This is a genomic window from Streptomyces sp. NPDC088817, from assembly GCF_044750345.1.
GTDB lineage: Bacteria > Actinomycetota > Actinomycetes > Streptomycetales > Streptomycetaceae > Streptomyces.
The window spans coordinates 1-57,671 of record NZ_JBIVJN010000013.1 but is presented as its reverse complement, the minus strand read 5'-3'; the positions used below and the strand labels follow the sequence as shown (position 1 = coordinate 57,671).

The window sequence follows — 57,671 nt, the reverse complement described above, 5'->3', positions numbered from 1 at the left end:
CTTCACCAGCTCGATGCCGTAGAAGAAGCCGTTGCCGCGAACGTCGCCGACGATCGGCAGGTCGTGCAGCTTCTGCAGGGTGGAGAGGAAGGCGCCCTCGTTGTCCAGCACGTGCTGGTTGAGGCCCTCGCGCTCGAACAGGTCGAGGTTGGCCAGGCCCACCGCGGCGGAGACCGGGTGGCCGCCGAAGGTGTACCCGTGCAGGAAGGTGTTGTCGCCCTTGTAGAACGGCTCGGCCAGGCGGTCGGAGATGATGCACGCGCCGATCGGGGAGTAGCCCGAGGTCATGCCCTTGGCGCAGGTGATCATGTCCGGGACGTAGCCGAACTTGTCACAGGCGAACGTGGTGCCCAGGCGGCCGAAGGCGCAGATGACCTCGTCGGAGACGAGCAGCACGTCGTACTGGTCGCAGATCTCGCGCACGCGCTGGAAGTACCCGGGCGGCGGCGGGAAGCAGCCGCCGGCGTTCTGCACCGGCTCGAGGAAGACCGCGGCGACCGTGTCCGGGCCCTCGAAGAGGATCTGCTGCTCGATCTGGTCGGCGGCCCAGCGGCCGAAGGCCTCCGGGTCGTCGCCGAAGAGCGGGGCGCGGTAGATGTTGGTGTTCGGCACCTTGTGCGCGCCCGGCACCAGCGGCTCGAACGGCGCCTTCAGGCCCGGCAGGCCGGTGATGGACAGGGCGCCCTGCGGGGTGCCGTGGTAGGCGACCGCGCGGGATATGACCTTGTACTTGGTGGGCTTGCCGATCAGCTTGAAGTACTGCTTGGCGAGCTTCCAGGCGGTCTCGACCGCCTCGCCGCCGCCGGTGGTGAAGAAGACCTTGTTCAGGTCCCCCGGGGCGTGGTCCGCCAGACGCTCGGCCAGCTCGACGGCCTTGGGGTGGGCGTAGGACCAGACGGGGAAGAACGCCAGCTCCTGCGCCTGCTTGGCCGCGGCCTCCGCCAGCTCCGTGCGGCCGTGACCGGCCTGGACCACGAACAGGCCCGCGAGACCGTCGAGGTAGCGCTTGCCCTTGTCGTCGTAGATGTAGGTGCCCTCGCCGCGCACGATCGTCGGCACGGGGGCGTTCTCGTACGAGGACATGCGGGTGAAGTGCATCCACAGGTGATCGTACGCGGTACGGCTGAGGTCCTTGCTCACGGTTATCGGGTTCCCCACATGTAGGTCTGCTTCTTGAGCTTGAGGTAGACGAAGCTCTCGGTGGAGCGCACGCCGGGCAACGCCCGGATGCGTTTGTTGATGACGTCCAGCAGCTGGTCGTCGTCCTCGCAGACGATCTCGGCGAGGATGTCGAACGAGCCCGCGGTCATCACCACGTACTCGACTTCCGACATGCCGGTCAGAGCGTCGGCCACGGACTCCGTGTCGCCCTCGACGTTGATCCCGACCATCGCCTGCCGACGGAAGCCCACGGTGAGCGGGTCGGTCACGGCGACGATCTGCATCACGCCCTGGTCGAGCAGCTTCTGGACGCGCTGGCGCACGGCGGCCTCGGACAGGCCGACGGCCTTGCCGATGGCTGCGTACGGACGGCGGCCGTCCTCCTGCAACTGCTCGATGATGGCGAGGGAGACGGCGTCCAGGTTCGGGCTGCTGCCGTTCCTGGACTCGCGGGAGTCCCTCTGCTCTGCGCTTCTACTGGGCACGAGCACACTGTGCACGACGTATCGACAGTTCCGCAAGGCCGATGCGATGAAATTCGTTGTTTGCGACACCGAGACGTGCGGATTTCGCAGAACTCGCGCCGACAGGGGTGTTGAAAACGTGGCACCGCGGACTAGGGTGGGTGCCTCAGCGATGGGACATCTTGAACAGACCAGGAGGGCCGGCAGTGAGCACCGAGCTGCGTCGTCTGCGCAACTACATCAACGGTGAGTTCCGCGACGCCGCCGACGGACGGACCACCGAGGTGGTCAACCCCGTGACGGGCGAGGCGTACGCGACCGCGCCGCTGTCCGGGCAGGCGGACGTCGACGCCGCCATGGCCGCCGCCGCCGAGGCCTTCCCGGCCTGGCGCGACACCACCCCGGCCGAGCGCCAGAAGGCGCTGCTGAAGATCGCGGACGCCTTCGAGGAGCGCGCCGAGGAACTGATCGCGGCCGAGGTGGAGAACACGGGCAAGCCCATCGGGCTGACCCGCTCCGAGGAGATCCCGCCGATGGTCGACCAGATCCGCTTCTTCGCGGGTGCGGCCCGGATGCTCGAGGGCCGCTCGGCCGGCGAGTACATGGAGGGGCTGACCTCGATCATCCGCCGCGAGCCGATCGGCGTCTGCGCGCAGGTGGCGCCGTGGAACTACCCGATGATGATGGCCGTGTGGAAGTTCGCCCCGGCGCTCGCCGCGGGCAACACGGTGGTCCTGAAGCCGTCGGACACCACCCCCGCCTCCACGGTGCTGATCGCCGACATCATCGGCTCGGTCCTGCCCGAGGGCGTCTTCAACGTCATCTGCGGCGACCGCGACACCGGCCGTCTGATGGTGGAGCACCCGACCCCGGCGATGGCCTCCATCACCGGTTCCGTGCGCGCCGGCATGTCGGTCGCCGAGTCGGCCTCCAAGGACCTCAAGCGGGTCCACCTGGAGCTGGGCGGCAAGGCCCCGGTCGTGGTCTTCGAGGACACCGACATCGACAAGGCCGTCGAGGACATCTCGGTCGCCGGCTTCTTCAACGCCGGCCAGGACTGCACGGCCGCCACCCGCGTCCTCGTGCACGAGTCCATCCACGACGCGTTCGTCTCGGCGCTCGCCAAGGCCGCGGCCGAGACCAGGACCGGGCAGCCGGACGACGAGGACGTCCTGTTCGGCCCGCTGAACAACCCCAACCAGCTCAAGCAGGTGGCCGGCTTCATCGAGCGGCTGCCCGCCCACGCCAAGGTCGAGGCCGGCGGCCACCAGGTCGGCGACAAGGGCTACTTCTACGCCCCGACCGTCGTCTCGGGCCTGAAGCAGGACGACGAGATCATCCAGCGCGAGGTCTTCGGCCCGGTCATCACCGTGCAGTCCTTCGCGGACGAGGACCAGGCCGTGGAGTGGGCCAACGGCGTCGAGTACGCACTGGCCTCCTCGGTGTGGACCAAGGACCACTCCCGCGCCATGCGGATGTCCAAGAGGCTCGACTTCGGCTGCGTGTGGATCAACACCCACATCCCGCTGGTCGCCGAGATGCCGCACGGCGGCTTCAAGAAGTCCGGCTATGGCAAGGACCTGTCGGCGTACGGCTTCGAGGACTACACGCGCATCAAGCACGTGATGACGTCGCTCGACGCGTGACGCCGGCCGTGTGCGCCGGCAGCGTGGCACCGGCCACGTGAGGCGCTGACCGGATGGCTCGCCCGCTCGCGGCCCCGGACGGAGAACGGACCGTCCGGGGCCGCGGTGCGTCCGCGGCGGGAAGCCCGCCGCAGGTGCGACCGGGCGTTGATCGACAAGGTGTCGGGTCCCTCCCGGCGTGCTCGACGCTGCGTCGATTGTCCGGCCGCGGACAGGAACGGCATCCTTGGCCGGTGCCCAAGACTCCGAAGACGCCCCCGCTCTCCCGCCGGTCCCTGCTGCGCGCCCTGGGCGGCACGGCCGCGATCGGTGCGCTCGCCGGCTGCGGGGTGCCCGCCGCCTACGTCCAGCCCGGTGACCGCGCCATCCCGGACGCCTCCGCCACGGATCACCGGCTGAACTGGGCGAACTGGCCGCTCTACATCGACACCGACGACAAGCACCCGAACCGGCGGCCCACCCTGGAGGCCTTCGAGAAGCGCACGGGCATCGCCGTCGACTACGTCGAGGAGATCAACGACAACGACGAGTTCTTCGGCAAGATCAGCCCGTCGCTGATGAACCATCAGGACCCGGGCCGCGACCTCATCGTGATCAGCGACTGGCTGTGCGCGCGGTTCGTCCGGCTGGGCTGGGTGCAGGAGATGGACCGCGCCCGTCAGCCGCAGGTGGCCAAGTACCTCGACCCGCTGCTGCGCGACCCCGCCTTCGACCCGGGACGCAGGTTCACGATGCCCTACCAGTCGGGCATCACCGGCATCGCCTACAACCGCCGTAAGCTCGGCCGTGAGATCCGCCAGGTCTCCGACCTGTGGGCGAAGGACCTCAAGGGCCGCGTCACCCTGCTGTCCGGCCTGGACGAGGCGTTCGCCCTGCTGATGCAGGCCGACGGCGTGGACATCACCAAGTGGCGGACACGCGACTTCGACAAGGTCTGCGACCAGGTGGAGCGGCAGGTCCACAACGGCCAGATCCGCCGCTTCACCGGCAACGACTACACCAAGGACCTGGTCAGCGGGGACGTCCTGGCCTGCCAGGCCTACTCGGGCGACGTGATCCAGCTCCAGGCCGACAATCCGGACATCCGCTTCGTCGTGCCCGAGGAGGGCGCCGAACTGTGGTCGGACTCCTGGATGATCCCCAACCGGGCCGGCCACAAGGCCAACGCGGAACGCCTGATCGACTACTACTACGACCCCGAGGTGGCCGCGGAACTCGCCACCTGGGTCAACTACGTCTGCCCCGTCCCGGCGGCCCAGGGCGTCCTCGCCGACTCCAAGGACAAGGACACCGCCGAACTCGCCGAGAACCCGCTGATCTTCCCCGACGCGACCATGCGCGAGCGCCTCGCCATCGCCCGCGACATGTCCTCCGAGGAACGCGTGGACTTCGCCAAGCGCTGGAACGCCATCGTGGGCCTGTAGCGGACAGTGCCGCTACCTGAGTGCCGCCAGCGCGATGCGTTCGGCCACCGGGTTCATGGACTCGCCCTTGGCATCGGTGGAGTTGACCGAGTAGACGAGGGTGCGGCTCAGATCGCGGGTCGCGCCGAGCACGGCGCTGTAGCCGTAGCGGGCGCCGGACTTGATCCAGTACACCCGGCCGCCGTACTCGAAGCGCTGGAGGCCCGCGCTGTAGGTGGCGCCCTCGATGCCCACCGGGACCGTGAACATCTCCTCCAGTTGCGGTCGCGGCACGATGCTGCCGTGGAACAGCGCGCGCAGGAGCCGTTCCAGGTCGGCGGTCGTGGAGATCATGTCACCGGCCGCCCAGCGGTCCGCCTGGTTCCAGTCGGTGACGTCGACGAACCGCCTCGTGCCGTCGGCCCCGCGCACCGCCTGGTAGCCGTGGTTGTGCGGGCCGTGGATCCGCGGGTCGGTGCCGGGGAAGCAGGTGTCCCGCATACCCGCGGGACGCAGGACGAGCCGCGTGGCCTCGGAGGCGTAGGAGTGACCCGTCACCTTCTCGACGAGCAGGCCGAGGATCGTGTAGTTGATGTTCAGGTAGTCCTGCCGGCGGCCCGGTTCGAACTCCGGCCCCTTGGCCACCGCCGACGCCACCACCTGGCGTGGTGTCAGGGTGTCGAAGCGGTGCGCGTACTGCTCCTCGAAGTCGTCCCCGAAGCCGTCACCGGACTGGATGCCGCTGGTGTGGTTGAGTAACTGCCGTACGGCGATGGGCTGGAAGTCCCTGGTCAGCAGGCCCGGAAGGTACCGCTGGACCGGCGCGTCCAGGTCGACCCGGCCCTGTGCCGCGAGCCGCAGCACGACTGCCGCCGTCACCACCTTCGTCGTCGAACCGGCGCGGAACCGCGCGTCCGGGTCGGCCGGCCGGCCGCCGCGCAGATCGTGCACGCCCGCGCTGCCGTGCCAGGTGCCGCCGGTGCCGCCGACGCGGACCAGGGCGGCCGTGGCGTCCGCGTCGGGCAGCCTGGCGATGGCGGCACGCAGCGCTTCGGCGTCCGGGCCGGAACGGGCGCGGTCGGCGGCCGGTGACTCCCGGCCGGAGAGGGCGGGGCCGGCGGCCGCCGCGGTTGCGGCCGCCGCGGTTGCGGCCGGGGCGGGGGCGGCCAGGGCCGGTGCGGCGGCGATCGGTGTGGTGACCAGGGCGAGGACGACGGAGGCGGCCGTCAGAGCCGTGGCGCGTGCGTGCATCGGTGCTCCCGGAGGGTGTTCGGTGGGCTGGTGCCGAACATCCTTCAGGCATGCGGCGGCCTGTGGATCGTCGTCGGGGAGGGCAACCGCCCCCGAGGTGACCCGGAGCAAGTGCCGGGCCGCGTCGGGGTGTTGTCGGGGGCCACCCCCTACGGTGCCGTGGTGTGCCCGGCGCGCAGGGTGTGCAGCAGGTCGACGCGGTTGGTCGTGATCGAGTCGGCGCCGAGGTCCAGGAGGCGGCGCAGGGAGCGGCGGGTGTCGGGGGTCCAGACGGACAGCAGGTAACCGTCGCGGTGGACGCGGGCGGCGAGATCCCGGTCCACCAGCGTGAAGCGGTAGTTCAGCCAGCGGGGCCGCACCGCGTCCAGCAGCCCGGCCCGCGGCGGCGCGAGGGTCGTCCAGGTCAGCGCGATCTCGGCGGCCGGGTCGGCGGCGCGCACGGCGAGCATGGCCTCCGCGCCCGCGCAGTAGTACACGCGGTCCCGGGCCCCGCACGCGGCGACGACGTCGACGATCCGCCGCACCGCCCGCGGGCGGGCCGGGCCCGGCAGGTCGATCATCACCCGGCCGTCGCCCGTCGCGGTGAGCGCGTCCTCCAGCGTGGGCACCAGACCGTCCGTCACATCGCGCACCTCCGCCGCGGACAGCGCGTGCAACTGCCGGTCGTGGGCCCACAGCCGCTTCAGCGACTCGTCGTGGAGCAGCACCGGAACACCGTCCCGGGTCAGCCGTACGTCGATCTCGACGGCGTCCGCGCCCTGCTCGAACGCGGAGCGCAGCGAGTCGACGGTGTTCTCGCGGAAGCGGTAGGGGTCGCCGCGGTGCGCGACGGCGGTCACGGTCTGCATGGCCCCATTGTGTCCCGCCGGGTCCCGCTCAGGGTGCGAGCCACCGTGCGGTGTAGTCGTCGATCTCGTCCGCGACGCGTGCCTTGCCGGCCGCGTCCATGAAGGAGGCGTGCACCGCGTTCTTGGCCAGCTCGGCCAGACCCCGCTCGTCGAGGTCGAGCAGCCGGCCGGCCACGGCGTACTCGTTGTTGAGGTCCGTGCCGAACATCGGCGGGTCGTCGGAGTTGACCGTGACGAGGACCCCGGCGCGGGCGAACTCCTTGATGGGGTGCTCCTCGAGGGTGCGCACCGCCCGGGTGGCGATGTTGGAGGTCGGGCAGACCTCCAGCGGGATGCGGTGTTCGGCGAGGTGGGCGAGCAGCTTCGGGTCCAGGGCGGAGCTGGTGCCGTGGCCGATCCGCTCGGCACGCAGCTCGGTCAGCGCGTCCCACACCGTCTGGGGGCCGGTGGTCTCGCCGGCGTGCGGGACGGAGCGCAGCCCGGCGGCGATCGCCCGGTCGAAGTAGGGCTTGAACTGGGGTCGCGGTACGCCGATCTCGGGCCCGCCGAGCCCGAACGAGACCAGGCCCTCCGGGCGCAGCCGGTCGTCGGTGGCGAGCCGGGTGGTCTCCTCGGCCGACTCCAGTCCGGCCTCGCCGGGGATGTCGAAGCACCAGCGCAGTACGGTCCCGAACTCGGCCTCCGCCGCCTTGCGGGCGTCCTCGATCGCGTCCATGAAGGCGCGCTCGTCGATGCCCCGGCGGGTGGAGGAGAACGGCGTGATGGTGAGCTCCGCGTAGCGCACCTGCTGCCGGGCCAGGTCGCGGGCCACCTCGTAGGTCAGCAGCCGGACGTCCTCCGGGGTGCGGATCAGGTCCACGACGGACAGGTACACCTCGATGAAGTGGGCGAAGTCCGTGAAGGTGAAGTAGTCGGTCAGGGCCTCGGGGTCGGTGGGCACCTTGGAGTCGGGGTGGCGGGCGGCCAGCTCGGAGACGATCCGGGGGGAGGCGGAGCCGACGTGGTGCACGTGCAGTTCGGCCTTGGGCAGTCCGGCGATGAAGGCGTGCCGGTCACGCGGTGCCTGCGGGTCGAGCAGCGTGCGCGGGTCACGGGGTGCGTGCTGGTCGGTCAAGGGGTTCCCTCCCCGGGAAGGGCGCCGCGGGCCCCGGGGGCGCGGCGCGGGTGATCGGCTGATCGGTGAGCACGGTCATCGTAGGCGCATGCCTCGCCGTGGCCCCCGGGCGGACCCGGAGCGTGGGCGGAGTCACCCGGATCCCGGCGGTCCGCCTGAGCCGGTCAGGCCTTAGCATGGCGGGGCGATCGATCAAGGGGGAGACGACATGACGGACGGAACGCAGGCCGGCGGTGGCGCGGGGAACGAGGATCCGTGGGCAGCGCCCGGTAGCAGACCTTCTCTGGAGAAGAACCCGCCGGCCCCGGAGCAGCCGTCCGGTTTCCCTCCGCCCTCCGTGCACGACCAGGAGACGATGATCTCCACGCCGGGGGCCGGTTTCCCGCCGCCCGGCTACGGCGCTCCCACCGCGGACTCCGTACCGCCGCCGCCCGTCGCGCCCACCGGTCCGGGCGTGCCCCCCGGCGGCGTCCCCGGTGGGTACGGCTACCCCACCTATCCGGGAGCGGGCCAGGGCTGGTCCGGCATGCCGATGCCCCCGCAGAACGGGATGGGCACCGCCGCCATGGTGCTCGGCATCCTGTCCTGCGTGATGTTCTGCGTCTACGGCATCTTCAGCGTGGTGCTCGGCGTCCTCGCCGTGGTCTTCGGTGTCAAGGGCCGCCGGAAGGCCGACAGCGGCGAGGCCAACAACCGCGGCCAGGCCCAGGCCGGGCTGATCACGGGCATCATCGGTATCGTCCTCGGCCTCGCCGTGATCGTCCTGGTGATCATCGGCGTCGCCTATGCCAACCACGTCGAGGTCTCGGACAGCTCCTGGGACGAGGGCGCCCGAGCCCCTCTGCCGACCGTGACGGTCCAGACCGCCCACTGACACCGCGACCGGCCCGCGCCCCGGCGCGGGCCGGTCAGCTCGTGCGTGCGTCGGTCCGTAGCCGCTCGCGTGCCTGCATCAGGGCGAAGCCCAGCAGGTTCGGCCCGTGCCAGCGCTCCGGGTCGGCCGCCGCCTCGTCGCCCGCGGCCAGTCCGATGCCCCATATACGGTCCACCGGACTCGCCTCGACCAGCACACTCCCCCAGCCTTCGGCCGGGGGGACCCCCATCTCGCTTCGCTCGCCCGTGGCCAGCAGGAACTCGCGCAGCGCGGGGTGGGCGGCGAACTTGTGGACGCTGCCCTCCACCACGATCCGGAACCGCTCGCGCTCCCATACGCGCTCGTCGAAGCCGCGTACGAGCCGCCCCTCCTTCTTGGCCTCGGCCGGATGCCCCGCGGCCAGCACCCGCCGCTCCGCCTCCGCGTCCCCGAACAGCCGCGCCTTGCCGGCCATCATCCAGTGCTCCGCGGTCGCGTACGGCACCGCGTCCACGGTGAACGGCGACGGCCACCACTGGCTCAGACAGCTCGGTCCGACCCGGCCGCCCGGGTGCGGCCGATGTCCCCAGAAGTGCAGGTAGCGCACGCGTCGCCCGGCGCGGACTTCCCTGGTCAGAGCCTGCCAGGAGTCGATGTTCCCCATGCACGCGAGTGTGGCACGCACCACTGACACACCGTCCTGCCTTTTCCGTGCCGACTCGACACCTGGTCGACAGATTCCGTCGCGTAACCAAAAGGCAACAACGGAATCCCTTGTTGCGGTCCCTGGCCTCTGTCAGGATCGGCACTCAAATCGAGCTGGAGCTACGCCACCCGCCCTCGGCGACCGAGGAGCGACGGCGGAGGAGAGCGACATGCACAACCCGGGCACCGCAACCCCGGAACGATTCCCGGCGCAGGACCGCTTCGCGGCCGGCGCGCAGTACATCTCCGGCCGGCTGACCAAGGGCACCTCGGGCAGCAGCCACGCGGTCGTCGACCCTGCCACCGGCGACGAGGTCTTCACCTACGAGCTGGCAGGACCCGAGGACGTCGACGCCGCGGTGGCCGCCGCGCGCGAGGCGTTCCCGGGCTGGGCGGGCGCCACGCCCGGCGACCGCTCGGACGCGCTGCACCGCTTCGCGGCCGTGCTCGCCGACCGGGCGGAGGACTTCGCCCGCGCCGAGTCCCTCCAGTGCGGCAAGCCGCTGAAGCTGACCCGCGAGTTCGACGTGCCGGGCACGATCGACAACGCCGCCTTCTTCGCGGGCGCCGCCCGGCACCTCCAGGGCCAGGCGGCCGGCGAGTTCTCCGGCGACCACACGTCCTACGTGCGCCGCGAGCCCATCGGCGTCGTCGGCTCCATCGCGCCCTGGAACTACCCGCTCCAGATGGCTGCCTGGAAGATCCTCCCGGCCGTCGCCGCGGGCAACACCATCGTGCTCAAGCCCGCCGAGCTGACCCCGCTGACCTCGCTGCTGTTCGCCCAGGCCGCCACCGACGCGGGCATCCCGGACGGCGTGATCAACATCGTCACCGGCACCGGCAGGGTGGCGGGCGAGCACCTGATCGGCCACCCGGACGTGGCCATGACGTCCTTCACCGGCTCCACCGCCGTCGGCAAGCGGGTCGCCGAGATCGCCACGGCGACCGTCAAGCGCCTGCACCTGGAGCTCGGCGGCAAGGCGCCCTTCCTGGTCTTCGACGACGCCGACCTGGAGGCCGCCGTCAACGGAGCGGTCGCGGGCGCGCTCATCAACACCGGGCAGGACTGCACCGCCGCCACGCGCGCGTACGTGCAGCGTCCCCTGTACGAGGAGTTCGTCGCGCGGACGGCCGCCCTGATGGAGACCGTCCGGCTGGGCGACCCGTTCGCCTCCGGCACCGACCTCGGCCCGCTGATCTCGCACGTCCAGCGCGACCGCGTCGCCGGTTTCGTCGACCGGGCGCGTGCCTACGCGCGCGTGGTCACCGGCGGTGAGGCTCCCCAGGGCGCGCTGAAGGACGGCGCGTACTATCGCCCCACTCTCGTCGCGGACGCGGCCCAGGACAGCGAGATCGTCCAGTCGGAGATCTTCGGTCCGGTACTGGTCGTACTGCCGTTCGACAGTGATGATGAGGGGATCCGTCTGGCCAACGACACTCCGTACGGTCTGGCGGCCTCGGCGTGGAGCCGGGACGTCTACCGGGCCAACCGCGCGACGCGGGAGATCAAGGCGGGGTGCGTATGGGTCAACGACCACATTCCGATCATCAGCGAGATGCCGCACGGCGGTTATAAGCAGTCCGGCTTCGGCAAGGACATGTCCTCGTACTCGTTCGAGGAATACACGCAGATCAAGCACGTCATGTTCGACAACACGGCGGTGGCCCGCAAGGACTGGCACCGCACGATCTTCGGGGACCGATAGCAACGACCAGGCCTCGAACCAGGCCACCTTCCCGAAAGGGCACCACGCGCATGGAGCAGTACGAGCCCGACCGCCTCACTCCGGCCCAGCTGGCCGCCGTGCGGCGCAGCTTCCGCAACGGCAGGGCCGCTTTCAGCCGCCGTTCGCTGCTGCGCGCCTCAGCGGGCGGCGCGCTCGCGGTCGGGGGACTCGGGGCGCTGAGCGCCTGCGGGATCCCCCCGGCCGGCCAGGCACAGGGCGGCACCTCCGCCGAGGACCACTCGGCCAAGGAGAAGGTCGTGAACTTCTCCAACTGGCCCGTGTACATCGACGTGGACAAGAGCGGCAAGCAGCACCCCACGCTCGACGAGTTCACCCGGCAGACCGGCATCAAGGTCAATTACACCGAGGACATCAACGACAACAACGAGTTCTTCGGGAAGGTCAAGCCGCAGCTCGCCGCCGGCCAGGACACCGGCCGCGACCTCATCGTCGTCACCGACTGGCTGGCCGCGCGGCTGATCCGCCTGGGCTGGGTGCAGAAGCTGGACGCGGCGAACCTGCCGCACGCCTTCGCCAACCTGTCCGAGCAGTACCGCAGTCCGGACTGGGACCCGGGGCGCGCCTACTCCTACGCGTGGCAGGGTGTGTCGACCGTCATCGCCTACAACAAGAAGGCGCTCGACGGCATCGAGGTCAAGTCGGTCTCCGACCTGCTGGACAACCCCAAGCTCAAGGGCCGGGTCTCGTTCCTGTCCGAGATGCGGGACAGCATGGGCATGACCCTGCTCGACATGGGCAAGGACCCGGCGAAGTTCACCGACGACGACTACGACGCGGCGATCGCCCGTCTGCAGAAGGCCGTCGACAAGGGGCAGATCCGGCGCTTCACCGGCAACGACTACACCTCCGACCTGACCAAGGGCGACATCGCCGCCTGCGTCGCCTGGGGCGGGGACATCGTCCAGCTCCAGGAGGACAGCGCCGACGTCGACTACGTCATCCCGGACGCCGGCTGGCTCACCTCCACCGACAACCTGATGATTCCCAACAAGGCCCGTCACAAGGCCAACGCCGAACGGCTGATCGACTTCTACTTCCAGCCGCGGCAGGCCGCCCAGCTCTCCGCCTACGTCGCCTTCATGAGCCCCGTCGACGGGGCGAAGGAGGAACTGGCCAAGATCGACAAGGCGGCGGCGGAGAACCCGCTGATCATCCCCACCAAGGACATGGTGGCCAAGGCCCACTCCTTCCGCGCCCTGAGCGACAAGGAAGAGGCGGCCTACGAAGCGAAGTTCGCGAAGCTCACAGGGGCGTGACGAGAATGACGACGAAAGACAACAGCGGCGACGTCCGCCTCTCCGGGATCGGCAAGCGCTACGGCGCCTTCACCGCCGTGCACCCGCTGGACCTGACCGTGCCGCAGGGGTCGTTCTTCGCCCTGCTCGGTGCCTCCGGCTGCGGCAAGACCACCACCCTGCGCATGATCGCCGGTCTGGAGGAACCTTCCTCCGGCACCGTGCACCTCGGCGACCAGGACGTGACGCACCTGCCGCCCTACAAGCGCCCGGTGAACACGGTCTTCCAGTCCTACGCCCTCTTCCCGCACCTCGACATCTTCGAGAACGTCGCCTTCGGTCTGCGCCGGCGCGGCATCAAGTCGGTGAAGAAGCAGGTCGAGGAGATGCTCGACCTGGTGCAGCTCGGCGAGCAGGCGCGCAAGAAGCCGCACCAGCTCTCCGGCGGCCAGCAGCAGCGCGTCGCCGTGGCCCGCGCGCTGATCAACCACCCCAAGGTCCTGCTGCTCGACGAGCCGCTCGGCGCCCTCGACCTCAAGCTGCGCCGCCAGATGCAGCTGGAGCTCAAGCGCATCCAGACCGAGGTGGGCATCACCTTCATCCATGTCACGCACGACCAGGAGGAGGCCATGACCATGGCCGACACGGTCGCCGTGATGAACGGCGGACGGGTGGAGCAGCTCGGTTCGCCCGCCGACCTCTACGAGAACCCGCAGACCACGTTCGTCGCGAACTTCCTCGGCACCTCCAACCTGATCGAGGCCGAGGTCGACTCCAGCAGCGGCGACGACGTCGTCCTGAAGGCGGGCGGCGGCAAGCTGTTCCTGCCGCAGGCGCGATGTTCCGCCCCGGCGGCGACCGGCGGCAAGGTGCTCGTGGGTGTCCGCCCGGAGAAGATCTCGCTGACCCACGCCGACGACGCGGGCGAGATACCCGACGGCCGCAACCGCATCACGGGCCGGATCTCCGAGTCGAGCTTCATCGGCGTCTCCACGCAGTACGTGATCGACAGCCCCGTCTGCCCCGGCTTCGAGGTCTACGCCCAGAACATCGACCGCGACGCCCGCCTGGTGCCCGGCGCCGAGGTCGTCCTGCACTGGAACCCGGCCCACACCTTCGGTCTGGACGCGGCGCAGTCCCTGCTTGCTGGGACAACGGGCGACGCGGGCGTCGAGAGTGTCGAGGAGGACGCAGCCTGATGGCCGCCGTCACCGAGGCGCCCTCGCCGCCCGCCGCCCAGCAGACGAGACCGCCGCGCAGGCGGGGCCGCTTCACGCCGTACTGGCTGTTGCTGCCCGGCATCCTGTGGCTGGTCGTCTTCTTCGCGCTGCCGATGATCTACCAGGCGTCCACGTCCGTGCAGACCGGCTCCCTTGAGCACGGCTACGAGGTCACCTGGCACTTCGCGACCTACTGGGACGCGCTGTCCGAGTACTGGCCGCAGTTCGTCCGCTCGGTCCTGTACGCGGCCTCCGCGACGATCCTGTGCCTGCTGCTCGGCTACCCGCTGGCGTATCTCATCGCCTTCCGCGCGGGCCGCTGGCGCAACCTGATCATGATCCTGGTGATCGCGCCGTTCTTCACCAGCTTCCTGATCCGGACCCTGGCCTGGAAGACGATCCTCGCCGACGGCGGCCCGGTCGTGGGCGCCCTCAACACGCTGCACCTCCTGGACGTGACCAACTGGCTCGGCTGGACCGCGGGCGACCGGGTGCTCGCCACCCCGATGGCGGTGGTGTGCGGTCTGACGTACAACTTCCTGCCGTTCATGATCCTGCCGCTGTACACCTCGCTGGAGCGCATCGACTCGCGGCTGCACGAGGCGGCGGGCGACCTGTACGCCAGGCCGTTCACCACCTTCCGCAAGGTCACCTTCCCGCTGTCGATGCCGGGCGTGGTCTCCGGCACGCTGCTGACCTTCATCCCGGCGGCCGGCGACTACGTCAACGCGGACCTGCTCGGCTCCACCGACACCCGCATGGTCGGCAACGTCATCCAGACGCAGTTCCTGAGGATCCTGGACTATCCGACGGCCGCGGCCCTCTCCTTCATCCTCATGGCCGCGATCCTCGCGATGATCACCATCTACATCCGCAAGTCCGGCACGGAGGATCTGGTTTAAATGGCCTTCGTCAACTGGCTCAAGCGCCACCTCGTCGTCATCGCCGGACTGCTGACGCTCGGATACCTGCTCCTGCCGAACGTCATCGTCACGGTCTTCTCCTTCAACAAGCCGAAGGGCCGCTTCAACTACCAGTGGCAGGCGTTCTCCATGGACGCCTGGAAGGACCCGTGCGGTGTCGCCGACATGTGCGGATCACTGTCGATCAGCCTCCAGATCGCCGTCTGGGCCACGATCGGCGCCACCGTCCTCGGCACGATGATCGCCTTCGCGCTGGTCCGCTACCGCTTCCGCGCGCGGGGCACCGTGAGCTCGCTGATCTTCCTGCCGATGGCGATGCCCGAGGTGGTCATGGCGGCCTCGCTGCTCACCCTGTTCCTCAACATGGGCGCGCAGCTCGGCTTCTGGACCATCCTGATCTCGCACATCATGTTCTGCCTCAGCTTCGTCGTCGTCGCCGTCAAGGCGCGCGTGATGTCGATGGACCCGAGGCTGGAGCAGGCCGCGCAGGACCTGTACGCCGGACCGGTGCAGACGTTCCTGCGGGTCACCCTGCCGATCGCGGCCCCCGGTATCGCCGCGGGCGCGATGCTCGCCTTCGCGTTGTCGTTCGACGACTTCATCATCACGAACTTCAACGCGGGCTCGACCGTGACCTTCCCGATGTTCGTCTGGGGTTCGGCGCAGCGCGGCACCCCCGTCCAGATCAACGTCATCGGTACGGCCATGTTCGTCATCGCCGTGCTGTTCGTCCTGGTCTCCATGGCCATCGGCAACCGCCGGGCCAGGCAGAAGGCATGACACCCCGTCCCACCGCACCAACGAAATTGACTCTGTAGGGAGTTGAAATCATGGCCCGTGGCGCCATGAGCCGTGAGAACGACTGGACCACATCCCTCTCCGAGGCCCAGCCCGTCCCGTACTGGCTGGACGACCCCGGCAGGCCCCGCCCGGAGCCGGCGCTGACCGGTGCCGAGACCTGCGACCTGCTGGTGGTCGGGGGTGGTTACAGCGGACTGTGGACCGCGCTGATCGCCAAGGAGCGCGACCCCGACACGGACGTGGTGCTGGTGGAGGGCCGCGAGGTGGGCTGGGCCGCCTCCGGCCGCAACGGCGGCTTCTGCGCCGCCTCCCTCACGCACGGACTGGCCAACGGCCTGGCCCGCTGGCCGGATGAGATCCACAAGCTGGAGGAACTGGGCGCCCGCAACCTCGACGCCATCGAGGAGACGGTCGCCCGGCACTCCATCGACTGCGAGTTCGAGCGCACCGGCGAACTCGACGTCGCCACCGAGCCGTACCAGGCCAGGGAACTGCGGGACTGGTACGCGGAGATGCGGGAGCAGGGCCTGGCCGAGGGACACGAGTTCCTCGACCGTGACGCGGTGCGCGAGCAGGTCGCCTCACCGGCCTTCGAGGCCGGCCTGTGGGACCGCCGGGGTGTGGCCATGGTCCACCCGGCCAAGCTCGCCTGGGGCCTCAAGCAGGCGTGCGTGCGCCTCGGCGTGCGTGTCTACGAGCGCACCCCCGCCCTGACCCTGAGGCCGTACGGCGCCGGGATGTCCGTACGCACCCCCTACGGCCGGATCAGGGCCCGCCGGGTCGCGCTCGGCACCAACGTCTTCCCCAGCCTGGTCAAGCGGGTGCGCTCGTACACCGTCCCGGTCTACGACTACGCCCTGATGACCGAGCCGCTCAGCGCCGAGCAGATGGCGTCGATCGGCTGGAAGAACCGGCAGGGCCTCGGGGACGAGGCGAACCAGTTCCACTACTTCCGGCTGTCGGCCGACAACCGCATCCTGTGGGGCGGCTACGACGCGATCTACCCGTACGGCGGCCGGGTGCGCGCGGAGTACGACGACCGCCCCGAGACCTACGCCAAGCTGGCCGGGCACTTCTTCACCTGCTTCCCGCAGCTCGAAGGCGTCCGCTTCACCCATGCCTGGGGCGGGGCGATCGACACCTGCTCGCGCTTCTCCGCGTTCTTCGGCACCGCCCACCAGGGGAAGGTCGCCTACGCGGCCGGCTACACGGGCCTCGGCGTGGGCGCGACCCGCTTCGGCGCCGAGGTGATGCTCGACCTGCTCGCCGGGCAGCGGACCGAGCGCACCGAGCTGGAGATGGTCCGCAGGAAGCCGATGCCGTTCCCGCCCGAGCCGTTCGCCTGGACCGGCATCGCGCTCACCAAGTGGTCACTGGCCCGCGCCGACGAGCACGAGGGCCGGCGCAACCTGTGGCTGCGGACGATGGACCGCCTGGGGCTGGGCTTCGACAGCTGAGACCTGGGGCCCGGGGCTTGAGGCCTCTGCGGCCTGAGCCCCGCGCCCGATGCCTGGGACGAGACCTCCCTTTCCCTCACGACGCGCCCATGCGTCCACGGGAGAGGGAGGTCTTCTCATGCCCGCCGGTGCCACAGGTCTTGACAACCGAATTGGTCTGGACCAAATTGGGCGCGCTCCACCCTCCCCAATCCCCCCATTTCCGGAGGCAGTTGTGGATCGCGACATACTGAGACCGGCCGGTCCGGCAGGCCCGGCCAAGCGCCAGCTGCTCGCCGCGCTGACGGCCGGCCTCCTCGCCCTGCCCGGCGTCACCGCGCTCGCGACGACCGCGCGAGCGGCCGACGCGGACGTCCTGCGCAACGGCGGCTTCGAGGCCGGCCTCGACGGCTGGACCTGCTCAGGATCCTCCGGAACGACGGTGAAGTCACCGGTCCGCAGCGGCAGTTCCGCGCTCCAGGCGACCCCGGCCGGCAGCGACAACGCCCAGTGCGCGCAGACGGTGCCGGTCCAGCCGAACTCCCAGTACACACTGACCGGTTACGTCCGCGGCTCCTACGTCTACCTGGGCGCGAGCGGCACCGGCACCACCGACGTCTCCACCTGGACCCAGTCCGCCCCCGGCTGGCAGCAGCTCACCACCACCTTCCGCACCGGTGCGCAGACCACCAAGGTCACGGTCTACACCCACGGCTGGTACGGCACGGGCGCCTACTACGCCGACGACCTCTCGCTCGTCGGACCGGGCGGATCCACCGGCCAGCAGCCGCCCGCCGCGCCGACCGGTCTGAAGACCGGCACCATCACCTCGACCAGCGTGGCCCTGTCCTGGTCCCCGGTCGCCGACGCCACCGGCTACGCGGTCTACCGCGACGGCGCGAAGGCCCAGACGGTCACCGGCACGTCCGCCACGGTCACCGGCCTGACGCCCTCGACCTCGTACGGCTTCCAGGTCGCGGCGGTGAACTCCGCGGGCGAGTCCGCGAAGTCGGCGACGGTGACGGCGAAGACGGCCGCGGACCAGGGCGGCCCGGGCGGCGGCACGTCCGACCTGCCGGCGCACGCCCTGGTCGGCTATCTGCACGCGAGCTTCGCCAACGGATCCGGCTACACCCGCATGGCCGACGTCCCCGACGGCTGGGACGTCATCGACCTGGCCTTCGGCGAGCCGACCTCGGTCACCTCCGGCGACATCCGCTTCAACCGCTGCCCGGTCACCGAGTGCCCGAACGTCGAGAGCGACGCCGAGTTCAAGGCGGCCATCAAGGCCAAGCAGGCGGCCGGCAAGAAGGTCCTGATCTCCATCGGCGGTCAGAACGGCCAGGTGCAGCTGACCACGACGGCGGCCAGGGACACGTTCGTCTCGTCCGTCTCGAAGATCATCGACACCTACGGTCTCGACGGTCTCGACATCGACTTCGAGGGCCACTCCCTGTCCCTCGACGCGAACGACACGGACTTCAGGAACCCGACCACCCCCGTGGTCGTCAACCTGATCTCGGCCCTGAAGACCCTGAAGGCGAAGTACGGCGCCAAGTTCGTCCTGACCATGGCCCCGGAGACCTTCTTCGTGCAGATGGGCCACCAGTACTACGGCACGGGCAAGTGGGGCGGCCAGGATCCGAGGTGCGGCGCCTACCTCCCGGTCATCCACGCCCTGCGCGACGCCCTGACCCTGCTCCACGTCCAGGACTACAACTCGGGACCGATCATGGGTCTCGACGGCCAGTATCACTCCATGGGCGGCGCGGACTTCCACATCGCCATGACCGACATGCTGCTGACCGGCTTCCCGGTGGCCGGTGACGCGTCGAACGTCTTCCCGCCGCTGCGCCCCGACCAGGTGGCCATCGGCATGCCGGCGTCCGTCAACGCGGGCAACGGCTACGTCGCCCCGGCCGAGGTCACCAAGGCCCTGGACTGCCTGACCAGGAAGACGAACTGCGGCTCGTACAGCACCCACGGCACCTGGCCGGCTCTGCGCGGCCTGATGACGTGGTCGGTCAACTGGGACCGGTTCGGGAACTGGCAGTTCAAGAACACCTTCGACGCCTATTTCGGCCGCGGCCGCTGACCCGTGAGCCGGTTCACTCCAACGGGGGACGGTAATCCGCGTAATGGCTGATGGGAGACCTCCCTCTCTTCCTCGTGGACGCGGCCCGCGTCCACGAGAGTTGAGGGAGGTCTTCTCATGACTGGGGCGAAGACGGAGGTCGCCTGGCTGGCATCGGTCGCGCCGGACCCGGAGGCCTGCCGCTGGGAGTGGGAACGCAACCCCCGGGGGGTCGCCCTGCTGCCCGCGGGCAAGGCCTGGGACGTCCTGATCCTGCCCGGGGTGCTCGGCTACCCGACGCTGGACGTCCTGACCCGCGTCCTGGACCGGCCCGGGCCGGTGCTGGCCGACTTCGAGGACGAGCGCATGGGGTTCTTCGTGCCGCCGGGCACCGCGGCCCGCTGGCTCGGCACCGGTGTCCGCGGCGCCGGGCTCGGCACCTGGATCGTCGTGCCGTACCCGGGACGCGTCACCGGCAGGCTGCGCTGGCTGGTCACACCGGACGGCTCGGGCACCCTCACCGATCCGGCGCTGCTGGAGCTGGCGATGCACGAGGCGGCCGCGGCCGTCGCCCTCGAAGAGGAGGGCCACTGATCAGCAGCCACAGCGCGGAGAGCAGCACGGCCGCAAGGCACCAACTGGCCACGACGTCCAGTGGCCAGTGGTAGCCCCGCCGCACGAGCCCGAAGGAGGTGCCGGACACGAGCGCGGCGCACAGTGCGACCACGGTCCGGCGGGCGGCGGCCGTACGCAGCCGGATCAGCAGCACGAGCGCCGCGGCGCCGTAGGCGACGGCGGCGGTGGCCGCGTGCCCCGACGGGAAGTAACCGGTGCCCGGGGGCATGACCGAGGTACCGGGGCGGGCCGTCCAGGCCTTCAACGGCACGACGAGCGCCGGGAGCAGAGCCATCGGCACGGCTGCCTCGAGGGGCGTGAGCCACCAGCGCGCCACGCCGGCGGCGCGGCCCCGCCAGGCCGCGTGGATCAGGACGGCCAGGAGCACGGGTACCGCGATCTGCACCTGCCCCAGATCGGCGAGCAGCTGGGAGAGGCGGTCCGGGTGCAGCAGGGCGTGACCGGCCTCCCGGTCCGCGTCCAGCAGCGGGCCGCCCGCCATCACCTGCCAGGTGATCAGCGCGAACAGGACGGCCGGGACGGTGAGGAGGAGGACCGCGAACACCACGGGCACAGCTTCGCAGGCGGGGCGGGGGAGTCCGGACCCGGGGCCCGGGCCGGTCGGTCCCGCGCCGATCCGGTCGGTCCCGCGCCGGTCCGGCCGGTGCCGGACACACCGAAGGGCCGGCGCAAGGGGGGGATGTGCGCCGGCCCTTCGAGGACGGTTCTGCGACCGTCGGGGACCGGAAGGCCGCGCGCCCCGGGGGGTTTGGGGCGGGCGACTGTCCGATCATTGAGGAGAACCGGAACCCGTGGGTTCCGGGTGTGTGCGCGAGGCACGACCAGGTCGAAGCTGGGGAGGCCTCGGCCTGAGTCCGCCCACAGTCCCCTGTGGACGGGTGTATCTCTCATCCGGGAAGAACTTACGGCAGCCGGTGGGCGGGGGACAGCGGGAACGGTGTCCCGCCATCCACCTCGCACACCTTCTTCACACCCTCTGCCGCCGGCTGCGTCAGGTGTGCGGATCCGTCGATCAGATGCGCGCGAACGCCTGCTCGATGATGTCGAGGCCCTCGTTCAGCAGGGACTCGTCGATGACGAGCGGAGGCAGGAAGCGCAGCACGTTGCCGTAGGTGCCGCAGCTCAGCACCAGCAGGCCCTCGGCGTGGCAGGCCTTGGTGAGCGCCGCCGTCGCCTCCGGGTTCGGCTCCTTGGTGTCACGGTCCTTGACCAGCTCGATCGCGATCATCGCGCCGCGGCCGCGGACGTCGCCGATGATGTCGAACTTGTCCTGCATGGCGGTGAGGCGGGCCTTCATGACCTCCTCGATCCGCTTCGCCCTGGCGTTGAGGTCGAGCTCCTTCATGGTCTCGATCGCGCCGAGCGCACCCGCGCAGGCCACCGGGTTGCCGCCGTAGGTGCCGCCGAGGCCGCCCGCGTGCGCGGCGTCCATGATCTCGGCGCGGCCGGTGACGGCGGCCAGCGGCAGACCGCCGGCGATGCCCTTGGCGGTGGTGATCAGGTCCGGGACGATGCCCTCGTCCTCGCAGGCGAACCACTGGCCGGTGCGGCAGAAGCCGGCCTGGATCTCGTCGGCGACGAAGACGATGCCGTTGTCGGCGGCGAACTCGCGGATCGCGGGCAGGAAGCCCTTGGCCGGCTCGATGAAGCCGCCCTCGCCGAGCACCGGCTCGATGATGATCGCGGCCACGTTGTCCGCGCCGACCTGCTTGCTGATCTGGTCGATGGCCTGCTTGGCGGCCTCGGGGCCCGCGTTCTCCGGGCCGGTCGGCCAGCGGTAGCCGTAGGCCACCGGCACCCGGTAGACCTCGGGCGCGAAGGGGCCGAAGCCGTGCTTGTACGGCATGTTCTTCGCCGTCAGCGCCATGGTGAGGTTGGTGCGGCCGTGGTAGCCGTGGTCGAAGACGACGACGGCCTGGCGCTTGGTGTAGGCGCGGGCGATCTTGACGGCGTTCTCGACGGCCTCGGCGCCCGAGTTGAACAGCGCGGACTTCTTGGCGTGGTCACCCGGCGTGAGCTCGGCCAGCGCCTCGGCGACGGCCACGTAGCCCTCGTACGGCGTGACCATGAAACACGTGTGGGTGAAGTCGGCGAGCTGCGCGGAGGCGCGGCGTACGACGGCCTCGGCGGAGGCGCCGACCGAGGTCACCGCGATGCCGGAGCCGAAGTCGATGAGGCGGTTGCCGTCGACGTCCTCGATGATGCCGCCGCCGGCACGCGTGACGAAGACCGGCAGCGTGGAGCCGACGCCCTGCGCGACCACTGCGGTCCGGCGGGCCTGCAGCTCCTGCGACTTCGGGCCGGGGATGGCGGTGACGACGCGGCGCTCCTGCTCAAGTGCGGTCATGGGGGCTCCCTGATGAGATCTTGCGTACGGCGGCGTTTTTCGGACGCTTTTCCTTCTTTTCTCGCAGGTTAGGACGGCGAGGAGTACCTGGGCATGCTCCATGTGGGCGTTGTCGGCGTGCGCGGTTGTCCGCGATGGACATAGGAGGGTCGCGGGCCGGAGACGCGCGCTGCCGGCGCCGTGACCTGCGGCGCGCCGCGCAATCGGTGAACTCCCCTTGCGTGGGCGTTAGATTGACTCGCTGACGGTGGACACAGCGGCTGGCCAGGGGGCATGGGCGATGGACGACGGGACGCAGGACGCCCGGGGTACGCACGCGAACCCCGTGCCACGCCCGGCGATGCCGCGGGAGGCTCCCGCGACGCCGCCCCGGCCGCGCGTGCCCCCGGCCGCCGCCCCGGGTGCCCAGGAGCAGCATCCCCGAGGGGGACCCGCGCACGTGCAGCGGTCCGCCGTCGCCGAGTGGCTCGACACCCCCCGCCCGGCCGCCGCGCCCGGCGTCTGGCGGTTCGGCCACCGCCCGCCCAAGCCCGCCAGGACACCGGACCGGCTGCCCTCGATCACGATCGTCGGGCTGCTGATCCCGCTGGTCGTGGCGCTGCTCGTGTGGTCGCTGTGGCGGCAGGGCGCGCTGCCGTACCAGTGGGCGCCCCTGAAGCTGTTCACGCCGGGCGACTGGTGGTGGGGCGGCACCGTGTCCCCCAAGGAACCGCAGGGCCGCGAGGCGATGGTGGTCTACGACGGCGTGTTCTTCGCCGTGCTCGTCTACGCCGCCGCACGGCTGGGCAGCTGGCCCGACGTCGTACGGCACTTCGTGGGCCGCCGCCCGCAGCCCGCGCGGGCCCTGTTCGCCGCCGCCGGTGCGCTGACCGCGCTCAGCCTGGTGTTCCCCGGTGCCTTCCCGGGCGTCGGCTGGGACCCCGTACCGGTTGTCGGCCCCCTGTTCTCCCTGATCGTCCTCGTCTCGGGCGGCTACGGCCTGTTCGCCTCCCAGCTCTTCACCGACGCGCTGTACGCGCTGATCACCCTGCTGGTCGTCTGGCCGTTCGCCCGGGTCGGCGGCTGGTGGGCGTACGCCGGTGAGGTCGCCGCGCGCCGCCGGGCGGCCGCGGACCCCGTCGCGCCGCCCCCGGCGGACCTGCCGCGCTCGCAGTGGCCGGGGCCGCGCGAGGCCGGGCAGTACCGCGCGGCCGACCTGCTGGCCGCCGAAGTGGCCGCCGGCCGCATGAACGACGTGGACTGCGCCCGGATCGAGCGGGAGTGGGAGGCGGCCCGGCGGGAGGCGCGCGCGACCGCCTTCGCCGACACCGTGCTGCGGGAGGGCGCCGCCGCCTGGACCCACCCCTCAGGGGAACGCGACCTGCCGGGCCGCACCGCGCACCACGACCTGCTGGAAGGCCAGGTGCGCATCGGACGCTGGGCGGGGGAGCGGACTCCGCGCGACTACGAGGGGGCCGGGGCCGCCCTCGGCCCCGGCACGCTCGGCACCTCGCTGCTGTTGGTGGGCCCGCCCGGCTCCGGGAAGACCCGGCACGTCACCGCTCCGGTCACCGAGGCGCTCACCCTCCGGGCGCTGACCGGGGGATGCGCGGTCGTCGCCGTCTGCGCCGCCGGGACCGGGCTCGGCCCGGACTCCGCGTACGACGTGGTGGTCCGGATCGGCGACCCCGCCTCCGTCCACGACCTCGACCCGTACGCCGGGTCCGACGACCCCGACGAGGCCGCCGCCTTCCTCGCCGAGGCCCTGGCCGGAGACCTCGACACCGTCGGCGGGCAGAGCGCGGCCACCGCGCTCGCCCAGGTGCTCGGCCCCTACCGCGTGGTGCACGGGCACTTCCCGCCGCTGCCGGTGCTGCGCGAACTGCTGGAGGGCGACCCGGGCGCGCTCGCGTCCCTGCGGGCGGCGCTGGCGGCGGACGAGCACGCCGCGCTGCGGCGCGAACTCGACGCCCGGATGCGGCAGGCCGGCTCCGCCGCCGACGCAGGACCGGCCCTCGCGGACCGGCTCGCGCTCCTGGACCGGCCGGTGTTCGCCGAGTTCTTCGGCGCCGCGGGGCCCGGCAGCCGGCCCTTCTCGCTGCGCGCGGTCGCCCACCATCCGCTGCGGGTCCGCGTCGACCTGCCCGAACACGGGCACGAGGAGGCGTCCCGGCTGATCACCCGGCTGGTCCTGGCCCAGTTCCACACCGTCGTACGGGACACCCGGCGCCCCCACTTCGCCTGTCTGGTCCTCGACGACGCCACCGGGGCCGTCACCGCCGAGTCGGTGCGGCGCGTCCAGGGGCTGCGCTCCCAGAACGCCGGCGTCGTCCTCGCGCTCCGCTCGGTCGCCGACGTGCCCGAGGCGCTGCACGGCCCGCTGCTGGCGGCCGTCGGCTGCCGTATGGCGCTGGCCGGCGTCACCACCTGGGACGGCAGCCGATTCGCGCAGGCCTGGGGGACCGAGTGGGTGGAGACCAAGGAGGTGGCCAAGCACACCGTGTTCGCCCACCAGCCGATGACCCGTGCCATCCACGCCCTGCGCAAGCTGGTGACCGGACGGGCCGTGACCACGGACGCCGTGACCACCCGGCAGGTGGAGCGGGAGCGCTGGTCCGCCTCCCAGCTGGCCCACGAGGTCCCGCCCGGACACGCGGTGCTGTCGCTGACAGACGTCCGGGGCGAGCACGCGCCGCCGCTGCTGGTGGACCTGCGGGGCTGAGCGGACCGGGGTGGAGCGAGGCCGGACCGGGGTGGAGCGAGGTCCCCCGGGCGACGGGCGTCCGCACGGACCGTGACGCGTTCACCGTACGGTGAGGCAGAATCGGCATAGGCCGTTCATACGTCACGTCCAAAAGATCACAATGATCATCCGACCTCCATAGAACTTCCGGAAGAACCTCCGCCCAGCGCCCCTGCCGAGAACCTCCGCCGCAGCGCCCTGCCGACCAGAAGGCCCCATGCCCCCGACGCTCGCCTCGCTCGTCCACCACTCCGCGCTCAAGCTGACCGTGCGCGCGGCCGGGGACCGCCTGGACGTACCCGTCCGCTGGGCCCACGTCAGCGAACTCGCCGACCCCGTGCCGTACATGGAGGGCGGGGAGCTGCTGCTGATCACCGCGCTCAAGCTGGACGCGGAGGAGCCCGAGGCCATGCGCCGCTATGTGAAGCGGCTGGCCAAGGCCGGGGTCGTCGGGCTCGGCTTCGCCGTCGGGGTCAACTACGAGGAGATCCCCGCGGCGCTCGTCGACGCCGCCGAGGAGGAGGGGCTGCCGCTGCTCGAAGTGCCCCGCCGCACCCCGTTCCTCGCCATCAGCAAGGCGGTCTCGGCGGCCATCGCGGCCGACCAGTACCGGGCGGTCACGGCCGGCTTCGCCGCCCAGCGGGAACTGACCAAGCAGGCCCTGAACGCCGGACCTGAGGGACTGCTCGCCGCGCTCGCGGCCCAGGTGGACGGCTGGACGGCGCTCTACGACGCCTCGGGAGCCGTCGTCGCCGCGGCACCCGAATGGGCCGCCCGCCGCGCCGAACGGCTCACGGGGGACATCGAACGGCTGCGCGATCGGTCGGCCCCGGCGTCCGCCGTGGTCGGCGGGCCCGAGACCGAGGACCGCGTCGAACTCCACTCCATCGGCACCGGACGCCGCCCGCGCGCCGCGCTCGCCGTCGGCACGGCCGCCACCCTAGGCACCGCCGAGCGGTACGCCGTGCACTCCGCCGTGGCCCTGCTGACCCTCACCACGGAACGCTCACGCTCGCTGCACGCCGCCGAGCAGCGGCTCGGCGCCGCCGTGCTGCGCATGCTGCTCGCCGGTCAGCCCGACCACGCCCGCGCGGTGGCCGGCGACCTGTACGGCGGCCTTCTGGACGCCCCCTTCCGTGTGATCGTCGCCGAGTCCGCCTCGGCGTCCGCCGCGCGGGCCCACGCGGGCGCACACGCGCGTGTGCAGCCCGCGGCGCCCTCCTCGGCCGCCGTGCTGGCCGCCGCCGACCCCGGCGCCGACCCGCTCACCGCGCTGTCCGAGGTCGTCGAGGCGGCCGCCGCCCGGTCGGGGGAGGCGGTGCTGGTGGTGCCCGACGGGGAGCGCCTGGTGGTGCTGGCCGCCGACGGGGGCGCGGCCGTGGCGGTGTGCGGACAGTACGCGGCGGCGCTGGAGGCGGCGCGGGCGGAGGCCGTGCGCGAGCAGTCGGGCGGCGGGGAGGAGGACGAACTGGTCGTCGGGCTGTCCGGACCGGCCGGGCCCATCGCGGCCGCCGCCGCGTACAAGCAGGCCGAACAGGCGCTGTCGGTGGCACGGCGGCGCGGACGGGTGCTCGTCGAACACGAACAGCTCGCCTCCGGATCAGTGCTGCCGCTGCTCGCGGACGACGCGGTCCGGGCGTTCGCTGACGGGCTGCTGCGCGCGCTGTACGAGCACGACGCGACCGGACGCGGCGACCTGGTGGCCTCGCTGAGGGCCTGGCTGTCCCGGCACGGCCAGTGGGACGCGGCCGCCGCCGACCTCGGCGTCCACCGGCACACCCTGCGGTACCGGATGCGCAGGGTCGAGGAGATCCTCGGTCGTTCCCTGGACGACCCGGACGTGCGGATGGAGCTGTGGCTGGCGCTGAAGGCCACGTCCACGGAGTAGGCACCCCGTTCTTCGACGCCCGTACGCCAATCCGGCGCACCCCCGCCCCGCACTGCTACGACTCGGACAAACGACCGCGGGCCGCCTCAGCTCTACCGTGGACGACGAAAGCCAAGTACATCTCCTACGCGGAAGGGCCGGGACTCCTTGATGACTTCCACCCACGCCTTCTGGCTCGCCGGCCGCCAGGTCACCGGCGAGGACACCTTCGACGTCACCAACCCGTGGGACGGGCGCCTGATCGGCAAGGTCGGCGTGCCGACCGACGCCCAGGTCGAGGAGGCCGTGGCCGCCGCGTACGCCGTGCGGGACGAGTTCGCCGCCACTCCGGCGCACGTACGGGCCGCCGCCCTCGACCACGTCAGCAAGCGGCTGGTCGAGCGCACCGAGGAGATCGCGCAGCTCATCTCCGCGGAGAACGGCAAGCCGATCAAGTGGGCGCGCGGTGAGGTCGGCCGTGCCGTGTCCGTGTTCCGGTTCGCCGCGGAGGAGGCCCGCCGGTTCAACGGCGGCGACGCCCAGCGCCTGGACACCGACGCCGGCGGTCAGGGCCGCCTCGCCTTCACGCGCCGCTTCCCCAAGGGCGTCGTCCTCGGCATCGCGCCGTTCAACTTCCCGCTGAACCTGTGCGCCCACAAGGTGGCCCCGGCCATCGCCGCCGGCGCGCCGATCATCCTCAAGCCCGCCCCGGCGACCCCGCTGTCCGGGCTGATCCTCGGCGAGCTGCTGGCCGAGACCGAGCTGCCGGCCGGCTCCTGGTCGGTCCTGCCGGTCGCCAACGACAAGATGCCGGCCCTCGTCCAGGACGAGCGCCTGCCGGTCATCTCCTTCACGGGTTCCGAGAAGGTCGGCTACGCGATCATGGACTCGGTGCCGCGCAAGCACTGCACGCTGGAGCTCGGCGGCAACGGCGCGGCCGTCGTCCTCGCCGACTACGCGAGCGACGAGGACCTGGACTGGGCCGCGGGCCGCATCGCGACCTTCTCCAACTACCAGGGCGGCCAGTCCTGCATCTCCGTGCAGCGCGTGATCGCCGACGCCTCGGTCTACGACCGCCTGCTGCCGCGCATCGTCGCCGCCGTCGAGGCCCAGGTCACCGGTGACCCCTCCGACCCGAAGACCGACGTCGGTCCGCTGGTCAGCGAGGACGCCGCGAAGCGCGTGGAGTCCTGGGTGCAGGAGGCCGTCGAGGCCGGCGCCACCCTGCACACCGGCGGCAAGCGCGACGGCGCCTCGTACGCCCCGACCGTCCTCACCGATGTGCCCTCCGAGGTGACGATCTCCTGCGAGGAGGTCTTCGGCCCGGTCCTGAGCGTGCAGAAGGTGAACGGCGAGGCCGAGGCCTTCGCCGCCGTCAACGACTCCAAGTACGGCCTCCAGGCAGGCGTGTTCACCCACGACCTCCAGACCGCCTTCCGCGCCCACCGCGCCCTGGAGGTCGGCGGAGTGGTCGTCGGCGACGCCCCCTCCTACCGCGCCGACCAGATGCCGTACGGCGGCGTCAAGCAGTCCGGCGTGGGCCGCGAGGGCGTCAAGTTCGCGATGGAGGACTACACCTACGAGCGCGTCCTGGTCCTGACGGGCCTCGCCCTGTAGACCTTCCGCCCGGACAGCCGACAACGGCCGGAGCCCGCTGTGCGGGGGCTCCGGCCGTCGTCGTACATGTGCCCACTGACCTGCTGGAACGGTCGGATCTTGGCTGATTCCCGTGGACTTGTGGGAACACCGTGGGAACACGGGGCTAGCCTCCGGGCCATGGCGAGCGTGGTGCGGCGCAAGAACAGGCGCGGGGAGATCACCAGCTTCCAGGTGAAGTGGCGTGACGGTGGCTCAGCGACCGGTGACTGGCAGACCGAGCGCTTCGACGACGAAGACTCGGCCAAGGTGTTCAAGGGGGCCGTCGACGAGGCCGGGCAGAACTGGCCCCCGGGCTGGGTGAAGGGCAAGGGGTTCATCGACGAGGCGTCTGCCGACGAACTGCGGTTCCGCTTCGACCGCTTCGCACGGGAGTCCATCGAGAACCGGACGGCGAGCAAGCGCTACGAGCAGCAGCGCATCCGGGCTCTGGAGATGTACGTCTTCCCGACGTTCGGCCTCTGCGATGTGCGCTCTGCCGAGCACTTCAGCAAGGCCACGATCGGCGCGTGGGTCAACAAGATGATGGAGACGAAGGTCAGGCGCGGGTCCAAGATCAAGGACATGTCGCCGGAGACGCTGCGGGACCTGCACGGGGTGCTGTCGTCGGTGCTGAAAGAGGCCGTGATCGCAGAGCCGCCGCTGCGGGACCGTAACCCGTGCGACCTGACGAGGCTCCCGAGCGCTGACGACTGGGGCATCGAGGACGACGAGTCGAGCGATGACATGGAGTTCATGACTCCTGCGGAGGTCGCCGGCCTTGTCGAGTGCTTCCCTCGGGCGAGCGACCGGATGCTCGTGCGCACGGCGTACGGGTCCGGCATGCGGTGGGGTGAGATCAGCGCGCTCGCGGCGCGGCACGCTCGTAACCCTCGGCCCGGCGATTACGAGGTGCGTGTCACCCGGGCGTGGAAGCGGGTGCCGCGCGAGCCGTGGTTCCTCGGACCGCCCAAGACGAGGGCCGGTCGGCGGACGATCGAGATCACGGCCGGGCTGTGGCAGGAGGTGCTGGACTACGGCCTCGCCGCTCTGGGGAAGGACGAGCTGATCTTCCATGACGGCAGTGGCGGCCGGCTCCCGTACAGCACGTTCTACGACCGGTGGATGGCGGCGGTCAAAGAGGCCAAGAAGCGTGGGGTGTTGCCGGATTGGAAGTTCCCCACGTTCCACGACGTGCGGCACTCGCACGTCGCGGCGCTGCTGTCGGATGGGCACAGCCTGACCTACGTGCAGAGGCGCCTCGGTCACGAGTCGATCAAGACCACCTCTGACCGGTACGGGCACTTGCTTGAGACGGCCCACAAGGCAGCGCTGGAGACGCTCGACCGCGTCATGGCCATGCCGGTACTGCACGCGCCCGACCTGGCTCCGCGACAGGTCCGGCAAGCCCGCGCACAAGGTGTGCGCCGAGGCCGCCATCGCCCAACAAGCCCAGGAGTACGCCGAAGCCTGGGAGAACGAAAGGTTCCGAACGCAGTGACCAGAAGCCGACTCGAAGGCGCCGAACGCCGAAGGATCGCCCTCAAGATGCAGGCCGACTACTACGCCGGCTCGTCCCTCCGGAACCTCGTCGACCGCACCGGCTGGTCGTACGGCACCGTCCGCAACCTCCTCCTCTCCGCCGGCACGGACCTCCGCAAGCGCGGTGGCGTCAAGGGCGTCGTGCCCAAGAGGAACCGGCAGAAGAAGCCCTGACCGCCCTCACCGCCCGGGACGGCAGCCCCACGGCCGCTCCGGGCCCAACCCTGCCCGGAGCACCCCTCCATGAGCAGCACCCCCGCCGCACCGCCCCCGGCGCGCGGCTCTACCACGGCGGCGTCCCCGGCCTGCGGGCCCGGCGACCTCATCGAGCCGCACCCGCCCGCCGTCGTCGACGGCTGCGCCATCTGCGAAGCCCGCGCAGCCGGCCGCGATCTGGAAGTGCCCGGCCTCGGTGTCGTCGACCCTGCCACCAGGCACCCCGACCGCGTGTACGTCACCAGCGACCGCGAATACGCCCGCTACTACGCCTCCAGGACCAGTCTGGGCGACCTGTACCAGGTCGAGCCCATCGGCGGCCTGCAGCCGTCCACCGAGGACCACTGGCCGACCTGGAAGTGCGAAGCCGCCCGCGTCGTCGCCGTCGTCTCCCGGGCCGTACGGCTCACCTACCGGCAGCGCCGCACGCTGCTGAACAAGTGGGAGCGGTACGACGAGGCCGCGGCCCTCGCACGGCTCGTCGGCGGGCGGCAGACCGGATGACCGCAACTAGAACCCGGACGCACGAGGCGGGGACAGCCCGGATGGACTGCCCCCGCCTCGGCGTGCGCGCGCGTGGCTCAGTCGTCGCCGACTGGCGTGTCGTCGTCCTCGACGAGCACTCGCTGCTCGCCCAGAGCGGCCAGAGCGCGCTCGTAGAAGTCGCCGGGGCCGCCTTCGGCGAGGCGTTCCAGCTCCTGCGCCAGGAGATCCACGCCGGCCAGGCCGAACCAGCCGACGACGACCAGCCGATCACCCTCCCCGGCAGCCAGCTGGAGGACGACGACCTGCGCCGCCGCAACCGCGACCTCGCCGCCACCCTCGGCGACGTCCTCAGCCAGTTCACGATGACCAACAACGGCGGCCAGGTCGTCCGCACCGGCTACCTCGGCACCAAGACCCTGGAACGGCGGCGGCAGGTCCTGACCGACAACGCCCGCCGCGAAGCGCAAGCCGACCACATGCCCAAGGTGCAGGGCTCATGCCCGGCCTGCGGGCGAGAGTCACTGTTCCTCGGAGGCGGCGGCTTCGTCACCTGCGCCATGCTGTCCTGCCCCAAGCCCGACGCCCCCACCGACGCCCTGGAGAACCCGCCGAGGGACGTCGACGACCGCGGACGGACCGACTGCACCACGGCACTCGCCGGGGCCCTCGAGCGCGCACGCCGCGCCCGCGACGCCTACGAGACGCTCCGCGCGGACGTCGTCACCGCGGCGAAGTACATCGCGCAGCAGCAGCGCCTCGGACGCATCGCACGCTCCAGCCGAAGCTCACCCCCGACGAGGCCCGCGCGGTCTCCGAAATGGTGGCCCGCGCCTGAGGCTACTTCCGCGCCATCGTCGACCAGTTCCGCGCGATGGCCCGCGACCTGATCGAAACCGTCCGCCGTCTCGGCGAGTACCTGCGCCGGCTGGGCGTCACGCCCGCTGCGGCGGGCCCGTCCCGGCCCGGGTGGATGAGCCCGTACGGCCCGCCGCAGAGGCGGCGCCGGTGAGCGACTTGCGGCGGTGACCAACCACGGCCAAGCGGAAGCGGCCCCCCGCCGGCTCACGCCGGTGAGGGGCCGCCCTCATCTCACCCGCAGCCGGTCACAACGGGTCGATGAGCTGTACCTGCGACACCCGCACGCCCTTGATGTCGGCGATCTTGCCGTTCGTGATCTCGGCCTCAAGAGGCGCCGAGTTCCCGGTGTTCGTCTTGCCGGGGCCGAGCTTGTCGGCCGTCACCCCGGTCGTCCCGAGCACGTCGCCGTCCTTGTCGAGGAACTCCAGCTGCACGAAGTAGCTTCGCGCCTTCTTCGCGTGGTTCGTGATCGCGTAGTGCGTGACGTACGCGTGCTTGCCCCACGTGTCGTGGTCCTCGAACCCGTGGCGGACGATCTCGACGTCCTTCTTCGCCGAGTCCTCCGCCGGGGCCTGCGCGGCCGCTGACGCCTTGTCCCCGCCGCTGCTCCCCGAGCTGGTGCCGGTCGTGGTGCAGCCTGTCAGTACGGCTGCGGCAACGGCCCCCGCCGCCAGCCAGATACGCGTACGCATGTCGTGATGTGCCTTCCTGGTGAACCTTCGGACCGCAGAACGTAGCGGCCCGAACCCGGCGGAAACCCCGAACCCGGCGGTAGGCACCCCAACGAGGCGTCCATCGACAGCCTGACCGAGGCTTGATCAAAATGCGCCGGGCCGGGAACCCGTCGCAGGCCAGGGGGCTGGGCGTTGACTAGGCCGGGAACAGCGCGCGGCCGGTGCGAGTGGCCGCGGATCATGGTCGTTCGGTCAGGGATCTTCGTAGCGCCAGGTGAAGCCAGACAGCAGAGACCCGTCCCGGGGGCTCTCGCTGGTCGTCGTCGGCGCGGGCGCCGACTCTGTGGTGCCGCGCCTTGGGCGGCGTACCCGATTCCTGATCAGCCACTTCGCCGTTGCCAGCAGCCAGCCCGCCAGGAGCATCACGACGCCGACGGTCAGGACAAGGCCTACCGTCGCGAACAGTCCGAACTCCGCCAACACCCAAGGGATCTGTTCCTCACCGCAGCCGCATGACTCCATGCCCGCAGGATGCTCGGGAAACACCGCCGGACGCGTCCGCGTGGCCCAACCGCCGCTTGGCGGTGATGGTTTCGGAATCCGGCAGGGTGGTCGCGGACAGGCGTACCTCGCGCAGCGGGAGACCGAGTAGCGGCGGCCCGGCAAGATCCGTCGGACAGGCCCTAGGTGTACTGACCCGGGAGGTTGTGGACCGGTGAGCCAGGTCTCGGCTGAGGGATCTTGAACAAGTGAGGGCCTTCCGGTTCGGTGTGGATTGCGACGTCTACACCAAGCGAAAGGCCCTCGTGCCGTGTCATACGCCGCTACGAACGCGACAGGCCCGGCGAACTCGTGCACGTGGACATCAAGAAGCTCGGCAACATCCCCGACGGCGGCGCACACAGGGTCCTCGGCCGGGCCGCGGGCCGCAAGAACCGCACGAACGCCGGCTACAGCTACCTCCACACCGCCGTCGACGACCACTCCCGCCTGGCCTGCAGCGAGATCCACCCGGACGAGAAGAAGGAAACCGCCACCGGCTCCTGGGCCCGGGCCCACACCTTCTTCGCCCAGGCCGGGATCACCGTCGAACGGGTGCTGACCGACAACGGCTCCTGCTACCGCTCACGCGACTGGCGCGATGCCCTGGCCACGGCCGGGATCACCCACAAGCGAACCCGGCCCTACCGGCCCCAGACCAACGGCAAGGTCGAACGCTTCAACCGCACCCTGCTTGACGAATGGGCCTACGCCCGCCCCTACCACTCCGAGCAGGAACGACGCGACGCCTTCCCCGGCTGGCTGCACACCTACAATCACCACCGCGGACACACCGCGCTCAAGAAGAACTCTCTGCCGCTCGTCTCCGAGAGGTCGACCGTCCTGAAATCGCCCTGCGCCGCCTTGAGTGAGTAGGAGGAGATCACAGCGATGAGCAATGCAGTCGTGCCGACGGTGGCGGCCTTCAACTTGGATGTACTTTCCATGCCGAGGCAGAGGGGGATGGCTGCGTAGCACCAGCCGGCTACCAGGACTGCCCCAAGCGCGCTTGCCAGTGGGCCGGCGGATGCGTCGAGGAGAGGGCCGCCAATTCCCACGGCGGCGCCCGTGACGATGGCTAACGACGCAAGTGACAGTGTGCGCATATTGAGGCAACCTCTGGTGGGTAATGAGCGGGTGGCTCGATCACTCAAGGAATGTGCGATTGTATGGGGATGAGGCGTCGGCCGCAGATCCAGGGCGGCTGGTTCTTCAGTTGGTGAGGCCGTATGCGGAAGCGGGCCGCGGCTCGGGCCGACTGAAAGAGCGTGCTGAGTCAGCCCATGGGTTTGTTGCACATTGAGGCGACGCCGGTGGCCGGGGCGAGGGCTCACGCCCCGCGTAACCTCTTCCTGTGTCAGCCTCCCGCCTGCATCGTGTCGCCGTCCTCGTGCTCGAGGGTGCGAAGCCGCTCGATGTCGGGATTCCCGCGCAGGTCTTCACGACCCGCGCGAGCATGCCGTACGAGGTGCGGGTGTGCGGGGCGACGCCCGGTCTCGTGGCCGGCGGCGACGGCCTCGCGTACTACGTCGCCCACGGCCTCGACGCGCTCGAGTGGGCCGACATCGTCTTCGTCCCCGGCTACCGGTTCCCGGACCGCGACGACCCGCCGCAGGCCGTCGTCGACGCACTGATCGCCGCCCACGACCGGGGCGCGCGGCTCGCCGCGATCTCGACGGGCGCCTTCGCGCTCGCTGCCACGGGCCTCCTCGACGGCAGGCGCGCCACGACGCACTGGCACTACACGCGGGCACTCGTGGCCAGGCATCCGCTCGTCCAAGTTGACGAGAACGTGCTGTTCGTCGACGAGGGCAGCGTGCTCACCTCGGCCGGCGCCGCCTCCGGCATCGACCTGTGCCTGCACATCCTGCGCGGCGACCTCGGAGTGGCCGCGTCCAACCACGCGGCCCGGCGTCTGGTCGCCGCCCCCTACCGCAGCGGCGGCCAGGCCCAGTACGTGCCGCGCAGCGTCCCCGAGCCGCTCGGCGAACGCTTCGCCGCCACCCGCGAGTGGGCACTGCACCGGCTCGGCGAGCCGCTCACCCTCGACATACTGGCGCGGCAGGCCGAGGTCTCGCCGCGCACGTTCTCCCGGCGCTTCGTCGAGGAGACCGGCTACACGCCCATGCAGTGGGTGATGCGCGCCCGCGTCGACCTGGCCCGCGAACTGCTCGAGCGCTCGCAGCGCAGCGTCGAACAGATCGCCGCCGACGTCGGGCTCGGCACCGGTGCCAACCTGCGCCTGCACTTCCAGCACATCCTCGGCACCACACCGAGCGAGTACCGGCGCACCTTCACCCGGGGCGAGTAACCCGCCCGGGCGCCGTGTGGCGGGATCCTTTTGAACCATGGCGATCCCGCCACTGTCAGCCGCGCGAGCCGCGGGCGACCCTGGTGGCGAAGGGAAGGGACACCACACATGACTCGCATCGCCATCAACGGATTCGGCCGCATCGGACGCAATGTGCTGCGCGCGCTGCTGGAGCGCGACAGCGCCCTCGAGATCGTCGCCGTCAACGACCTCACGGAGCCCGCCACTCTCGCCCGGCTGCTCGCCTACGACAGCACGGCCGGTCGGCTCGGGCGCCCGGTGACCGTCGACGGGAACGCCCTCGTCGTCGACGGCCGTCGGATCACGGTGCTGGCCGAGCGCGAACCGGCGGAGCTGCCGTGGGGTGAACTCGGCATCGACATCGTCCTGGAGGCAACCGGCCGCTTCACCTCGGCCAAGGCTGCCCGCGCCCACCTCGACGCGGGCGCGAAGAAGGTGCTCGTCAGCGCGCCCTCGGACGGTGCCGACGTCACGCTCGCGTTCGGCGTCAACACCGACGCCTACGACCCCGCCGTGCACACGATCGTCTCGAACGCCTCCTGCACCACCAACGCCCTCGCGCCGCTGGCCGCGGTCCTCGACGAACTCGCCGGTATCGAGCACGGGTTCATGACGACGGTGCACGCCTACACGCAGGAGCAGAACCTTCAGGACGGTCCCCACCGCGACGCCCGTCGCGCCCGGGCCGCCGGCGTCAACATCGTGCCGACCACGACCGGCGCCGCCAAGGCGATCGGTCTGGTGCTGCCGAACCTCGACGGCAGGCTGTCGGGCGACTCGATCCGCGTACCGGTGCCGGTGGGCTCGATCGTCGAACTCAACACGACCGTCGCCCGCGACGTGACACGCGACGACGTGCTGGCGGCGTACCGCGCCGCGGCGGAGGGACCGCTCGCCGGCATCCTCGAGTACTCGGAAGACCCGCTCGTGTCCTCCGACATCACGGGCAATCCCGCCTCGTCGATCTTCGACTCGGCCCTCACCCGCGTCGACGGCCGCCACATCAAGGTGGTCGCGTGGTACGACAACGAGTGGGGCTTCTCGAACCGAGTGATCGACACACTCGAACTCCTCACCACCCGCTGACCGAACACCGGGGCGTTACCCGGCCTCCGACGACCGCGCCACCGGCCGGGCTCACCCGGCCGATCCCGGCGCGGTCGATACGATGGCCCGGCGCGTCCGGGGCCTGCCGACGGTCCCGCCCCCAGCGAGAGGTCCACCCAGTGAGCCAGCTCCACGCCCGTGCGGCGGTGTTCTCGGCCGGCTCCTGGGGGACGGCGGTTGCCAAGATCATGGCTGACGCCGGCAGCGACGTGATCGTGTACGCCCGCCGCAGTGAGATCGCCGATGCGATCAACACCCGCCACCGCAACCCGGCCTACTTCCCGGACCTCGCGCTGCCTGTCTCCCTGACGGCCACGACCGATCCGGCTACAGCCCTGGACGGCGCGGACTATCTCGTGCTGTCCATCCCCGCCCAGACCCTGCGGGCCAATCTCGCCGTATGGGCGCCGTACATCGGGCCGGACACCGTGATCGTGTCGCTGATGAAGGGCATCGAGCGGGATACCGGGCTGCGGGCGAGCCAGGTCGTCGCCGAGGTGACCAGTGTGGGCGCGGACCGTGTCGCGGTGCTGTCGGGGCCGAACCTCGCTCGCGAGATCATGGACGGCCGGCCTGCCGCCGCGACCGTCGCCTGCCCCGACGAGGACGCCGCGCGCCGCTTCCAGACGGCGTGTCACACCCGGTACTTCCGGCCCTACACCAGCACCGACGTGATCGGCTGCGAGCTGGGCGGCGCGGTGAAGAACGTCATCGCTCTGGCGGTCGGCATCGCCTCGGGCATGGGCCTGGGCGACAACGCCGCGGCGCTGCTCATCACCCGGGGCCTGGCGGAGATCACCCGACTGGCCACGGCCATGGGAGCCCACCCGGCCACCCTCGCCGGTCTGTCCGGCCTCGGCGACCTGGTGGCCAGCTGCACCTCCCCGCTCGCCCGCAACCGCACCTTCGGCGTCCACCTCGGTCAGGGCCTGAGCGTCGAGGAGGCGACGGCAGCCACCCGGCAGACCACCGAGGGCGTCAAGTCCGCCGAGGCGGTCCTCGACCTGGCCCGCGCCCATGACGTCGAGATGCCGATCACGGAAGTGATCTCCGCCCTGCTCAACGACAAGGTCACCCTCGACGAGGCCGCGGCCGCGCTGATGCAGCGGCCCCCCGGACCCGAGCGCTGACCGCGGGCGGATGGGACTGCGCTCTTGCCGTCGGACGGTGCGGGGGAGGGGCGGGGCCGGCTCAGGCGGTGAAGTCGAGACGGGCCAGGCGCAGTGGGCCCTGCAGCCTCAGTCGTAGGTCGTGGACGCCGGTGGTGGTGGTCGGAGTGGTGAGCCTGGTGTAGTCGTACGGGCCCCGTGTGGGAGTGTCCAGAGTGACGACAGCTAGTACCGGGCCGCCGTCGAGGGACAGTTCGACCGTGCCCTCGCCCGACACCTCCACGCTCAACTCCGTCACTCCGGTGCCGAAGTCGCAGTAACGGTAGAGGAGTTCGCCCGGCCTGCCGGGTACGGGGGTCACCGCGTCGCCCGTCGTTCTCGTCCGGTCGACGATCTCGATGCCCGACTGCTCGTCGAAGTCGGCGGCGTCCAGGCCCTGTTCCAGGACCGGGCGCGGGGTGCCGGGCTCGCCGTCGAGGGTGAGGGTGGTGCGGAGGCGGATGTCCTGGCTGGAGGCGCCGACGAGGAGGTCGTAGGGGCCGGGTTCCAGGCGCCACCGGCCCTGGGAAACGTCCCAGAACTCCAGGCGGGTGAGCGGGACTTCGAAGGTCAGGGTCGCGCTCTCGCCGGGGGCGAGCGTGAGCCGGCGGTGGGCGGCCAGTTCGCGGCGCGGGCGTGGGACCGACGGGTTCGCGGCGCGGGTGTAGAGCTGGGCGACCTCGTCCGCGGTGACGCGCCCGGTGTTGGTGACCGTGAAGGACACATGCACTGTGTCCCGTTCGACCCGGGCTGTCAGGTCGCCGTACCCGAACGACGTGTACGACAGCCCGTGTCCGAAGGGGAACAGCGGGGTGCCCTCGTAGTACAGGTACGTCTGGCGGCTACCGATCACGTCGTAGTCGAGCAGGTCCGGCAGGTCGGAGTCGTCCTCGTACCAGGTCTGCGGGAGCCGGCCGGCGGGGGAGGAGTCACCGGCCAGCACCCGGGCCAGGGCGGTACCCGCCGCCTGGCCGCCATGGGCGGTCCACAGCACCGCCCGCAGGGGCGCGGGGTCGACCGCGTACGGGTACGACGAGACCAGCACCAGCGCCGTGTCCCGGTTCGCGGCGCGGGCCGCGCGCAGCAGCCGCTCCTGGTGCTCCGGCAGCCGCAGGGTCGTACGGTCCCGCGTCTCCCGGCCGCCGATGTGCGGGTCGTTGCCCGCCACCACCAGCACCACGTCGGCCCGGCCGGCCGCGCGCGCCACCGCCTCCTCCCCCCGCTCGGACACGACCAGTTCGAAGACCTCCGCGACCTGCGAGCCGTCCGTGCCGTCCGTGCCGTCCGTACCGTCCGTCCCGGTCTCCTCCGCGACCCTCACGCCGTCGGCGGTGACACGGACGTGGCGCCCCGTCCCGAGGTGCCGCAGGAGGTGCCCGCCGCCGTGCGGTTCGAGGCGGAACGTCTCCTGCACCACCCAGCCGCCGGGCTGACCGGCCGAGGCGCGCACGTAGCCGTCGTCGGCCACCGAGAGGTAGTGGCCGTCCGGTGCGCGCAGGGTCAGGACGCCCTCGCCCCAGTCCATGAGGGCCAGTTCGGTGCCCTCGGGGTCGGTGGAGAGCGGCGGCAGATCGGTGCGGCCGGCCAGCAGGGCCGGGTCGAGCGCCCCCTCCGCGCCGCGCGCCTGACCTTCGGCCGCCGCGTTCACGGTGCCCGGCGGTACATGCAGGAAGCGGCCGTCGGCCGTGCGCAGCCGCACCCGGTCCACGCCCTCCGCGAACTCGACGCGCTCGGCGCCGAACCGCTCGTACAGACCCTCCAGGGGTGTGGACCGGTGCAGCAGCGTTCCGCTGTACCAGTCGAGCTTGCACTCGTCGGCGAGCGGGCCGACGACGGCGACGCGGGTGCCGGCGGCCAGGGGCAGCAGCCCGTCGTTGCTCAGCAGCACGACCGCCTGCTCGGCGGCCTCCAGCGCGAGCGCCCGGTGCCCGGGGGTGTCGAACTCCCCGGTGCCTGCGTGCGGATCCTCCCGCGGGTCGAACTCGCCGAGCCGGAAGCGTACCGAGAGCTGCCGGCGCACGGCCGTGTCGACGTCGGCCTCGGTCAGCAGGCCCCGCTCCAGGGCGCCCCGCACCCGCGCCACGATCTTCGCCGGATCCGTGCCGTGGTCGGTGAAGCTGTCCACGCCGGCCAGGAGCGCGGCCGCGGTGGCCTCCTCGTGCGTGGCGAAGTAGCGCTCGGAGTCGACCAGGTTGGAGGGCGCGCCCGCGTCCGAGCAGACCAGCAGATCGTCGTCGGCCCAGGTGCGCAGGTGCTCGCGCAGGTACGGCGAGACGTGGTTGGGGCGGCCGTTGACCAGGTTGTAGGCGGGCATCACGCCGGCCACCGCGCCCGCCGCCACCGCCTCGCGGAAGGCCCGCAGGTCGTACTCGTGCAGGACGCGCGGGCGCACCGAGGAGGACGTGGTGTCCCGGCGGGTCTCGTTGTTGTGGGCCAGCCAGTGCTTGAGGACCGGTGCCGTGCGCCAGTACACCGGATGGCCGCCGCGCAGCCCGCGGGTGTAGGCGACGGCGATCGCCGACGTCAGCCCCGGATCCTCCGAGTAGCCCTCCTCGTTGCGGCCCCACAGCGGGTGGCGCAGCAGATTCACCACCGGCGCCCAGACGTTGAGGCCGACGCGGTCGTCGCGGGCGCGCATCGCGCGTACCTCGTGGGAGACCGCCTCGCCGATCCGGCGCACCAGGTCGTCGTTCCAGGTCGCGCCGAGCCCGACGGCCTGCGGGAAGACCGTCGCCGGGCCCATCCACGCCACCCCGTGCAGTGCCTCCTGACCGGTGCGGAACGCGGGGATGCCCAGTCGCCCGACGGGGGGTGCGAACTGGTGCAGGAAGGAGACCTTCTCGTCGAGGGTCAGCCGCGCCAGCAGATCGTCGACCCGCTTCGCGAACGGCAGCCGCGCATCGCGGAACGGTGGCGTGTGAGGCGTTCGTACGGTCACGTGGGGGTCCCCTAGCGCTGGAACGGCAAGCCTCTTTCGAAGCGCTTCGATGCTCAGGTGCCTCGGGGGCGGGTGTCAAGACGGTCCGGGGCAACGCGTCCGGTTCCTGCCCCCGCACCTCAAGGGGCGTATGCGGTCCGTCCGGCACGCCACCCCTCGGAGCAATCTTGGATCCGACCCTTGTGCACCCCCAGGTGTTCACCTAACCTCGCAGCAACATCGAAGCGCTTCGACTCAGTTCGACCTCCCCGTATCGATACATCGATACATAGAGACACCGCAGCCGACGGCCCCACCGCCGGGTGTCCTGGTGCGCCACGAAGGGTTGACGCAATGACGCCGAACGCCGCCCCCGCCTCCGCCGGCCCCAGCCGGAGAAGCTTCCTCGCCTCCACGGCGGTCGCCGCCGCAGCGGTGGCGGGAGGGATGCCGCTGCTCGCCGCCTGCGACAGCGGCGACAGCGGCTCGCGCGGTGGCACCACGTCGGGCAAGGACGCCAGGAAGCTGCTGCCGTCCTACGTGGCGAACAACGTCGTCACACCCGACATCCCCGCCAGGAACGGCTCCGCCGTCGGCTTCACGCGCCAGCTCGACCTCGCCGGCCTCAGGACCTCCGTGCCGAAGAAGCTCGGCAAGGGCGGCAAGGTCAGCGTCATGTCGCCCTTCTGGGGCTCCCCGCCCAAGCAGGACAACGCGTACTACCGGGCGATGAACGACCTCATCGGCGTCGACGTCGTCTGGCAGAACCAGGACGGCAACACCTACGACCAGAAGCTCGGAGCCGTCCTCGCCTCCAGCAGCATCCCGGACGTCGTGGTGGTCCCCGGCTGGAACATGGGCGGCAAGATACCCAGCGCGATCACCGGCAAGTTCGCCGACCTGGGCCCCTACCTGTCCGGGGACGCGGTCAAGGAGTACCCGAACCTCGCGGCGATCCCCACGGACGCCTGGCAGCGCTCCATCTTCGGCGGGAAACTGCGCGGCCTGCCCATGCCGGCCTCCTGTGTGACGAACATCGTGCCCCTCTACCGCGAGGACCTGTTCGACAAGGAGGGCTACCGACTCCCCAGCTCGGCGGACGAGTTCCTGGCGCTGGCCAAGGAGATCACCAACGCCCGGGCCAAGCGGTGGGCCTGCGGCGACATGAAGTGGACCGCGTTCAACGCCTTCGGTGTGCTCTCCGGCGGCGAGAAGCCCCTCGGCTGGGACCTCGTCGACGGCAAGCTCGTCAACCGCGTCGAGACCCAGGAGTACCTGGAGGCGCTGGAGTGGACCCGCAAGCTCTTCGCCGCCGGATGCGTCCACCCCGACTTCGAGCTGGGCAAGAGCGCCTCCACCGACCCGGGCCCCAAGTTCGCCGCCGGCGAGTTCCTGATCTACAACAACGACATCTCGCAGTGGTACAGCCGGACGGCCGAACAGGCCGCCCAGAACCCGGCCTTCAAGGTCTCCGGCATGGACATATTCGGCCACGACGGCGGTCGGCCCACCCTGTGGGCCACCCAGCCCGCCAACATCTTCGCCTTCGTCAGCAAGAAGGCGTCCGAGTCCGTGATCCGTGACGCGCTGGCCGTCGCCAACGTCACCGCGGCCCCGTACGGCACCAAGGAGTACATGCTCACCAACTACGGGGTCGAGGGCACGCACTACACCCTGAAGGACGGGGTGCCCGTCAAGAACGACAAGGGCAACAACGAGGTCATCAACGCCTACATCATGATCGCGAGCCCCGCTCCGACCCTCGCCCACCCGGACTTCCCGGACGTCACCCGGGCGCAGGTCGAGTGGCAGCAGCGGATGGGCGGCTTCACCAGGAAGTCCGCCTTCTACGGCATGCAGATCACCGAGCCCTCCCGCTGGACCAACCTGTCCAACGACTTCGAACAGCTGGAGGACGACATCGTCCGCGGTCACAAGAAGATCAGCGACATGCAGCAGGCCGTCTCCGACTGGAAGAGCAAGGGCGGCGACAGACTCCGCGACTGGTACAGGAAGATCCTCGACGAGAACGGCTCGGCGGCAGGCTGAGCCGGGCGCCGAGGCAAGGAGACCGGCCGTGTCCCACAGCACGGTGCCTCGGAGCGGGACCGAGGCCGACACGACGGCGAGGACCGCGAAGGCGTCCGGCGGCGCCACCGGAACCCGGAACGCCCCGCACGCCGGGAGGCTGAGCCTGCGGATCAGGTTCCGGCGCGACCGCGTGCTGCTCCTGATGACGCTCCCGGCCGTCGTCCTCGTCCTGCTCTTCAACTACATACCGATTCTCGGCAACGTCGTCGCCTTCCAGGACTACGACCCCTACATCAGCGACAACGGCGTCGTCTCCATCCTGCACAGCCCCTGGGTGGGCCTGGCGAACTTCCGGGCGATCTTCGCGGACTCGGCGTTCTGGAACGCCGTGCAGAACACCCTGGTGCTGTTCTTCCTCCAGCTCGTGCTGTACTTCCCCGTCCCGATCCTGCTCGCGCTGCTCATCAACAGCGTGGTCAGGCCCCGGGTGCGGGCGGTCGCGCAGGCCGTGCTGTACCTGCCGCACTTCTTCTCCTGGGTGCTGGTCATCGCCGTCTTCCAGCAACTGTTCGGCGGCGCCGGGCTGCTCTCCCAACTCCTGCGGCAGCACGGCTACGACGGCCTCGACATCATGACCGACCCCACCACCTTCAAGTTCCTCGTCACCGCGCAGAGCGTGTGGAAGGACGCCGGCTGGGGGATCATCGTCTTCCTCGCCGCGCTCGCCTCGGTGAGCCCCGACCTGTACGAGGCCGCCGCGATGGACGGCGCCGGACGGTGGCGCCGCATCTGGCACGTCACGCTGCCCGCGCTGCGCCCGGTCATCGCACTGCTGCTCGTGCTGCGCGTCGGCGACGCCCTCACCGTCGGCTTCGAACAGATCCTGCTGCAACGCGACGCCGTCGGCCCCGGCGCGGCCGAGGTCCTGGACACCTTCGTGTGGTGGAACGGCGTGCGCAACCAGGACTTCGGCTACGCGGCCGCCGCCGGCCTGATCAAGGGCGTGGTCAGCCTCGGACTGGTCCTCGCCGCGAACAAGGTGGCCCATCTCATGGGCGAGCAGGGGGTGTACCGGAAGTGACCGCCGTGATCGACAAGCCCGTACGGGAACGCCGTGGATGGGCCGCCCCGGACCGGCCGGTGTGGGAGGAGAAGCCCACCAGGGCCGGCCTGGCGGGCAAGGGACTCGTTCTGGCCCTGGCCTGCCTGGCGATCCTCTTCCCGCTGTGGATCGTCGTCGTCACCAGCCTGTCCTCGCGCAGGACCATCGACGAGGCGGGCGGTCTGGTCATGGTGCCCCAGGACATCACCTTCGTCGCCTACCGGGAACTGCTCGGCGGCGGCCAGGTCACCCGCGCCGCGGTCGTCAGCATCCTGGTCACCCTGGTCGGCACGCTGTTCTCGATGACCGTGTCCGTGCTGTGCGCCTACGGCCTGTCCCGCACCGGCTCGCTCGGCCACCGCTGGATCCTGATGACGCTGCTGGCCACGATGTTCTTCAGCGCCGGTCTCATCCCGACCTACCTGCTGGTGCAGACCCTCGGCCTGACCGACACCTACCTCGCGCTGATCCTGCCCAGCGCGGTGAGCGTGTTCAACATCCTCGTACTGCGCGGCTTCTTCATGAACATCTCGCCGGAACTCATCGACAGCGCCCGCATCGACGGCGCCGGCGACCTGCGCATCCTGTGGCAGATCGTGATGCCGCTGTCCCGCGCGGTGCTCGCCGTGATCACGCTGTTCTACGCGGTCGGCTACTGGAGCGCGTGGTTCAACGCGTCCCTGTACCTCAACGACCAGAGCATGCTGCCGCTGCAGAACGTCATGATCCAGCTCGTCCAGAAGCAGCAGGCTCCCGTGGGCCTCGCCCAGTCCATCAAGACCGGTCAACTCTCCGGGCTCGCCGTGCAGATGGCGGTCATGGTGATGGCACTGCTGCCGGTGGCCGTGCTGTCGCCGTTCGTCCAGAAGCACTTCAGGAAGGGGATGCTCACGGGGGCCGTCAAGGGATAGGAGCACTGTGATGCACACGATCGCCGACCGCCGCGTCCTCTTCGGCGGCGACTACAACCCCGAGCAGTGGCCCGAGGAGACCTGGCACGACGACGTCCGGCTGATGAAGGACGCCGGGGTCAACTCCGTCACCCTCGGGGTGTTCTCCTGGTCGAAGCTCGAACCGCACCCCGGGGCACGGGAGTTCGGCTGGCTCGACACGGTGATGGACCTCATGGGGGAGAACGGCGTCGGCGTCGTCCTCGCCACGCCCACCTCCTCGCCCCCGCCCTGGATGGGCCGCCTGCACCCGGACACCCTGCCCCGCGACGAGGACGGCCGCACCGAGTGGTGGGGCGGCCGGCAGCACTTCTCGCACTCCAGCGCCACCTACCGCCGCTACGCCGCCGCCATCACCGAGGACCTGGCCGCCCGCTACGCGGACCACCCCGCCCTCACCATGTGGCACATCAACAACGAGTACTGCACCCACGACTACGGCGACGAGGCCGCAGCCGCCTTCCGTCGCTGGCTGCGCACGAGGTACGGCGCCCTCGACGCCCTCAACGCCGCCTGGGGAACGGCGTTCTGGAGCCAGGGCTACGACAGCTGGGACGGCGTCCTGCCCCCGCGCCGCGCGCACTACCTGAAGAACCCCGCCCAGGTCCTCGACTTCCGCCGCTTCACCTCCGACATGCTCCTGGAGTGCTACCGCGCCGAACGCGACGTCGTCCGCCGGCACACCCCGCACCTCCCGGTCACCACCAACTTCATGCCGCTGTGGTCCGGTCAGGACGGCTGGCGCTGGGCCGCCGAGGAGGACGTCGTCTCCGTCGACCTCTACCCCGACCCGCGCGACCCTCTCGGCGCCCAGTACGGCGCGCTCGTCCAGGACCTCACCCGCTCCCAGGCCCGCGGCCCCTGGATGCTCATGGAACAGGCCGCGGGGGCGGTCAACTGGCGCGGTGTCAACCACCCCAAGCCGTCCGGGCTCAACCGCCTGTGGTCCCTCCAGGCGGTGGCCCACGGCGCCGACGCCGTCTGCTACTTCCAGTGGCGCCAGTCCCGGCAGGGCGCGGAGAAGTTCCACTCCGCGATGGTCGGCCACGCCGGCGAGCAGGGTCGCACGTTCCAGGAGATCAAACGCATCGGCGCCGAACTGGACCGGATCGGCGCCGAGGTGTCCGGCACCCACGGCAGCCGCGACATCGCGGTCCTCCACGACTGGCACTCCTGGTGGGCCTGCGAACAGGACGGCCGCCCGTCCACGCACGTCGCGTACCCCGAGGTGCTGCGCGCCTGGCACCGCGCCCTGTGGGAAGCCCACCTCCCCACCGACTTCGCCCACCCCGAACACGACCTCACCGCCCACCGGCTCGTCGTCGTCCCCCAGCTCTACCTGCTCACCGACGCGGCCATCGACAACCTCCTCGCGTACGTCGCGGGCGGCGGCACCCTCGTGTGCGGCTTCCTCACCGGGGTCGCCGACGAGGACGACCGCGTGCGCCCCGGCGGCATGGACCCCCGGCTGCGCGAGCTGTTCGGCATCCGCACGCTGCACCAGTGGTGGCCGCTGGACGCGGGGGAGAGCGTCGTGTGCGCGGGCGGGCTGCGCGGGACGCTGTGGTCGGAGGAGATCGAGGCCGCCGGCACCGCCGACGAGACGGTCCCCTACCAGGGCGGCGAACTCGACGGGCTGCCCGCCGTGCTGCGCCGGGGCCGCGCCTGGTACGTCTCCACGCTCCCGGAGCCCGAGGCGCTGCGCACCCTGCTCACCCGCGCCGCCGCCGACGCGGGCGTCCGCCCGGTGCTGGACGGACTGCCCGCAGGGGTCGAGGCCGTCCGGCGCGGCGAGCTGCTGTTCCTGCTCAACCACGGACGCGAGCCGGTCACCGTCGACGTGCCGGGTACCCACCGCGACCTGCTCACCGGGGAGGCCGTGACCGGCCGTACGACGCTCGGACGGTACGGAGCGGCGGTGCTGAAGCCGTGAGGGGCGGACCTCGGCACGGAACCTGGGAACCCCTCCCGGCCGCCCGCTGGGAGGACGCCTTCCTCAGCGGCAACGGCCACCACGGCGCCCTCGTGTTCGGCGACCCGGACGACGACCGCGTGATCGTCACCCATCACACCCTCGTCCGCCCCAACGGCGCCGAGCACGCCCGGCCCCCGCTCCTCGCCGATGAACTGCCCGCCCTCCAGGACCGGTTGCTCGCCGGTGACCCCACCGCAGCCGAGTCCTTCACGGACGGCCGCCCGTTGCAGTGGGTGCAGCCCTTCCACCCGGCCTTCCGGATCCGGCTGCACCGCCCGTCCCGTGCCCGCCGGGGCTACCGCCGTTCGGTCGACTTCACCAGCGGCGAGACGACGGCGGTGTGCGGCGACTGGAGCAGCCGCGTCTTCGTCTCCCGCGCCGACGACGTGATCGTCCAGCACGTCACCGCGCCCGGCCCCACGCTCGGCGTCCGCCTGGACCACCGGCTGCCCGGCGCGCCGCCCGGCCTGCGCGTCGAAGACGGAGCGCTGCTCACCGCCGAGGGCGCCGTACTGAGCCTGCACGCCCGCTACCCCGGCAGCGACCGCGCCTACACCGGCGTCACGCTGATCGCCGTCACCGGGGGCACCACGGCCCTCACGCCGCCCGGAGTGCGCATCACCGGCGCGGACTCGGTGCTGCTGCTCACCCGGGTGCGCCGGCACACCGGTGAACCGGCGGTGACCGAGGAGGCGGGGACCCTGCTCGACCTGCTCACCGCACGGACGTACGACGACCTCCTCGACCGCCATTTGCGCGCGCACCGCACCGCCTACCACCGTGTCACCCTCGACCTGCACGGCGAACCCGACGAACGCGCCCTTCCCGGCTCGGAGTTGCTGAAGCGACCCGGCAGCGCGGCCCTGGCGGAGCGGCTGTTCGGAGCGGGCCGCTACCACCTGCTGTCCGCCAGCGGCCTGCTCCCGCCCCGGCTCACCGGACTGTGGACCGGTGACTGGGACACGGCCTGGTCCGGCGCGTTCACCACGGACGCCAACCTCAACCTCCAGACCGCCTCCGCCGCCGCGGCGGGACTCCCCGAGGCCGGTGAAGCGCTGGCCCGGCTCGTCGAGACACAACTGCCCCACTGGCGGGACAACGCCCGCGCGATCTTCGGCACCCGAGGAGCCGTCGCCCCCGCGCACACCGACGGCGAGTCCGGCCACAGCTACCACTTCAGCCGTGAGTACCCGCTGCACCTGTGGACCGCGGGAGCCGACTGGCTGCTCAAGCCGCTCGTCGACCTCGACGAGACCCGCGGCGCCCAGGACCCCCGCACCGCCGCCGCTCTCGCCGAAACCGCCCGGTTCTACGAGGACTTCCTCACCCGCACCGACGAGCACGGCCACCTCGTGGTCGTCCCCTCCTACTCACCCGAGAACCGCCCCGCCAACGCGAGCTGGGGCACGCTCAACGCGGCCATGGACCTCTCCGCCGCCCGGCACGCCCTGCTGACGGCCGCCGCCTACCACCCCGGCACCCCCGACGCCGGCCGCTGGCAGGCCCTCGCCGACCGCCTCCCGCCGCACCGGATCAACGCCGACGGCGCCCTCGCCGAATGGGCGTGGCCCGGCCTGGCGGACACCTACGACCACCGCCACCTCAGCCACCTCTACGCCGTCTGGCCGCTGGACGAGATCGACCCCCACGACACCCCGGACCTGGCCGCCGCCGCCCACCGCGCCCTCGTACTGCGCGGCGCGGAGAACGACTCGGCCCACGGCCACCTCCACCACGCCCTGATCGCGGCCCGCCTCGGCGACGGCGCCCGCGCCGCCCGCGCCCTCGCGAACGTCCTGGACGGCGACTACTTCCACGCCTCCCTGATGAGCGCCCACTACCCGAACCGGAACGTCTACAACGCCGACGCCGCCCACACCCTGCCCGCCGTGCTGATCGAGACGCTGGTGCGGTCCACCCCGGACCGGCTGGTCCTGCTGCCCGCGCTCCCGCCCGCCTACCCGGAGGGCGAACTGCGCGGCGTCCGCACCCGGTTCGGGGCCGAGCTCGACCTGACGTGGGGCCCCGACGCGGCCACGGCGCTGCTGCGCCCCACCCGCACCCTCCGTATCGACCTGAGGACTCCCTCCGGCGCACGACCGCTCGACCTGGTCGCCGGAGAGGTCCACGCCCTCGACCTGAGGACGTGGTGACCCCCGCAACTCCCCCCACCCATGGAAGGGACACCACCATGGCAACACGCACACGGAGCAGGCTGTGCACGGCGCTGCTCGCGCCGGCCCTCGCCCTCGGCGCCACCGTCGGCCTCGCCTCCGCCCCCGCCCAGGCCGCCGTCTGGAACTCCTGCGACCAGTGGGGCAACACCACGCTGAACGGCTACACGCTCTACAACAACATCTGGGGCTCCGGCGCCGGCAGCCAGTGCATCTGGGCCAACTCCGGCACCAACTGGGGCGTGTCCGCGAACCACCCCAACACGGGCGGCATCAAGTCCTACCCGAACGCCAAGAAGGTGGTCAACAAGTCGATCACCTCGCTCGCCTCGCTCACCAGCAGCTACAACGTCACCGTCCCGTCCTCCGGCGCGTACAACACCTCGTACGACATCTGGGACACCGGCTACAAGTACGAGATCATGCTCTGGGTCAACAAGACCGGCGCCGTCGGCCCGCTCGGCAGCTCCCAGGGCAGCCTCACCCTCGGCGGCTCGACCTGGACCGTCTACAAGGGCAACAACGGCTCGAACGACGTGTTCTCGTTCATCCGCAGCTCCAACTCCGGCTCCGGCACGGTGGACATCCTGCCGATCCTGAAGTGGATCAAGGACACCAAGGGCTGGTTCGGCAACGTGACCATCGGGGACGTGCAGTTCGGCTTCGAGATCACGTCGTCGTCCGGCGGCCTGAACTTCACCACCAACAGCCTCACGGTCAGCAGCAGCTGATCCCGGCGGGCCCCCGAGTGTGCGGCCGGTCCCGAATAGGGGAGGGACCGGCCGCACGTCCGCGCCGTGCTACCCGGCGACCGGGAGTTCGGCACCGTCCCGCAGGAACAGCGGAATGCGGTCCAGCGGGGCGTCGACCGTCACGGCCGTACCGCCCTCGTACTCCCGGCCGGTCCACGCGTCGGTCCACCGCGCACCCGCGGGGAGGTATGCGGTGCGGGCCGTGGCCCCGGCCGTCAGCACCGGGGCGACCAGCAGATCCCGGCCCAGGAGGTAGGAGTCGTCCGACGTCCACGCCGTCTGGTCCGCGGGGAACTCCAGGAACAGCGGCCGCATCACCGGCAGCCCCTCCTCGTGGGCCTCCCGCATGACCTCCAGCACGTACGGCTTCAGACGCTCGCGCAGCCGCAGGTACTTCTCCAGGACCGGGTAGGCCCGGTCCCCGTACGACCAGACCTCGTTGGGGCCGCCGGTCATCCGGGGGCCCAGCGGCATGCCCGGGTCCCGGAAGCCGTGCAGCCGCATCAGCGGGGACAGCGCGCCGAACTGGAACCAGCGCACCAGCAGCTCCTGGTAGGCGGGGTCGTCCGGGTCGCCGCCGTGGAAGCCGCCGATGTCGGTGTTCCACCAGGGGATCCCGGACAGCGCGGTGTTCAGGCCGGCCGCGATCTGGCGGCGCAGGGTCGCGAAGTCGGTGCCGATGTCACCGGACCACAGGGCGGCGCCGTGGCGCTGACTGCCCGCCCACGCCGAGCGGTTGAGGGTGATCACCTCGTCCACGCCGGTCGCGCGCAGGCCCTCGTCGAAGGTGCGGGAGTTCTCCGCCGGGTAGAGGTTGCCGACCTCCAGGCCTGGACCCGCCCAGTAGCGCAGGTTCTCGGCGAAGCCCGGCTTCAGCTCCGGCTCGCAGGCGTCCAGCCAGAACGCCGTGATGCCGTACGGGTCCAGGTAGTTCTCCTTGATCCTGGACCACACGAATTCCCGCGCCTCGGGGTTGGTGGCGTCGTAGAAGGCCACCTGGACGGTGGAGGCGACCTCCTTGTCGGGCCAGTCGGCGTGCGCCATCGGGCCGTACTGGGTGCCGATGAAGTAGCCGCGCTGCTCCATCACCGGATGGTTCTCGCTCAGCGGGGAGACCGAGGGCCAGACGGACACCACCAGCTTGATGCCGAGGTCCGCCAGCTCGCGCACCATCGCCGCCGGGTCGGGCCACTCCTTCGGGTCGAACCTCCACTCGCCCAGGTGGGTCCAGTGGAAGAAGTCGCAGACGATCGCGTCGATGGGCAGGTTCCGCCGCTTGTACTCGCGGGCCACTTCGAGGAGTTCGTCCTGGGTGCGGTAGCGCAGCTTGCACTGCCAGAAGCCGGCCGCCCACTCGGGCAGCATCGGGGTGCGGCCGGTCACCGCGCTGTAGCGGCGCTGGGCGTCGGCCGGGGAGCCCGCGGTGATCCAGTAGTCGATCTGCCGGGCGGAGTCCGCCACCCAGCGGGTGCCGTTCCCGGCCAGCTCCACACGGCCGATGGCCGGGTTGTTCCACAGCAGCGTGTAGCCGCGGCTGGAGGTGAGCACGGGGATCGTGACCTCGGCGTTGCGCTGGACCAGGTCGACGACCAGGCCCTTCTGGTCCAGCCGGCCGTGCTGGTGCTGGCCGAGCCCGTACAGCCTCTCGTCGTCGTAGGCGGCGAAACGCTGCTCCAGGCGGTGGTGGCCGTTGCCGACGGCGGTGTAGAGGCGTGGTCCTGGCCACCAGAAGTGGGCGCGTTCCTCCGCCAGCAGTTCCGTGAGGCCGTCGGTGCGCAGGAAGCGGACGAGGCCCGCGGCGTCGACATCGACCGTGAGCGCGCCGACCGTCAGGCGACCTCGGCCGTCCTCGATCTTGACGGTGCTCTCGGTGGCCGGGGCGTCGGCGAGGAGCGCGCCGGGCAGGTCGTCCAGGACCGGGCCCCCGAGCCGGGCACGGACCCGGACCGCGTCCGGCCCCCACGGCTCGATGCGGACGGTCTCCTGGCGGCCGCTCCACTCCAGCACGCCGTCCCGGTCGCGGAACGTGCCGACCGTGGGGGAGGACTGGGCGAGGCTGACCGGGCCGTGCGGGGGCTGGTTCTCAGCATGCTGGTTCACCGGGTTCCTCCGAGGATGCCCCGCCCTTCAGAGCGGGGAGGAATGGGACGAGCTGGTACGCTTTCCGGCGTGCTGAGCGAGAACCAAGCCAGCACAGCGGCTCCTTCGCTTGCAGTGCCGAACCGGGCTGGTTCCACCCCGGCTGGTGTTGATCGTGTAAGACCTGCTGGTCCGCTGGATCCGCAGGCGACGTGAGCCAGGAATCTCCCTGTTTCAGCTGGGAGAGGGTTCAAGAGTGCTCCTTGAAGGAGTGGGACGGAGGCGTCCTGGGCGGGCCAGGGACGGAGCGGACCGGTGTCAGGAGCCGGAGGCGACCGGCCCCGAACTCGCCCGGACCGTCAACTCCGGCGCGATGAGCACCACTTCGTCCGCGCCCTGCCCGTCGAGCTTGGCCACGAGGCGCGCGACCGCGTGCCGCCCCATCTCCTGGGCGGGGATGCCCACCGAGGTCAGCCGCACCGAGGCCTGGACGGCGACCTGGTGCGGGCAGATCGCGACCACCGACACGTCCTCGGGGATCGCCCGGCCCTGCTGGCGCAGCAGGGCGAGCAGGGGTTCGACGGCGGACTCGTTCTGCACGACGAAGCCGGTGGTGCCCGGGCGCTCGTCGAGGATCCGGGCCAGGGTCAGGGCCATCGCGTCGTACCCGCCCTCGCACGGACGGTGCAGCAGGCCCAGGCCCAGCTCGCGGGCCCGGGAGCGCAGGCCGTCGAGGGTGCGTTCGGCGAAGCCGGTGTGCCGTTCGTAGACCGCGGGCGCCTCGCCGATGACGGCGATGTCCCGGTGCCCGAGCAGCGCCAGGTGCTCCACGCACAGCGCGCCCGTCGCACCCCAGTCCAGGTCCACGCAGGTCAGCCCCGTGGTGTCGGTGGGCAGACCGATCAGGACGGACGGCTGGTCCGTCTCCCGCAGCAGCGGCAGCCGTTCGTCGTCCAGCTCGACGTCCATCAGGATCATGGCGTCGGCGAGCCCGCTGCCGGTGACCCGGCGCACGGCGTCGGGGCCCTCCTCACCGGTGAGGAGCAGCACGTCGTAGCCGTGGGTACGGGCGGTGGTGGCCACGGCGATGGCGATCTCCATCATCACCGGCACGTACATGTCGGTGCGCAGCGGGATCATCAGGGCGATGATGTTCGACCTGCTGCTCGCCAGGGCACGGGCGCCCGCGTTCGGGTGGTAGCCGAGTTTCCGGATGCTCTCCTCGACCCGCTGCCGGGTGCTCGCGGAGATGGACCGCTTGCCGCTGAGGACGTAGCTCACCGTACTCGCCGAGACTCCGGCGTGCTGGGCGACCTCGGCGAGGGTGACCATCCAGCTCTCCAAGGTGTGTGAAGCGCTTCGACAGTGCGCAGTACCGACATCGGGAGGTAAGGGTGGTTCGACAGTAGCCCCGGCAGGAGTGAGTGTCCATAGGCTGTCGAAGCGCTTCGATTGTTTTCTTCCCCTGCTCCCGGACGCGCCATCCGAACGGAGTACAAGGAGTGGTCGTCACGCCCCGCACACACGATGCTGGGTGGAAACAGACCGAGACAGACGGTGGACTGCGAGCGTCCGTGCGCGTGGGGTGGTGGGTCCGCCCGGTATCGGGTACATACGATCCAGTAGCACCGGTCGGTAACGTACCGCGCCCTCCATCCCTCTTCGCGGCGAGGTGAGCCTCATGTCCGCACCAACGTCCAACAAGCCCACTGTCACCGAGCGCGAGGCCCGCCAGGTGGCGGAGGCCGCCCGGGAGCAGGACTGGCACAGGCCCAGTTTCGCCAAGGAGCTGTTCCTCGGCCGCTTCCGGCTCGATCTCATCCATCCGCACCCGCTGCCCGCGGCCGACGACGTACAGCGCGGCGAGGAGTTCCTCGCCAAGCTCCGCGACTTCTGCGAGACGAAGATCGACTCGGCCCGGATCGAGCGCGACGCGCGGATCCCGGACGAGGTCGTCACCGGGCTCAAGGAGCTCGGCGCGCTCGGCATGAAGATCGACACCAAATACGGCGGCCTCGGCCTGACCCAGGTCTACTACAACAAGGCCCTCGCCCTGGCCGGCTCCGCCAGCCCCGCGATCGGCGCGCTGCTCTCCGCGCACCAGTCGATCGGCGTGCCGCAGCCGCTGAAACTCTTCGGCACGCAGGAGCAGAAGGACACCTTCCTGCCCCGCTGCGCCCGCACCGACATCTCCGCCTTCCTGCTCACCGAACCGGACGTCGGCTCCGACCCGGCGCGCCTGGCGACCACGGCCGTCCCGGACGGGGACGGCTACGTCCTCGACGGGGTCAAGCTGTGGACGACCAACGGCGTCGTGGCCGACCTCCTCGTCGTCATGGCGCGCGTGCCGAAGTCCGAGGGCCACCGCGGCGGCATCACCGCGTTCGTCGTCGAGGCCGCCTCCGAGGGCGTCACCGTGGAGAACCGCAACGCCTTCATGGGCCTGCGCGGCATCGAGAACGGCGTCACCCGCTTTCACCGGGTGCGGGTCCCGGCCGCCCACCGCATCGGCGCCGAGGGCCAGGGTCTGAAGATCGCCCTGACCACCCTGAACACCGGGCGTCTCTCCCTGCCCGCGATGTGCGCGGGCGCGGGCAAGTGGTGCCTGAAGATCGCCCGCGAGTGGTCCGCGGTCCGCGAACAGTGGGGCAAGCCGGTCGCGCTGCACGAGGCGGTCGGCTCGAAGATCTCGTTCATCGCGGCCACCACCTTCGCGCTGGAGGCGGTCCTCGACCTGTCGTCCCAGATGGCCGACGAGAACCGCAACGACATCCGCATCGAGGCCGCCCTCGCCAAGCTCTACGGCTCCGAGATGGCCTGGCGGATGGCCGACGAGCTGGTCCAGATCCGCGGCGGCCGCGGCTACGAGACGGCCGCGTCCCTCGCCGCCCGCGGGGAACGCGCGGTCCCCGCCGAGCAGATGCTGCGCGACCTGCGCATCAACCGCATCTTCGAGGGCTCCACCGAGATCATGCACCTGCTGATCGCGCGGGAGGCGGTCGACGCCCACCTCTCGGTCGCCGGCGACCTCATCGACCCCGACAAGTCCCTGTCGGACAAGGCGAGGGCGGGCGCGAACGCGGGCGTCTTCTACGCCAAGTGGCTGCCCAGGCTGGTCGCGGGCCCGGGCCAGCTCCCGCGCTCGTACGCCGAGTTCCACCCGCCCGGACACGTCGATCTGTCCGGCCACCTGCGCTACGTGGAACGCCACGCCCGCAGGCTCGCCCGCTCCACCTTCTACGCCATGTCCCGCTGGCAGGGCCGGATGGAGACCAAGCAGGGCTTCCTCGGCCGGATCGTCGACATCGGCGCCGAACTGTTCGCGATGAGCGCGGCCTGCGTCCGCGCCGAGCTCCTGCGCACCCAGGGCGACCACGGCCGCGAGGCCTACCAGCTGGCCGACGCCTTCTGCAGGCAGTCCCGCATCCGCGTCGCCGAACTCTTCGACCGCCTGTGGACCAACACCGACGACCTCGACCGCAAGGTCGTCAAGGGCGTCCTCGGCGGCGCCTACACCTGGCTGGAGGAGGGCGTCATCGACCCGTCGGACGACGGCCCGTGGATCGCGGAGGCGACCCCCGGACCGGCGAAGAGGGAGAACGCGCACCGCCCGATCCGGTGACGGTAGGACCCTGCGGCCCGGCGGGCGCGGCCACCAGCGGAACGGCCGTGCCCGCCCTGCGGTTCGGGCGGTGGCGACGACGCATGACCCACGGGAGGGGGACGCTCTGTCATTCCGGGCACCGGGTGCGGCCACAATGGGGGGATGAGCGACAGTCCAGCCCCTCTCGCCGACCCGCACCTCGTCTTCGACCCCGTCGCCGGGGACGGCCCCAAGGACGTGGTGGTGCTCGGGTCCACCGGGTCCATCGGCACCCAGGCCATCGACCTCGTACTGCGCAACCCGGACCGCTTCCGGGTCACCGGGCTCTCCGCCAACGGCGGACGGGTCGGTCTCCTCGCCGAGCAGGCGTACCGGCTGCGGGTACGGACCGTCGCCGTGGCCCGCGAGGACGTCGTACCGGCCCTGCGCGAGGCGCTTACCGCGCAGTACGGTGCGTCCGAGCCCCTCCCCGAGATCCTCGCCGGACCGGACGCGGCCACCCGCCTCGCCGCCTCCGACTGCCACACGGTCCTCAACGGCATCACCGGCTCCATCGGCCTCGCCCCGACCCTCGCCGCCCTGGAGGCGGGCCGCACCCTCGCGCTCGCCAACAAGGAGTCGCTCATCGTCGGCGGCCCGCTGGTCAAGGCGCTCGCCAAGCCCGGCCAGATCATCCCGGTGGACTCCGAGCACGCCGCCCTCTTCCAGGCGCTCGCGGGCGGAACGCGGGCCGATGTGCGCAAGCTCGTCGTCACCGCCTCCGGCGGCCCCTTCCGCGGCCGGACCAAGGCCGAGCTCGCCGACGTCACCGTCGAGGACGCCCTCGCCCACCCCACCTGGGCCATGGGCCCGGTGATCACGGTCAACTCCGCCACCCTGGTCAACAAGGGGCTCGAGGTCATCGAGGCACACCTGCTGTACGACATTTCCTTCGACCGCATTGAGGTCGTCGTGCATCCGCAGTCGTATGTCCACTCGATGGTTGAGTTCACCGACGGATCCACCCTCGCCCAGGCGACGCCCCCGGACATGCGCGGGCCCATCGCCATCGGCCTGGGCTGGCCGGAACGCGTTCCCGACGCCGCGCCCACCTTCGACTGGAGCAAGGCGTCGACCTGGGAGTTCTTCCCGCTCGACACCGAGGCCTTCCCCTCCGTGGGGCTCGCCCGGCACGTGGGCGGGCTCGGCGGCACCGCCCCGGCCGTGTTCAACGCGGCCAACGAGGAGTGCGTCGACGCGTTCCTGCGCGGCACACTGCCCTTCAACGGGATCATGGAGACCGTGACACACGTGGTCGAGGAGCACGGCACACCCGCCACGGGAACTACCCTGACGGTGCCGGACGTCCTCGAAGCGGAGACCTGGGCCCGCGCCAGGGCCCGGGAACTGACAGCGCGAACGGCGACAGCGGAGGCGCGTGCATGACGTCCTTGATGATGATCCTCGGCATAGTCGTCTTCGTGGTGGGCCTGCTGGTCTCCATCGCGTGGCACGAGCTGGGGCATCTGTCCACCGCCAAGCTCTTCGGCATCCGCGTGCCGCAGTACATGGTGGGATTCGGCCCGACGCTGTGGTCCCGCAGGAAGGGCGAGACGGAGTACGGCGTCAAGGCCATCCCGTTCGGCGGCTACATCCGCATGATCGGCATGTTCCCGCCGGGCGACGACGGCCGGATCACGGCACGCTCCACCTCGCCCTGGCGCAGCATGATCGAGGACGCCCGCTCGGCGGCCTTCGAGGAGCTCGGCCCCGGTGACGAGAAGCGCCTGTTCTACACCCGTGCCCCGTGGAAGCGGGTCATCGTGATGTTCGCGGGCCCCTTCATGAACCTGATCCTCGCGGTCGCGCTGTTCCTGACCGTCCTCATGGGCTTCGGCATCTCGCAGCAGACGACCACCGTCAGCTCCGTCTCCCAGTGCGTCATCGCGCAGAGCGAGAACCGCGACGACTGCAAGAAGACCGACGCCCCGGCGCCGGCCGCGGCCGCGGGCCTGAAGGCGGGCGACAGGATCGTCTCCTTCAACGGGGTGAGGACCGACAACTGGAACGAGCTGTCCGACCTGATCCGCGCCAACCCCGGCAAGCAGGTGTCGATCGTCGTCGACCGCAAGGGACAGGACGTCACCCTGCACGCGAAGATCGCCACCAACCAGGTCGCCAGGAAGGACTCCCACGGCCAGATCGTGCAGGGGCAGTACGTCAGCGCGGGCTTCCTCGGCTTCAGCGCCGCCACCGGCATCGTCCGCCAGGACTTCGGCCAGTCCGTGACCTGGATGGGCGACCGGCTCGGCGAGGCAGTCCACTCCATCGCGAGCCTGCCCGGCAAGGTGCCGGCCCTGTGGAACGCGGCCTTCGACGGCGCTCCACGCCAGCCCGACTCCCCGATGGGCGTGGTCGGCGCGGCCCGCGTCGGCGGCGAGATCTTCACCCTGGACATCCCGCCCACCCAGCAGCTGGCCATGGCCCTGATGCTGGTCGCCGGCTTCAACCTCTCCCTGTTCCTGTTCAACATGCTCCCGCTGCTCCCGCTGGACGGCGGGCACATCGCGGGGGCGCTGTGGGAGTCGCTGCGGCGGAACCTGGCGAGGGTGCTGCGCCGACCGGACCCCGGTCCGTTCGACGTGGCGAAGCTCATGCCGGTGGCCTACGTGGTGGCGGGCGTCTTCGTCTGCTTCACCATCCTGGTCCTGATCGCGGACGTGGTGAACCCGGTCAAGATCTCCTAGCGGAGACCCCGTGGAAGGCGGCCGGACGGATCTCCCGTCCGGCCGCCTTCCATTGAGTGGGTTTGGCCGGGTGGGATGTGCTGGGGCGCACGGGCGTGCCGTAATCTCGATGCCTGGAGCCCGCCGCTGAACGAGGCCGGACCTTGATCCACGACTTGGGGTTGCACAGCAGATGACTGCGATTTCTCTCGGCATGCCGTCCGTTCCGACCAAGCTCGCCGAGCGCCGCAAGAGCCGGCAGATCCAGGTCGGGTCCGTGGCCGTGGGCGGGGACGCTCCGGTGTCGGTGCAGTCGATGACGACGACGCGTACGTCGGACGTGGGTGCGACGTTGCAGCAGATCGCGGAGCTGACGGCGTCGGGTTGTCA

41 protein-coding genes and 2 pseudogenes (1 of these 43 running past the window's edge) are annotated in these 57,671 nt (G+C 71.0%); 31 read left to right on the top strand and 12 right to left on the bottom strand.

Translation table 11 applies throughout. The features are described 5' to 3' along the window. On the bottom strand, positions 1-1,158 hold the 5' portion of the coding sequence (locus ACIP4X_RS23425) for an aspartate aminotransferase family protein (RefSeq protein WP_358734656.1). The gene continues 222 nt to the left of window position 1, outside the view; 1,158 of the gene's 1,380 nt are visible here — the first part of the coding sequence; its start codon is at positions 1,156-1,158; its stop codon lies beyond the left edge, outside the window. Continuing rightward, a complete protein-coding gene (locus tag ACIP4X_RS23420) occupies positions 1,143-1,661 on the bottom strand; it encodes an Lrp/AsnC family transcriptional regulator (RefSeq protein WP_358734654.1) in 519 nt (172 codons plus the stop codon). The genes ACIP4X_RS23425 and ACIP4X_RS23420 overlap by 16 nt, the downstream gene beginning before the upstream one ends. Positions 1,662-1,831: 170 nt before the next feature. Here ACIP4X_RS23420 and ACIP4X_RS23415 point away from each other — a divergent pair, with 170 nt between their 5' ends. Then, a complete protein-coding gene (locus ACIP4X_RS23415) occupies positions 1,832-3,271 on the top strand; it encodes a gamma-aminobutyraldehyde dehydrogenase (protein ID WP_358734652.1) in 1,440 nt (479 codons plus the stop codon). Positions 3,272-3,504: 233 nt separating this feature from the next. Next, the gene (locus ACIP4X_RS23410) at positions 3,505-4,695 is read left to right on the top strand and encodes an extracellular solute-binding protein (RefSeq protein ID WP_391458345.1); all 1,191 of its coding nucleotides are present in this window, start codon (positions 3,505-3,507) and stop codon (positions 4,693-4,695) included. A 12-nt stretch (positions 4,696-4,707) separates the two neighbouring features. Here the strand turns inward: ACIP4X_RS23410 and ACIP4X_RS23405 are convergent, their stop codons facing one another. The 3 genes and pseudogenes from ACIP4X_RS23405 to ACIP4X_RS23395 all read right to left on the bottom strand — a co-directional run bounded on the left by ACIP4X_RS23405 (position 4,708) and on the right by ACIP4X_RS23395 (position 7,966). Further along, positions 4,708-5,925: a serine hydrolase domain-containing protein gene (locus tag ACIP4X_RS23405; RefSeq protein WP_401350400.1), complete on the bottom strand. Its 1,218-nt coding sequence runs from the start codon at positions 5,923-5,925 to the stop codon at positions 4,708-4,710. Positions 5,926-6,074: 149 nt separating this feature from the next. Further along, positions 6,075-6,773, bottom strand: a complete 699-nt coding sequence (locus ACIP4X_RS23400) for a glycerophosphodiester phosphodiesterase family protein (RefSeq protein ID WP_391458347.1) — start codon at positions 6,771-6,773, stop codon at positions 6,075-6,077. 28 nt (positions 6,774-6,801) lie between these two features. After that, positions 6,802-7,966: pseudogene (locus ACIP4X_RS23395) on the bottom strand (adenosine deaminase). A 129-nt stretch (positions 7,967-8,095) separates the two neighbouring features. On the opposite strand from ACIP4X_RS23395, the gene ACIP4X_RS23390 reads away from it, so the two are divergent. After that, positions 8,096-8,761 (top strand): DUF4190 domain-containing protein, encoded by a 666-nt coding sequence (locus ACIP4X_RS23390; protein ID WP_358734645.1) that lies wholly within the window; start codon positions 8,096-8,098, stop codon positions 8,759-8,761. 34 nt (positions 8,762-8,795) lie between these two features. Here ACIP4X_RS23390 and ACIP4X_RS23385 read toward each other — a convergent pair whose 3' ends face one another. Then, complete coding sequence (locus ACIP4X_RS23385) at positions 8,796-9,404, bottom strand: NADAR family protein (RefSeq protein ID WP_358734643.1); 609 nt, start codon at positions 9,402-9,404, stop codon at positions 8,796-8,798. A 211-nt stretch (positions 9,405-9,615) separates the two neighbouring features. Between ACIP4X_RS23385 and ACIP4X_RS23380 the strand changes: the two genes are divergently transcribed. The 8 genes from ACIP4X_RS23380 to ACIP4X_RS23345 all read left to right on the top strand — a co-directional run bounded on the left by ACIP4X_RS23380 (position 9,616) and on the right by ACIP4X_RS23345 (position 19,476). Beyond that, positions 9,616-11,151: a gamma-aminobutyraldehyde dehydrogenase gene (locus ACIP4X_RS23380; protein WP_358734642.1), complete on the top strand. Its 1,536-nt coding sequence runs from the start codon at positions 9,616-9,618 to the stop codon at positions 11,149-11,151. A 50-nt stretch (positions 11,152-11,201) separates the two neighbouring features. Next, positions 11,202-12,449, top strand: a complete 1,248-nt coding sequence (locus tag ACIP4X_RS23375) for a spermidine/putrescine ABC transporter substrate-binding protein (RefSeq protein WP_358734640.1) — start codon at positions 11,202-11,204, stop codon at positions 12,447-12,449. 5 nt (positions 12,450-12,454) lie between these two features. After that, positions 12,455-13,627 carry an ABC transporter ATP-binding protein gene (locus ACIP4X_RS23370; RefSeq protein ID WP_358734638.1) on the top strand — a complete coding sequence of 391 codons (1,173 nt, stop codon included), beginning with the start codon at positions 12,455-12,457 and terminating at the stop codon, positions 13,625-13,627. Further along, a complete protein-coding gene (locus ACIP4X_RS23365; protein WP_358734636.1) occupies positions 13,627-14,550 on the top strand; it encodes an ABC transporter permease in 924 nt (307 codons plus the stop codon). Before ACIP4X_RS23370 ends, ACIP4X_RS23365 begins: the two co-directional genes overlap by 1 nt. Next, positions 14,551-15,351, top strand: coding sequence for an ABC transporter permease (locus ACIP4X_RS23360; protein ID WP_358734634.1), 801 nt, complete (start codon positions 14,551-14,553; stop codon positions 15,349-15,351). A gap of 50 nt (positions 15,352-15,401) precedes the next feature. Continuing rightward, on the top strand, positions 15,402-16,829 hold the full coding sequence (locus ACIP4X_RS23355; RefSeq protein WP_358734632.1) for an FAD-dependent oxidoreductase: 1,428 nt from the start codon (positions 15,402-15,404) through the stop codon (positions 16,827-16,829). Between the two features lie 214 nt (positions 16,830-17,043). Continuing rightward, positions 17,044-18,903 (top strand): chitinase, encoded by a 1,860-nt coding sequence (locus tag ACIP4X_RS23350; RefSeq protein WP_401350393.1) that lies wholly within the window; start codon positions 17,044-17,046, stop codon positions 18,901-18,903. 117 nt (positions 18,904-19,020) lie between these two features. Then, complete coding sequence (locus ACIP4X_RS23345; protein WP_358734628.1) at positions 19,021-19,476, top strand: hypothetical protein; 456 nt, start codon at positions 19,021-19,023, stop codon at positions 19,474-19,476. Here ACIP4X_RS23345 and ACIP4X_RS23340 read toward each other — a convergent pair. Continuing rightward, a complete protein-coding gene (locus ACIP4X_RS23340) occupies positions 19,400-19,999 on the bottom strand; it encodes a phosphatase PAP2 family protein (RefSeq protein ID WP_358734774.1) in 600 nt (199 codons plus the stop codon). The genes ACIP4X_RS23345 and ACIP4X_RS23340 overlap by 77 nt on opposite strands. A gap of 531 nt (positions 20,000-20,530) precedes the next feature. Next, positions 20,531-21,865, bottom strand: a complete 1,335-nt coding sequence (gabT, locus tag ACIP4X_RS23335) for a 4-aminobutyrate--2-oxoglutarate transaminase (protein ID WP_358734626.1) — start codon at positions 21,863-21,865, stop codon at positions 20,531-20,533. Between the two features lie 280 nt (positions 21,866-22,145). On the opposite strand from gabT, the gene ACIP4X_RS23330 reads away from it, so the two are divergent. From ACIP4X_RS23330 to ACIP4X_RS23305, 6 genes are all read left to right on the top strand, one after another. Further along, a complete protein-coding gene (locus ACIP4X_RS23330; protein ID WP_358734624.1) occupies positions 22,146-24,566 on the top strand; it encodes an ATP/GTP-binding protein in 2,421 nt (806 codons plus the stop codon). A 238-nt stretch (positions 24,567-24,804) separates the two neighbouring features. After that, positions 24,805-26,475: a PucR family transcriptional regulator gene (locus tag ACIP4X_RS23325; RefSeq protein ID WP_358734623.1), complete on the top strand. Its 1,671-nt coding sequence runs from the start codon at positions 24,805-24,807 to the stop codon at positions 26,473-26,475. Positions 26,476-26,625: 150 nt separating this feature from the next. After that, positions 26,626-28,071: an aldehyde dehydrogenase family protein gene (locus ACIP4X_RS23320; protein ID WP_358734621.1), complete on the top strand. Its 1,446-nt coding sequence runs from the start codon at positions 26,626-26,628 to the stop codon at positions 28,069-28,071. Positions 28,072-28,230: 159 nt separating this feature from the next. Next, positions 28,231-29,805: a tyrosine-type recombinase/integrase gene (locus ACIP4X_RS23315; protein ID WP_401350387.1), complete on the top strand. Its 1,575-nt coding sequence runs from the start codon at positions 28,231-28,233 to the stop codon at positions 29,803-29,805. Between the two features lie 69 nt (positions 29,806-29,874). Next, positions 29,875-30,351 carry a hypothetical protein gene (locus ACIP4X_RS23310; protein ID WP_401350384.1) on the top strand — a complete coding sequence of 159 codons (477 nt, stop codon included), beginning with the start codon at positions 29,875-29,877 and terminating at the stop codon, positions 30,349-30,351. Positions 30,352-30,392: 41 nt separating this feature from the next. Beyond that, positions 30,393-31,220, top strand: a complete 828-nt coding sequence (locus tag ACIP4X_RS23305; protein ID WP_401350381.1) for a hypothetical protein — start codon at positions 30,393-30,395, stop codon at positions 31,218-31,220. A gap of 216 nt (positions 31,221-31,436) precedes the next feature. On the opposite strand, the gene ACIP4X_RS23300 is transcribed toward ACIP4X_RS23305, so the two are convergent. Then, on the bottom strand, positions 31,437-31,883 hold the full coding sequence (locus ACIP4X_RS23300) for a hypothetical protein (protein WP_401350379.1): 447 nt from the start codon (positions 31,881-31,883) through the stop codon (positions 31,437-31,439). Between the two features lie 777 nt (positions 31,884-32,660). Here ACIP4X_RS23300 and ACIP4X_RS23295 point away from each other — a divergent pair. The 4 genes and pseudogenes from ACIP4X_RS23295 to ACIP4X_RS23280 all read left to right on the top strand — a co-directional run. Beyond that, positions 32,661-33,281 (top strand): annotated as a pseudogene (locus ACIP4X_RS23295) (IS481 family transposase); the annotation flags it as partial. Positions 33,282-33,759: 478 nt separating this feature from the next. Further along, positions 33,760-34,716 (top strand): helix-turn-helix domain-containing protein, encoded by a 957-nt coding sequence (locus ACIP4X_RS23290; protein WP_358734611.1) that lies wholly within the window; start codon positions 33,760-33,762, stop codon positions 34,714-34,716. Between the two features lie 108 nt (positions 34,717-34,824). Further along, entirely contained in the window at positions 34,825-35,823 is a 999-nt protein-coding gene (gene gap, locus ACIP4X_RS23285) for a type I glyceraldehyde-3-phosphate dehydrogenase (protein ID WP_391458374.1), read from the top strand. Between the two features lie 140 nt (positions 35,824-35,963). Then, entirely contained in the window at positions 35,964-36,974 is a 1,011-nt protein-coding gene (locus ACIP4X_RS23280; RefSeq protein WP_401350375.1) for an NAD(P)H-dependent glycerol-3-phosphate dehydrogenase, read from the top strand. Positions 36,975-37,035: 61 nt separating this feature from the next. On the opposite strand, the gene ACIP4X_RS23275 is transcribed toward ACIP4X_RS23280, so the two are convergent. Next, positions 37,036-39,930: a glycoside hydrolase family 3 C-terminal domain-containing protein gene (locus ACIP4X_RS23275; protein ID WP_391458376.1), complete on the bottom strand. Its 2,895-nt coding sequence runs from the start codon at positions 39,928-39,930 to the stop codon at positions 37,036-37,038. Positions 39,931-40,263: 333 nt separating this feature from the next. On the opposite strand from ACIP4X_RS23275, the gene ACIP4X_RS23270 reads away from it, so the two are divergent. The 6 genes from ACIP4X_RS23270 to ACIP4X_RS23245 are packed head-to-tail and all read left to right on the top strand — an operon-like array spanning position 40,264 to position 48,872. Continuing rightward, positions 40,264-41,958, top strand: coding sequence for an extracellular solute-binding protein (locus ACIP4X_RS23270; protein WP_391458378.1), 1,695 nt, complete (start codon positions 40,264-40,266; stop codon positions 41,956-41,958). Positions 41,959-41,986: 28 nt separating this feature from the next. Then, positions 41,987-43,021 (top strand): ABC transporter permease subunit, encoded by a 1,035-nt coding sequence (locus tag ACIP4X_RS23265; protein ID WP_358734603.1) that lies wholly within the window; start codon positions 41,987-41,989, stop codon positions 43,019-43,021. Then, positions 43,018-43,953, top strand: a complete 936-nt coding sequence (locus tag ACIP4X_RS23260; protein ID WP_358734601.1) for a carbohydrate ABC transporter permease — start codon at positions 43,018-43,020, stop codon at positions 43,951-43,953. Before ACIP4X_RS23265 ends, ACIP4X_RS23260 begins: the two co-directional genes overlap by 4 nt. Positions 43,954-43,963: 10 nt before the next feature. After that, a complete protein-coding gene (locus tag ACIP4X_RS23255; protein WP_391458382.1) occupies positions 43,964-45,925 on the top strand; it encodes a beta-galactosidase in 1,962 nt (653 codons plus the stop codon). Further along, the gene (locus ACIP4X_RS23250; RefSeq protein WP_391458384.1) at positions 45,922-48,120 is read left to right on the top strand and encodes a glycosyl hydrolase family 95 catalytic domain-containing protein; all 2,199 of its coding nucleotides are present in this window, start codon (positions 45,922-45,924) and stop codon (positions 48,118-48,120) included. Before ACIP4X_RS23255 ends, ACIP4X_RS23250 begins: the two co-directional genes overlap by 4 nt. Positions 48,121-48,158: 38 nt before the next feature. Then, entirely contained in the window at positions 48,159-48,872 is a 714-nt protein-coding gene (locus ACIP4X_RS23245; RefSeq protein ID WP_358734595.1) for a GH12 family glycosyl hydrolase domain-containing protein, read from the top strand. A gap of 69 nt (positions 48,873-48,941) precedes the next feature. Here the strand turns inward: ACIP4X_RS23245 and ACIP4X_RS23240 are convergent, their stop codons facing one another. Both ACIP4X_RS23240 and ACIP4X_RS23235 read right to left on the bottom strand, forming a co-directional pair. Beyond that, complete coding sequence (locus ACIP4X_RS23240; protein WP_401350369.1) at positions 48,942-50,993, bottom strand: TIM-barrel domain-containing protein; 2,052 nt, start codon at positions 50,991-50,993, stop codon at positions 48,942-48,944. 297 nt (positions 50,994-51,290) lie between these two features. Further along, the gene (locus ACIP4X_RS23235) at positions 51,291-52,304 is read right to left on the bottom strand and encodes a LacI family DNA-binding transcriptional regulator (RefSeq protein WP_358734590.1); all 1,014 of its coding nucleotides are present in this window, start codon (positions 52,302-52,304) and stop codon (positions 51,291-51,293) included. A 349-nt stretch (positions 52,305-52,653) separates the two neighbouring features. Here ACIP4X_RS23235 and ACIP4X_RS23230 point away from each other — a divergent pair, with 349 nt between their 5' ends. From ACIP4X_RS23230 to ACIP4X_RS23215, 4 genes are all read left to right on the top strand, one after another. Further along, positions 52,654-54,594 carry an acyl-CoA dehydrogenase family protein gene (locus tag ACIP4X_RS23230; protein ID WP_358734588.1) on the top strand — a complete coding sequence of 647 codons (1,941 nt, stop codon included), beginning with the start codon at positions 52,654-52,656 and terminating at the stop codon, positions 54,592-54,594. A 144-nt stretch (positions 54,595-54,738) separates the two neighbouring features. Then, positions 54,739-56,001, top strand: coding sequence for a 1-deoxy-D-xylulose-5-phosphate reductoisomerase (dxr, locus tag ACIP4X_RS23225; RefSeq protein ID WP_358734586.1), 1,263 nt, complete (start codon positions 54,739-54,741; stop codon positions 55,999-56,001). 8 nt (positions 56,002-56,009) lie between these two features. Continuing rightward, positions 56,010-57,302, top strand: coding sequence for a site-2 protease family protein (locus tag ACIP4X_RS23220; RefSeq protein WP_358734770.1), 1,293 nt, complete (start codon positions 56,010-56,012; stop codon positions 57,300-57,302). A gap of 172 nt (positions 57,303-57,474) precedes the next feature. Continuing rightward, a partial coding sequence (locus ACIP4X_RS23215) for a flavodoxin-dependent (E)-4-hydroxy-3-methylbut-2-enyl-diphosphate synthase (RefSeq protein WP_276112244.1) occupies positions 57,475-57,671 on the top strand: 197 nt, incomplete at its 3' end.

Bases quoted from the DNA above. Each gene is read 5' to 3' on its own strand.
- ACIP4X_RS23405 (WP_401350400.1), bottom strand. From the start codon at position 5,925: ATGCACGCACGCGCCACGGCTCTGACGGCCGCCTCCGTCGTCCTCGCC.
- ACIP4X_RS23400 (WP_391458347.1), bottom strand. From the start codon at position 6,773: ATGCAGACCGTGACCGCCGTCGCGCACCGCGGCGACCCCTACCGCTTC.
- ACIP4X_RS23390 (WP_358734645.1), top strand. From the start codon at position 8,096: ATGACGGACGGAACGCAGGCCGGCGGTGGCGCGGGGAACGAGGATCCG.
- ACIP4X_RS23385 (WP_358734643.1), bottom strand. From the start codon at position 9,404: ATGGGGAACATCGACTCCTGGCAGGCTCTGACCAGGGAAGTCCGCGCC.
- ACIP4X_RS23380 (WP_358734642.1), top strand. From the start codon at position 9,616: ATGCACAACCCGGGCACCGCAACCCCGGAACGATTCCCGGCGCAGGAC.
- ACIP4X_RS23375 (WP_358734640.1), top strand. From the start codon at position 11,202: ATGGAGCAGTACGAGCCCGACCGCCTCACTCCGGCCCAGCTGGCCGCC.
- ACIP4X_RS23370 (WP_358734638.1), top strand. From the start codon at position 12,455: ATGACGACGAAAGACAACAGCGGCGACGTCCGCCTCTCCGGGATCGGC.
- ACIP4X_RS23365 (WP_358734636.1), top strand. From the start codon at position 13,627: ATGGCCGCCGTCACCGAGGCGCCCTCGCCGCCCGCCGCCCAGCAGACG.
- ACIP4X_RS23360 (WP_358734634.1), top strand. From the start codon at position 14,551: ATGGCCTTCGTCAACTGGCTCAAGCGCCACCTCGTCGTCATCGCCGGA.
- ACIP4X_RS23355 (WP_358734632.1), top strand. From the start codon at position 15,402: ATGGCCCGTGGCGCCATGAGCCGTGAGAACGACTGGACCACATCCCTC.
- ACIP4X_RS23345 (WP_358734628.1), top strand. From the start codon at position 19,021: ATGACTGGGGCGAAGACGGAGGTCGCCTGGCTGGCATCGGTCGCGCCG.
- ACIP4X_RS23340 (WP_358734774.1), bottom strand. From the start codon at position 19,999: ATGGCGGGCGGCCCGCTGCTGGACGCGGACCGGGAGGCCGGTCACGCC.
- gabT (WP_358734626.1), bottom strand. From the start codon at position 21,865: ATGACCGCACTTGAGCAGGAGCGCCGCGTCGTCACCGCCATCCCCGGC.
- ACIP4X_RS23330 (WP_358734624.1), top strand. From the start codon at position 22,146: ATGGACGACGGGACGCAGGACGCCCGGGGTACGCACGCGAACCCCGTG.
- ACIP4X_RS23325 (WP_358734623.1), top strand. From the start codon at position 24,805: ATGCCCCCGACGCTCGCCTCGCTCGTCCACCACTCCGCGCTCAAGCTG.
- ACIP4X_RS23320 (WP_358734621.1), top strand. From the start codon at position 26,626: ATGACTTCCACCCACGCCTTCTGGCTCGCCGGCCGCCAGGTCACCGGC.
- ACIP4X_RS23315 (WP_401350387.1), top strand. From the start codon at position 28,231: ATGGCGAGCGTGGTGCGGCGCAAGAACAGGCGCGGGGAGATCACCAGC.
- ACIP4X_RS23310 (WP_401350384.1), top strand. From the start codon at position 29,875: ATGAGCAGCACCCCCGCCGCACCGCCCCCGGCGCGCGGCTCTACCACG.
- ACIP4X_RS23305 (WP_401350381.1), top strand. From the start codon at position 30,393: ATGGACTGCCCCCGCCTCGGCGTGCGCGCGCGTGGCTCAGTCGTCGCC.
- ACIP4X_RS23300 (WP_401350379.1), bottom strand. From the start codon at position 31,883: ATGCGTACGCGTATCTGGCTGGCGGCGGGGGCCGTTGCCGCAGCCGTA.
- gap (WP_391458374.1), top strand. From the start codon at position 34,825: ATGACTCGCATCGCCATCAACGGATTCGGCCGCATCGGACGCAATGTG.
- ACIP4X_RS23270 (WP_391458378.1), top strand. From the start codon at position 40,264: ATGACGCCGAACGCCGCCCCCGCCTCCGCCGGCCCCAGCCGGAGAAGC.
- ACIP4X_RS23255 (WP_391458382.1), top strand. From the start codon at position 43,964: ATGCACACGATCGCCGACCGCCGCGTCCTCTTCGGCGGCGACTACAAC.
- ACIP4X_RS23245 (WP_358734595.1), top strand. From the start codon at position 48,159: ATGGCAACACGCACACGGAGCAGGCTGTGCACGGCGCTGCTCGCGCCG.
- ACIP4X_RS23235 (WP_358734590.1), bottom strand. From the start codon at position 52,304: ATGGTCACCCTCGCCGAGGTCGCCCAGCACGCCGGAGTCTCGGCGAGT.
- ACIP4X_RS23230 (WP_358734588.1), top strand. From the start codon at position 52,654: ATGTCCGCACCAACGTCCAACAAGCCCACTGTCACCGAGCGCGAGGCC.
- dxr (WP_358734586.1), top strand. From the start codon at position 54,739: ATGAGCGACAGTCCAGCCCCTCTCGCCGACCCGCACCTCGTCTTCGAC.
- ACIP4X_RS23220 (WP_358734770.1), top strand. From the start codon at position 56,010: ATGATGATCCTCGGCATAGTCGTCTTCGTGGTGGGCCTGCTGGTCTCC.